Raw genomic sequence first — 47,234 nt, forward strand, 5'->3', positions numbered from 1 at the left:
ATCTTGGATACGACGCCGGCGCCGACGGTGCGGCCGCCTTCACGGATCGCAAAGCGCAGACCATCTTCCATCGCGATCGGGCTGATCAGCGACACGGTCATCTTCACGTTGTCACCCGGCATCACCATCTCGGTGCCTTCCGGCAGCTCCACCGAGCCCGTCACGTCCGTCGTCCGGAAATAGAACTGCGGGCGATAGCCATTGAAGAACGGGGTATGACGGCCGCCCTCGTCCTTGCCCAGGATGTACACCTCGGCTTCGAAGTGCGTGTGCGGGGTGATCGAACCCGGCTTGCACAGCACCTGGCCACGCTGCACCTCGTCGCGCTTGGTACCACGCAGCAGCACGCCCACGTTGTCGCCCGCTTCGCCCTGGTCCAGCAGCTTGCGGAACATCTCCACACCGGTAACGGTGGTCTTCTGGGTGTCGCGGATCCCGACAATCTCGATCTCCTCGCCCACCTTGACCACACCGCGCTCGATACGACCCGTCACCACCGTGCCGCGACCAGAGATCGAGAACACGTCTTCCACCGGCATCAGGAAGTCACCGTCCACCGCGCGCTCCGGCTCCGGAATCCAGCTGTCCATCGCCTCGACCAGCTTGTAAATGGCCTGCGCGCCCACTTCGCTGTCGTCCCCTTCCAGCGCCTTCAGCGCGGAACCGGTGACCACCGGAGTGTCGTCACCCGGGAAATCATACGAGGACAGCAGATCGCGCACTTCCATCTCGACCAGCTCAAGCAGCTCGGGGTCGTCCACCATGTCGGCCTTGTTCAGGAACACCACGATGTACGGCACGCCCACCTGACGCGCCAGCAGAATGTGCTCGCGCGTCTGCGGCATCGGGCCGTCGGCCGCCGACACCACCAGGATCGCGCCGTCCATCTGCGCCGCACCCGTGATCATGTTCTTCACGTAGTCCGCGTGCCCGGGGCAGTCCACATGCGCGTAGTGACGAACGTCAGACTCGTATTCCACGTGCGCGGTCGCAATCGTAATCCCGCGCGCCTTCTCTTCCGGCGCATTGTCGATCTGGTCAAACGCACGGGCCTCACTGCCGTACTTCTTGCCCAGCACCGCCGTCATCGCCGCCGTCAGCGTGGTCTTGCCATGGTCCACATGACCAATCGTCCCCACATTCACATGCGGCTTCTTACGCTCGAACTTTTCCTTGGACATCTCTCGCTTCCCCGGATCGTGACGCTTTCACAAGCGACGCAGGTTGTACGCTGACTTACAAAATTTGGAGCTCATGACCGGATTTGAACCGGTGACCTCTTCCTTACCAAGGAAGTGCTCTACCGACTGAGCTACATGAGCCTGACTTACCTGGCCAGGGGCAGACCCGAACCGTTCGGATCAATTGGAGCGGGTGATGGGAATCGAACCCACATCATCAGCTTGGAAGGCTGAGGTTCTACCATTGAACTACACCCGCAGAACCCTGGCTTGCCGAACCACCGCCCGCTACAGGCCGCTGGCTTGAAAACCCGATGGTGGAGGGAGGAGGATTCGAACCTCCGAAGGCTGAGCCAGCAGATTTACAGTCTGCCCCCGTTGACCGCTTGGGTATCCCTCCTCGATCAAGCCGCGTATTCTGAACCAGCGCGAAGCGCAGCGTCAAGCGAGGATTGCATACGCGACACACTGGATGTGATCCGCGCCGCGGGCACCCGGAGCCACCCCTTCCTCACTCCCCCATGGTCTGGCTCATACCCGACGTCTGACGGTTTCCATTCCACCGCAGACGCACGTAGAGTGTGTTTATTAAGGACAAGGATTCGCGCGTAGACGCCCATGCCCAACACGACAACGGCGCCCCGCCTGCCGGGTCTGGCCAAGCGTCTGGTGGACGCTGGCCTGATCGCAGAAGATATTGCTGCCCAGATCGCCGAGGAATCGCGCGCTCAGCAGACCCCGCTAATGCCCCTGCTCGCCAGCAAGGGGCAGGTTTCCGAAGCCCGTCTGGCCGAGGCCGCCGCCGAGGAATTCGGGCTGCCGGTACTGGATTTGTCATGCTTTGATCCAGAGCTGCTGCCCAAGGATCACCTGAACGAGAAGCTGATCCAGAAGCACCACGCCCTGCCGATCATGCAGCGCGGCAACCGGCTTTACATTGCCGTCTCCGACCCCACCAACCTGGGCGCGACCGACGAGTTCAAGTTCGCTACCGGGATGCCCGTTGAGGCCGTGCTGGTGGAGGGGCACAAGCTTGACCGCCTGATCGACAGCGCGCTGAGCGCCGCCTCGTCACTGATGGACGATCTCGGGGACGACGATCTCGAGAACCTCGCGATCGAATCCGGCGGCGGCGAAGACCAGGAGTCTCCGGACGCAGCCGACGCGGTGGACGATGCACCGGTGGTGCGTTTCGTCAACAAACTGCTGATGGACGCGATCAACCGCAAGGCATCGGACATCCACCTCGAGCCGTTCGAAAAGGACTTTCGCGTGCGCTTCCGCATCGACGGGGTACTGCACGAGGTCGCTCACCCACCCAACAACCTGGCGCCGCGCATCACCGCGCGCGTGAAGGTCATGTCACGCATGGACATCGCCGAACGGCGGGTACCGCAGGACGGGCGCATCAAGCTGAAACTCTCGCGCACGCGCTCGATCGACTTCCGTGTTTCCTCGCTGCCCACGCTGTACGGCGAAAAGATCGTCATGCGTATCCTCGACCCGAGCAGCACCCAGATGGGCATTGACCAGCTCGGCTACGAGGAACACCAGAAAGAGGATTATCTCCAGGCACTCAAGCGCCCCTACGGAATGATCCTGGTGACCGGTCCGACCGGCTCGGGGAAGACCGTCTCGCTGTATACCGGTCTCGGGATTCTGAACACGGCGGACCGCAATATCTCCACAGCAGAGGACCCCTCGGAAATCAACATGCCCGGGGTCAACCAGGTCAACATCAACCCAAAAGTCGGACTGACGTTCGCCAGTGCCCTGCGAGCCTTCCTGCGCCAGGATCCCGACGTCATCATGGTGGGGGAGATTCGCGACCTGGAGACCGCGGAGATCGCGATCAAGGCCGCACAGACAGGGCACCTGGTCCTCTCCACGTTGCATACCAACGACGCCCCGCAGACCCTGACCCGACTGGCGAACATGGGGGTACCCCCCTACAACATCGCCTCCTCGATCCTGCTGATCATCGCGCAGCGCCTGGCGCGCCGACTGTGCACTAACTGCAAGGAACCGGAGGATCTCCCGGAAGAGGTCCTGCGCAAGGAGGGCTTCACCGACGCCGACATCCAGGCCGGAGTCACAGCCTACCGGGCGGTGGGCTGCGATCAGTGCACGAACGGCTACAAGGGACGGGTCGGCATCTATCAGGTCATGCCGATCAGCGAAGAAATGCAGCGCGGCATTCTGGAGGGCTACAACTCCATGCAGCTGGCCCAGCAGGCCGAAAAGGAAGGGGTCGAGGATCTGCGTCGCGCCGGCCTGATGAAAGTCATGGCAGGGATGACCAGCCTCGAGGAAGTTAACCGCGTGACCAAGGACTAGGAGACGCCGGAAGGGCTCCGGTTCGGGTCAACAGCACAGGGGGACAGGTAGATGGCCGATTCCGGGACAATCTACGCTTGGGAAGGACTGAACAAGAACGGCGACCGGGTCAAGGGCGAGACCCCGGCCGACAGCGAAGCCGTCGCACGCTCCGAGCTGCGCAAGAACGGCATCAATGTCGTCAAGATTCGCAAGAAACCGAAATCGCTCTTTTCCGCCGGCAAGAAGAAGATCGTCCCCGCGGACATCGCCTACTTCCTGCGGCAGATGACCACGATGCTGCAGTCCGGCGTGCCGCTGGTTCAGGCGTTCGAGATCGTCGGGCGAGGCAACGAGAAGCCGGCGATGCGCGATCTCGTACTCAAGCTCAAGGCCGACGTCGAGGGCGGCGAGACCTTTGCCGCCGCGCTGGCCAAGCAGCCCAAGTACTTCGATGACCTGGTCGTCAATCTGGTCGAGGCCGGCGAGCAGGCGGGGACGCTCGAGACCCTGCTGGACAAGGTGGCCACCTACAAGGAAAAGACCGAGGCGCTGAAGGCCAAGATCCGCAAGGCGATGTTCTACCCGGCAGCGGTCATCGTGGTCGCGATCGTGGTCACGGCCATCCTGCTGATCTACGTGGTCCCGCAGTTCGAATCGCTATTCCAGGGCTTTGGCGCGGACCTGCCGGTCTTTACCCGCATGGTGGTCGATCTCTCGGGGTTTGTGCAGTCCTGGTGGTGGCTGATTCTCGCGGCCATGGTCGCGATCGGCTTCGCCTTCATGCAGACTCGACAGCGTTCACCCCGGTTCGCGCGCTTTCTCGATATCGCCATCCTAAAGGCCCCGGCCTTCGGTCCGATCCTGCGCAAGGCCGCGATCGCCCGCTTCGCGCGAACGCTGTCGACCATGTTTTCGGCCGGTGTACCACTGGTCGATGCCCTCACCTCGGTCTCCGGCGCCACCGGCAACGCCCTGTATCGCGAGGCCACGCTGCGCATGCGGGACGAAACCTCGGCCGGGGCCCAGTTGCAGTGGTCGATGCGCAACACCGGCGTGTTCCCCAACATGGTCGTGCAGATGGTCGCGATCGGCGAGGAATCCGGCTCGCTGGACTCGATGCTGGCGAAAGTGGCGGACTTCTACGAGGCCGAGGTGGACAACGCCGTGGACAGTCTCTCGAGCCTGCTCGAACCCCTGATCATGGTCGTACTCGGCGTACTGGTCGGCGGCCTGGTGATCGCGATGTACCTGCCCATCTTCCAGATGGGTCAGGTCATCTAGGGAAGCCCTGACCAATGTACACACTCACGTTGGTACCCCAGGTTTTCCGAGACAAGGCTCGTCGTGCAGCGGGTAGTGGTTCTACCCGCCCGTTTTCGGTTGATTCGGGGCGCAACGCCGTATCGAGGAACCTGGGGTACCAACCCCACAAACCATTGAAAGCAGGGGCTCGGCCGCCCGTTGTTATTAAAAACGGGCGCGCGCACGGCGTTGCGGCTCCCTTGTGCAGAATGACTGCACGGCAGTCGCCGCGCCTTGTTCGCACGCAAAAGCGACTCGAGCGCGAGCGTGCACATTGGTCAGGGCTTCCCTAGGATGCTCGGCACGGAAGAGTTCCTGTCGCCACCCTGGGCAATCGCGGTCGCAGCGGTATTCGGGCTGCTGATCGGCAGCTTTCTGAACGTGGTGATCGCCCGGCTGCCGGTAATGCTGGAGCGTGGCTGGAATGCCGAGGCGCGGGCCATCCTGGAACAGGAGCCCCCGGCGGACGACACCCCGTTCGACCTGCTGCGCCCGCGTTCGCGCTGTCCCCACTGCGAGCGGCCGATCCGCGCGCACGAGAATATCCCCGTGCTCAGCTTTCTCTGGCTGCGCGGCCGCTGTCCGGGCTGCGGCACGGCCATCAGTTGGCAGTATCCGTTGGTCGAGATCCTCACCGCGGCCCTGTTTGCCCTGACCATCTGGCACTTCGGAGCCGACACGACGGCACTGCTGGCGCTGATTTTCACCGGCATTCTGATCGCCGCCGCCGGAATCGACGCGCGCACCACCCTGCTCCCGGACCAACTGACCCTGCCGTTGCTCTGGCTGGGGCTACTGGTCAATATCCCGGGCACCTTCACCGATCTGCAGTCGGCCGTGATCGGAGCGGCCGCCGGCTACCTGGTCCTGTGGCTGATCTATCATGGCTTTCGCCTGGCCACCGGCAAGGAGGGCATGGGGTATGGCGATTTCAAGCTGCTCGCCGCACTGGGCGCATGGCTCGGCTGGCAGGCCCTGCCGGTAATCCTGCTGCTGGCCTCCCTGGTCGGGGCGATCGTCGGCATCCTGCTGATCCTCCTGCGCGGGCGCGACCGCAATATCCCGATCCCATTCGGGCCCTATCTGGCGGCCGCCGGGTGGCTGGCGCTGATCTGGGGCGATACGCTGGTGGCGCTCTACTTCCCACAGGGGCTCTAGTTTCATGCGTCGGGTCGGACTGACAGGGGGGATTGGCTGCGGCAAGAGCCGCGTCGCCGGACTGTTCGCCAGCCTGGGGGTGCCGGTCGTGGATGCCGATCGGATCACCCGTGAACTGCAGCAGCCCGGCCACGACCTGCATGCGGCAATTGTCCGCCGTTTTGGCCCGGGCATACTGGACGCCCGCGGCCGGCTGGATCGCGGGGCTTTGCGCGCACGGGTCTTTGCGCAGCCGGACGAGCGCAAGGCACTGGAAGCACTGGTGCACCCGGCCGTGCACGCGGAGCTGGAACGGCGACTCCGCGAACTGCCAGACGCCACCGGCTATATCCTGATCGTCGTGCCACTCTTGTTCGAGGCCGGATGGGAGAACGGGTTTGACGAGGTCATCGTAGTCGACTGCGAGCCAGCGGAACAGATTGAAAGGGTCGTGACTCGCGACGGTCGCAGCCACGCTGAAATACAGGCGATCATGGACTGCCAGTTGACCCCGGAGGAGCGCCGGCAGCGGGCCGACCACCTCATCACCAATGACAGCGCGACCACTGATGAAAACCTGCGTCAGCAGGTGGCCGCGCTGCACAGGCAGTTGCGTGACGAAACGGGTGATGGGTAACTTCGTACGCGGTCCGGAATACGGCCACGAGCCGCGTGCAGTTCCGACGTCTTTCCGGACCGGGTGGAAAGTCGCCCCCGGAATACCGGATACTGCCGAAACCTCGTTGCCCCGCAACACTGCGAACCCAAGCCGGACGGGCCGCCCGTGATCCAATTGCTCACCTTCGAACAACCGCTGCATGAACGTGTGCGACTGCTGCTGCGTTTGGAGGCCCTGGCGCAGCGGTTCGGCGACGCCCTGGAATCCGGCCGGCCCTTCGACCACCACGAGGCACTCGTATCGCTGGTCGACATCTATGCCCTGGTCACACGCGTCGACATCAAGCGCGAACTGATGGGCGAGATCGAGCGCCAGACGGCGAATCTGAACCGACTCACGCACCAGCCCGGCGTCGACCCCGAGCGCTTTACCGAGACGATGGAGGCCCAGACACGCCTGCACACGGCGCTGGAGGCCCAGGCGGGTGCACTCGACCACCGGGTACGCGGTAACGAGTTCTTCAACAGCGTGCGCCAGCGCATGGCCCTGCCTGGAGGGGCCTTCGATTTCGATCTGCCGATCTACCACCACTGGCTGGCCCAGAGCTCCCAGGAACGGACCGCACTGCTACTGGAGTGGTTCGAGCCACTCAACACGGTCGCGGAAGCGACCATCCAGGTATTGTCCTACATGCGCCGCTCCGGGCGTTCCGAGTCAGCACTCGCCGAAGACGGCTATTTCGAACGCAGCCTGGATACGAGTCATGCATGGCAGCTGATCCGGGTCAGTGTCGACCCCGACCTGGGGTACTATCCGGAGATCAGCGCCGGACGCCAGCGCTTCACGGTACGGTTTTTTTCCCCCGAGGACTTTCGCAGCCGCCCCGTCCCAGCGGCGAGAGACATCGAATTCCAGCTGTGCTGCTGCGCCCTGTAAGCCCGCGGCACGCCCCCCAACTCGACCCTGAGCGAGAGGCTTAGCCCAGCAATCCCCGGATCGCCGCGATACCCTGCGCGCCAAGGGCCCGAGCGCGCTCCAGGTCACCCTCCTGCATGCCACCAAGGGCATAAACCGGGATTCCCGCCTCGCGCACCTGCTCGGCAAACGCCTCCCATCCCATACCGGGCACACCACGGTGGGATGCGGTGGCCCGGACCGGACTCAAGACCGCGAAATCGAGCCCCAACCGGGTGGCCATGGACAGCCCCTCGGCATCGTGCACCGAAGCGGCTACCGGTCCCGACACCACCGGGCGCGCGGAGCACTCACGCCAGCGCCGTTCCGGCAGGTGCCAGCCCACACCCGGGAGATCGTCTACCCACGCCCACGGTGCATTCGCGAGTAGCGGGATGCCACGGGCATGGGCGAAGCCATACAGCGGCTCGATCAGGGCACGGTAATCCGCCCGCCCCAGACTCGGGGCACGCACCTGCAACATGGGGCTGGTCAAGCGAGCCAGCGCCGCCTGGACCTGTTCGACCACCGTCGGGATCTCCGCCGCACTAGTGGGCTCCGGGGTGATCAGATAGCGATGCGGCAGGACCAGGGCCTGGAACATCGGATGGTTGGCGGCGGGGAAATCCGTCGGGTCCAGAGTGCCGGGATCACGCCAGGCCCATTCCTGGCCCTCGCGGCCATGCACCTCGCCCGACCAGTCCGTCACCCGGAACACGCGCAGGGCCACGGAGCACTCGGAAAAGTCATGACGCACGGTCAGGCACTGAACACCCGCATGAACGAGAATCCCGAGCTCCTCGTGCAGCTCGCGCGCGAGGCCCGCGAAGGCGCTCTCGCCCGAGTCGATCTTGCCGCCAGGAAACTCCCAGAAGCCGGCCAGGTGCCGGCCCGCCAGCCGACGGCTGACCAGAACCCGCCCCGTCGCATCAAGGACCAGCCCCACCGCAACTTCCAGTGGAGAGTCGGGATCCACCGGCTCAGGACCGGTATTCGGCATTGATACGAACGTACTCGTGGGAGAAGTCACAGGTGTACTTGCGGGCGACTGCGGGACCTCGACCGAGCGCGATGCGGATCTCGATCTCGTCCTGCGCGAAGGCCTGCTGCCCGGCTGCCTCGGTGTAGCCCGGGGAACGCCCGCCCCCGCGCACAATCTCGACATCATTTACGGTGATGGCGACCTGCTCGATCACCAGATCCGTGACGCCGGCGCGACCGACTGCGGCCAGGATGCGCCCCCAATTGGGATCGGACGCGAACAGAGCGGTCTTGACCAGGGGCGACAGGGCCACGGTTTCGGCCACCCGTGCGGCCTCGGCTTCGTCACGTGCCGACTCAACCACCACGGTCACGAACTTGGTCGCACCTTCACCGTCACGCACGATCGCCTGGGCGAGTTCGAGGCACAGCCCCCCGAGAGCGCGCGTAAAGGCCTCGCGGTCCTCGGTCGTGGCCAGCGCCGCACCACTGGCACCCGAGGCCATGCAGACGAGCGCATCGTTGGTGGAGGTATCGCCATCCACCGTAATGGCATTGAAACTGTCCGCATTCGCTTCGCGCAGCAAAGGCAGCAGATCGGCTTCGGTGATGGCGAGATCGGTCCCGATGAACCCGAGCATGGTGGCCATGTTCGGGTGAATCATCCCCGAGCCCTTGGCGATCCCGGTCAGAGTCACGCTACCGCCCGAGAGCTCGATGCGACGACTGCCGCCTTTGAGCACGGTATCCGTGGTCATGATTGCGCGGCCCGCCTGCATCCAGCCATTCGGGACCATAGCGGCGTACAGTGTAGGCAAGGCCGTGGTGATCCGCTCGACTGGCAATGGCTCGCCGATCACGCCGGTGGAAAACGGCAACACCGTGCGAGCTTCGCCACCCACCACATCGGCGACCGCCTCGCAGCAGGCCCGCGCAGCGGCGAGTCCCGGCTCGCCGGTACCGGCATTGGCGTTGCCCGCGTTGATCAGCAGCCAGCGGCCCGAAGTCACAGCCTGGTGGTCGCGGGCCACGATGACCGGAGCAGCGCAGAAGGCGTTGGTGGTGTACAGCGCGGCAATGGCGGCATCCGGCCCCGCGTCGATCAACACCAGGTCATCGCGTCCGGCGTAGCGGATACCCGCTGCCGTCGTGGCCAGACGGATGCCCGGCACCGGCAGTAATGTATCCGGGGGTTGCAGCCCAACGGCCATACCTAGACGCTCAGAGCTTGCCGTGGCACTGCTTGTACTTCTTGCCCGAACCGCACCAGCAGGGTTCGTTGCGACCGAGTTTGGGGCCCTCCCGACGATAAGGCGTATCGCCAGTGGCCACCGGCTCGCGTTCCCCCGTCCCGGTATTCAGCGCGCTGTCCGGGTTCTCGTGCTGGAACTTCATGTCCGACTCGGCCGGCGCCTTCTTTTTCGGCTGCAACGCCTCGACCTCTTCGGGTGAACGCAGCTGGATGCGCAGCAAGTACTTGATGACATCGTGCTTGATGCGCTCCAGCAGGGTCTGGAACATCGCAAAGGCTTCTTTCTTGTATTCCTGCTTCGGGTTGCGCTGCGCGTACCCGCGCAGCCCGATGCCCTGACGCAGGTAATCCATCGCCGCCAGATGTTCCTTCCACTGGGTATCCAGAACCTGCAGCATCATGTCGCGCTGCAGGCGATTCATCGTGGTGTCGCCCAGCTGTTCGCGCTTGCCGGCGAGCAGCGTGCGGGCATGCTCGACAATGCGCTCGCGCAGCGGCTCCTCGTGCAGATCGTCCTCATCTTCCAGCCACTGCTTCACGGGAAGCTCGATCCCGAACTCCCCGGCCAGGGCCTGCTCCAGGCCCGCGACGTCCCATTCGTCCTCGATCGAGCCCGGCGGGATGTACTCGCTGATCTGGGCATTGACCACGTCGCCGAGCAACGCGTCGATGGTATCGCTGATGTCCTCGGTGGTCAGCAGTTCCGCCCGCTGCTCGTAGATGACCCGCCGCTGGTCATTCGCGACGTCGTCGTACTCCAGCAGTTGTTTGCGGATATCAAAGTTGTGCGCCTCGACCTTGCGCTGGGCGTTCTCGATCGCGCGCGAGACCCAGGCGTTCTCGATCGCCTCGCCCTCCTTCATGCCCAGGCGCTGCATCAGCCCGCGCACGCGCTCGGAGGCGAACACCCGCATCAGGTTGTCTTCCAGCGAGAGGAAGAAGCGGCTGGACCCCGGATCGCCCTGGCGCCCGGAACGACCACGCAACTGGTTGTCGATACGGCGGGATTCGTGGCGCTCGGAACCGATAATGTGCAGGCCGCCGGACTCGAGCACGGCATCGTGGCGCTTCTGCCAGTCGGCCTTGATCTTCTCCTGCGTCTCGGTGTCGTCCGGATCCGCCTCGGCCAGCTCGGCATCCAGCGATCCGCCCAGCACGATGTCGGTCCCGCGACCGGCCATGTTGGTCGCCAGCGTGATCGCGCCCGGGCGCCCGGCATGGGCAATGATCGCGGCCTCGCGCTCGTGCTGCTTCGCGTTGAGCACCTCGAACTTGATCCCGGTCTTTTTCAGGGCCTGGGCCAGGCGCTCGGAGGCCTCGACGGATGCGGTGCCGACCAGCACGGGCTGGCCACGATCCACGCACCACTGGATCTCCTTGATGATCGCCTGGTACTTCTCCTCCTGGGTCAGATAGACGAGGTCCTGCATGTCGTCGCGCACCAGCGGCTTGTTGCCGGGCACCACCACGACTTCGAGACCATAGATCGTCTGGAACTCGTAGGCCTCGGTGTCCGCGGTCCCGGTCATGCCAGACAGCTTTTCGTACAGACGGAAGTAGTTCTGGAAGGTGATCGAAGCCAGCGTCTGGTTTTCACGCTGAATCGGCACACCCTCTTTCGCCTCGATCGCCTGATGCAGGCCCTCGGACCAGCGCCGGCCGCCCATGATACGGCCGGTGAATTCGTCGATGATCTGTACCTTGTTGTCGCGCACCAGATAGTCGACATCCCGATGGAACAGGGCGTGGGCCCGCAGCGCGGCGTTCAGGTGATGCAGGACCTGGATCGAACCGGCGTCGTACAGGGACTGGTATTCCTCCAGCAAGCCCTCCTCGCGCAGCAACTGCTCGGCCTTCTCGTGACCGTCCTCGCTCAAAAAGACCTGCTTGGCTTTCTCGTCGACGTAGTAGTCGCCCTCGCTCTCCTCGTCCTCCTGACGGGTGAGCTGGGGCGGGATCTTGTTCAGCCGCTCATACAGCTCGGAGCTGTCGCCGCTGGGGCCGGAGATGATCAGCGGGGTCCGGGCCTCGTCGATCAGGATCGAGTCGACCTCGTCGACTACTGCGAAATTGAGCCCGCGCTGCACGCGCTGATCGGCCGAGAAGGCCATGTTGTCGCGCAGGTAGTCAAAGCCGAACTCGTTGTTGGTGCCGTAGGTGATATCCGCGGCATAGGCCTCGCGGCGGGTCACGGGACGCAGGTGGTCCATCCCCCCTTCCTCGGCCTTGTACTCCGGGTCGTAGAGATACGAAGACGTATCGACACCCTGCCCCCCGGAGGAGTTGACCACGCCAATGCTCAACCCCAGGGCGTGATAGAGCCGCCCCATCCAGGCGGCATCGCGGCGGGCCAGGTAGTCGTTGACCGTAACCACATGTACGCCATCACCAGTCAGGGCGTTGAGGTACACCGGCAACGTGGCGACCAGGGTCTTGCCTTCACCGGTACGCATCTCGGCGATGCGCCCGTCGTTCAGGACCATGCCACCGATCAGCTGCACATCGAAATGGCGCATGCCGAGCACATGGACGCTCATGGCCCGGCAGACTGCAAAGGCCTCGGGCAGCAGCTTGTCGAGAGACTCGCCGTCCTGGGCGCGCTGGCGCAGTTCCGTGGTCTTGCTGCGAAGCTCCTCGCGTGGCAGGGCCTCCGTGGCTTCCGCCAGGGCGTTTATCTGCTCGACCTGCTTGCGATAACGCTTGATGATGCGGTCGTTGCGACTGCCGAAGAACTTCTGTACGAGCTGCTTGACCATAGGGATCCGCTTGAGGGGGTTTGCTAGAACCCGCCGTTGTCCGAAACCTATCTAGGATAAACCATCCGCCCACCAGCTGCGCGGTGGCGGAGCCGGGAAAGGTTTTCAACGTTCAGTGGACGCTAGCTTAATCGTCCGAGGGCAGGAAATCGTAGGGGTTGACTGCCTGCCCGGCTTTCAGCACCTCGTAATGAAGGTGCGTATCGGTGGCACGCCCCGTACGGCCCATCCGCGCGATGGTGTCACCGGCGCTCACCCGCTGCCCGGGATCGACCAGTAGCTCCGAGTTGTGGGCATAGCGGGTACGCAGGCCACCCCCGTGGTCGATCTCGATCATCTTGCCGTAGGCGTCGCGCTTGCCCGAGAACACGACGATCCCACCACCGGCGGCACGGATCTCAGATCCATGGCTACCGGCGAAATCCATGCCGGAATGGAAGCGCCGCTCACCCGTAAAGGGATCGTTGCGATACCCAAACGCGGAACTGATCCAGGCCTCGTCGTCCACCGGCATGAGCTGCGGGAGCAGGGCCTCACGCGAGGCATCCTCGCGCAGTGTGTCGTCGATCAGGGCCACTGACGCCTGGTGCCGGTTGAGCAGGCGTTCCAGGGCTTGGAGGCGTTCATCCATCGCAACAGGGGAATTCGGGCCCTCGAGCTCGGGGCCACCCTGCCCACCCATCGCGAGCCCCAGCTCGGAGAGATCCAGGTCGAGGGTCTCGCCGACCGAACGCATACGCAGATCCACACGAGCAAGCTGGCGCTCCAGCGCAACCACACGCTCCGCCAGATGTTTCAGGCCCTCGTGCGCGACCTCACGCTCGGCGGCCTCGATCACGGCCTGGTCGCTGCCCGGCACCACCGGGACCTGGATGACCTCGCGCTGTTGCTGTCCGACCCAGTAGGCAGCGCCGACCGAGGCCACCACCAGGGCGAGCATCGTGAAGCCAAGGATCAGGGCGGTACGAAATGGCAGTCGGGTACAAAAGCCATCCGGTCGTAGTACGATCAGTTGCATGCGTTTCTCAATCACTCTTGTACTGTCAGTGTTCGCGGAGCCGCGTCGATGATGCCGCGCCCCGCGAACCGCTTTGTCGCGGCGGACCTGAGCGCTCACTGTTCCCGCGACCGGGAACTGGAACGCGCCCTCGCCCCGCTGGTCGGAGACGAGTTGCAGAGCGGACGCCTGGCGCTGACGCGACAGGGGGCCACCCTGATCGCGGTCTGCGCCGATCGCGCCCTGGCAACCGAGATCCGCTTCCAGCAGCGCGAATTACTCAAGACGCTCGCGGCGGCCGGCATCGAGGCCCCTGCCGAGGTGCGCATCCGGCTCGACAGCACGCCGCGCGCGCCGCAACCCGAGGCGGTCGCGGTCCAGCGCGAGATCCCGGAGTCGGCCCGCTCGCTACTCATGCAGACCGCGCGCTCGGTCAGCGACCCGGAACTGGCCGAGGCACTAAAACGCCTGGCGGCATTGCCCCCGCAGCGACGCTAGCCCTCGCTGCACAGGACAGGACCGTCCTAACTGCCAGCGATCGTTGGCGCCAACTGCCCGAAGGAAATCGGCAGTCGCTCCGAGGGGTCCTCGAAGGTGACCTTTTCCCAGGCCGTCTGGTCCGCAGCCAGTTGGCGAATCAACTGATTGTTGAGGGCGTGTCCGGACTTGTGGCCCGTGAACGCACCGATCAGGCTGTGGCCCAGCAGGTACAGATCACCGACCACGTCGAGGATCTTGTGCTTGACCAGCTCGTTGTCATAGCGCAGACCGTTTTCGTTCAGGATCTTGTAGTCATCGAGCACTACTGCGTTGTCCAGGCTGCCACCCAGTGCCAGCTGATTGGCGCGCAGGGCCTCGATGTCGCGCATGAACCCGAAGGTCCGGGCACGCGAAACCTCCTTCACGAAGGAGGTGGACGAGAAGTCCAGCTCGGCGCGCTGGCTTCCGTCGGTAAACATCGGGTGTTCGAAGTCGATGCAGAAACCGACCTTGAACCCGTCATAGGGGTCGAAGCGCACCCATTTGTCGCCCTCGCGGACTTCCACGCTGCGCTTCACCCGGATGAATTCCTTGGGGGCGTCCTGTTCCTTCAGCCCGGCGGACTGCAACAGGAATACAAACGGCCCGGCACTGCCGTCCATGATCGGGACCTCGGCGGCACTGACATCCACGTGCAGGTTGTCGATGCCCAGCCCCGCGATCGCGGAGAGCAGGTGTTCCACTGTGGAGACGCGCACGTCTCCCTTGACCAGCGTTGTCGACAAGCGCGTGTCGCCCACGTTCTCCGCACGGGCCGGGATTTCCACGACGGGGTCCAGGTCGCTTCGATGGAAGACGATCCCGGTATTCACCGGCGCCGGTCGCAACGTCAGCACGACCTTTTCCCCGGTATGCAGACCCACGCCAGTGGCCCGAATGCTGTTTTTCAGCGTTCTTTGTCGAATCAACGCAGATAACCTCTTGTTTTTAAAGTGCATAGTGGAGCCCGGGCCCTCCCGGGCTCCTCATGCACACAACGATTACCGCATTATTGCAAGTTTCCGCTCTCCCTGCATGCGGCCCCTTGCTCAGTCGGCTTGTTTGCGCAGGAATGCCGGAATATCCAGCACATCAATGCCCTGCTGCTGGTTGTAGTCGACCGCAAGGTTGTCCCCGCCGCGGCGCTTGACCGTCGGCTGATCGAGGTCCACCTCGACATCGGAACCCACTGCGCGCTTCGGTTGGGCATCGACGACGCGCACCTGTGGGCGCTCCTGCTGGGACGACTGGGCGCCCAGACCGGTGGCCACCAGGGTCACGCGGAGCTCGTCGCTCATCTCGGGATCGATCACGGTACCGACCACCACGGTCGCATCCTCGGAGGCGAGGGCCTTCACCGCTTCACCGACCTCCTCGAACTCGCCGATACCGACATCCATGCCCCCGGTGACGTTCACCAGAATCCCGCGGGCACCGGAGATATCGACATCCTCGAGCAGCGGGCTGGCAATCGCGGCCTCGGCAGCCTGACGCGCACGATCCTCGCCGGTACCCGTGCCGGTACCCATCATCGCCATGCCCATCTCGCGCATCACGTTGCGCACGTCGGCAAAGTCGACGTTGATCAGGCCGGGACGGGTGATCAGCTCCGCGATCCCCTGCACCGCACCGAACAGCACGTCGTTGGCGGCCTTGAAGGCATCCAGCAGCGTGGTGTTCTTGCCCAGCACGGTCAGCAGCTTCTCGTTCGGGATGGTGATCAGCGAATCGACCTGCTCGGTCAGCGCCTTGATCCCGGACACGGCCACCTGCATGCGCTTCTTGCCCTCGAACGGGAACGGCTTGGTGACCACCGCGACCGTCAGGATGCCCATCTCCTTGGCGATCTGCGCAACGACCGGGGCCGCACCGGTGCCCGTACCGCCACCCATACCGGCGGTAATGAACACCATGTCCGCACCCTGGAGCAGGTCCTGGATGCGCTCGCGGTCTTCCAGGGCCGCCTCGCGCCCGACCGACGGATCGGCCCCGGCACCCAGGCCCTTGGTGATGTCGCCGCCCAGCTGCAACAGCGTCTTGGAGTCCAGGCTCTTCAGGGCCTGGGCATCGGTATTGGCGCAGATGAAGTCCACGCCGTCGAGTTGCGAGTGAACCATGTGCTGTACGGCATTGCCGCCACCACCCCCAACACCAACGACCTTGATCGTGGCGTTCTGGCTAAAGGTATCCATCAGTTCGAACGTCATGGCTGCGTCCTCTCGGTTCGTGTGTACATGTCAGTCGTTTGCCTATGGTCGGAGAGCGGTCCGACCCCCATAACCCCGGCGGTTCTGGTCATCAGAACTGGCCGGAAAACCAGCGCTTCATGCGCGCCCATACACCCTGGAACCCGCTGCTCACGGGCCGGGCCTCCTGTTCCGCACGCGACTCGCGGGCGTAGAGCAGCAGCCCCACCCCTGTCGCGTGGATCGGGTTCTTCACCACATCCAGGAGCCCGGTGACGCGTTGCGGCACCCCCAGGCGTACGGGCATGTGAAAGACCTCTTCGGCAAGGTCCACCACACCTTCCATTCGGGACGAGCCGCCGGTAAGCACCACCCCGGCGGCAATCATTTCCTCGGTACCGCTGCGGCGTAGTTCCGCCTGCACCAGCTGCAGCAGTTCCTCGTAGCGCGGCTCGACCACGGAGGCGAGCGTCTGGCGCGACAGCCGGCGCGCGGCGCGATCGCCGACACCCGGGACCTCGATGGTCTCGCCCGGGTCGGCCAGCGTGCGCAGCGCGCAGGCGTACTTGATCTTGAGTTCATCGGCGTACTGGGTCGGCGTGCGCAGGGCGACCGCGATGTCGTTGGTCACCTGATCCCCGGCAATCGGGATCACCGCGGTGTGCATGATCGCGCCGTGGGCGAACACCGCGATGTCGGTGGTCCCGCCGCCGATGTCCACCAGGCAGACGCCCAGGTCCTTCTCGTCCTCGCTGAGCACCGAATAGCTGGAGGCGAGCTGTTCGAGGATGATGTCGTCCACCCGCAGCCCGCAGCGCTCCACGCACTTGACGATGTTCTGCGCCGCGGACACCGCGCCGGTGACCAGGTGCACCTTGGCCTCCAGCCGCACCCCGGACATCCCGATCGGCTCGCGGATGCCCTCCTGCTCGTCGATGATGTATTCCTGCGGCAGCACGTGGAGGATGCGCTGGTCGGCCGGGATCGCGATCGCGCGGGCGGCATCGATCACCCGATCGACGTCGCCGGCGACCACCTCGCCGTCCTTGATCGCGACCACGCCGGTGGAGTTGTAGCTCTTGATGTGGGAACCGGCGATCCCGGTGTAGACCGAGTGGATCTCGCAGCCGGCCATCAGCTCGGCCTCCTCGACCGCGCGCTGGATCGACTGGACGGTGGACTCGATGTTGACGACCACACCCTTCTTCAGCCCGCGCGACGGCGAGGAGCCGATGCCGATGATCTCGATCTCGCCCTCGTCGGTCAGCTCGCCGACGATCGCCTCGATCTTCGAGGTGCCGACATCCAGGCCAACGATCAGTCCGGGTTCCGACTTCTTTGCCATCATCTTTCTGCGTCCTGTCGTTCGTGTCATCGGGCGTTGCCGCCGTTGTTGTCCGCTTCTTCGGCCCAGGCCACGGCCAGACCGTGCGGGTAACGCAGGTCCACTCGTGTAATCGGGGCGTCCTCACGCGCCCGCAGGGCCGGAGCCGCGCGTACCAACTGGCCCAGCCGGTTCAGATTCACGTCACGGCCCATCAGGACCTCGGCGCCATCGGCCAGGTGGATGGTCCAGTCATGCCGCTTGCCCTCGTGAACGCCCACCACCTCGAACCCGGCGTCGGCCAGGCGCGCGGAAACTTCCAGGTAGCGGTGCATCAGCACGACTTGGCGGCCGTCTTCCCCAGCGAGTGCCGGCAGGAAATCCCAAACGGCGAGATCCACCGGCCCGAACAGGCGCCCATGGCGGTCGACCAGGTGGTCGTCGCCCCACTGGGCCACCGGAACTGGCTCGGTCACATGAATCTCCAGGGTGTCCGGCCAGCGCCGACGCAGTTGCACCGCGTCCACCCAGGGCATCGCCTGCAGCTCCTCTCGCAGTACCTCAAGGTCCGTACCCACGAATCCGGGTGCGTGCGCCCGCGCCTGTTCGAGGATCGCGTCGGTGTCGGCATGACGCGGCTCGCCGGTGATCTGGATGGAGCCGATCGGCAGATGCTGATCCGGGTCGAAGTGCAGCCACAGGCTGAAGCCCAGCACCAGCGCACCCGCCAGCCCCATGCCGGCGAGCAGTCGCAGCCCCGGCCCCGCCATGGCCTGCAGGCGCGACGGGCCTTCCGGCCGCCGCGCGGGTCGCGTTGTGCGTCGGGCGCTCAACGCAGCCCCCCGCATTCAAAGCTGGAATCGAGAATGCGCAGACACAGCTCGTCGAAATCGATGCCCGCCTGCGCGGCCGCCTTCGGCACCAGCGAGTGATCGGTCATGCCGGGGATGGTGTTCACCTCGATCAGGAAGTTCTCGCCGTGTTCGTCCTGCAGGATGTCCACCCGGCCCCAGCCGCAGCCCTCGAGCGCAGCAAACGCGGCGATCGCCAGCGACTGCAGCTCCAGCTGGGCGCTGCGCGACAGGTCCGGGGGCGGGCACAGGTAGCCGGTATCGTCCGCCTCGTACTTCGCGTGGTAGTCGTAGAATCCGGTCGCCGCGCGGATCTCGATCACCGGCAGGGGCTCGTTACCGAGCACCGCAACCGTGTATTCGCGGCCAGTGATCCACTGCTCGGCGAACACCTGCCCCGGCTGCACGCGCGCCGCATCAAAGGCAGCCGGCAGGTCCTCGGCACGATCAACTCGGGTGATACCCAGGCTGGAACCACCGCGCGCGGGCTTGACGATGAGCGGCAGGCCGAGGGCGTCGGCCACCGCCTCCGGATCGAAACCCGGCGTCAACAGCCGATAGGGCGCACTCGGGAGGTTCGTCCCCGCCCACAGGCGCTTGCAGGCCAGCTTGTCCATGCCCAGCGCCGAGCCGAGGACCCCGGTCCCGGTATAGGGCATGCCGGCCATGTCAAGGCAGCCCTGCAGCGTCCCGTCCTCGCCGCACTCGCCATGCAGCGCGATAAACACCCGGTCGTAGCCCTCCAGCGCCAAGCAGCGCGCCGTCTCGCGGGTGAGATCAACGGCATGGGCATCGACGCCCTGGCGACGTAGCGCGGCCAGCACGGCATTGCCGCTCTTGAGCGAGATGTCCCGCTCGCCGGACCAGCCGCCCATCAGGACCGCCACGCGTCCATATTCTTCCGGTTTGCGCCTGCTCATTGCCTTCCCTCGATTGTCTCGTCCATGGGACCCGGTCGACCCAGCAGCCGCACTTCGGGCTCCAGGCGTACACCAAAGCGCCGCTCGACCTCGCTTTGCGCGTGCCGCAGCAGCCATTCGATGTCGGCGGCCTGCGCCGAGCCATCGTGGGTAATGAAGTTCGCGTGCTTGGAGGAGATCTCCGCGCCGCCGTGGCGCAGGCCCTTCAGTCCCGCCGCCTCGATCAGGCGCGCGGCGTGATCGCCGGGCGGGTTGCGGAACACCGATCCGCACGACGGCAGGCCCAGCGGCTGCTTCTGTGAGCGCTCGCGCAGTAGCTCCTTGATGCGCGCCGTGCCAGCGGCCGGATCGCCCGGCTCCAGCTGAAGCACACAGCCGATAAACCACTCGTCCGGGCCCTCGACGCTGCGATAGCCAATGCGGTACTCGTCCGGCTCGCGCTGGTGCTCCTGTCCGGTGGCATCCACGGTGGATACCAACTCGACCAGCGGCCAGATCTCGCCGCCCCAGGCCCCCGCGTTCATGCGCAGTGCCCCGCCCAGGGTGCCCGGGATGCCGGCCAGGAACTCACCGCCCACCAGGCCCTCGCGAGCACAGAACCGTGCGGCCTGGGCGCAGGCGAGTCCCGCACCCAGGCGCACGCGGTTGCCCTCCAGGCGCTCGCGCTCGTTGAGCACCCCGGACAGGTGGACCACCAGCCCTTCGATGCCGCCATCGCGGATCAGTACATTGCTGCCCAGCCCCAGGAAGGTCACCGGCATCGCGGCGGCATAACGGGCGTGATCCGCCAGCGCCGACACGAGATCGTCCCGGTCCACCGGCCGGAACAGCCAGTCGGCCGGACCGCCCACACGCCAGGAGGTCAGCCCTGCCAGCGGGGCATCGGGCCGTACCTCGCCCCGAGGGGCGTGGGAAAACGGGCCGTTCACCGGTTCCACCGCTCGCGCCGCCATCATGTCGCACTCCCGGGGCGTTTCTTCGCCCCCAGTTGTTCCGGCAACAGGCTGGCCAGCCGGCCGATATCGCCGGCCCCCTGGGTGATCACGACGTCGTTCGACTTCAGCATCCCCGACAGGACGTCGGCGACGTCGGCCGCATGCTCGACGAACACCGGCTCGACCTGCCCGCGCAGACGGATCGCGCGGGCAAGGCTGCGGCCATCGGCGCTGGGAATCGGCTCCTCGCCAGCGGGATACACCTCCAGCAGGATCAGCACATCGGCCTCGGACAGGGCCTCGGCGAAATCCTCGAACAGGTCGCGGGTGCGGGTATAGCGGTGCGGCTGGAACACGGTGATACGCCGCCGGTCGGGCCAGGCGTCGCGCGCCGCGGCCTGGGTCGCCGCAATCTCGCGCGGGTGATGGCCGTAGTCGTCGACCAGGGTCAGCGGGCCCTGCGCGGTCTCGAACTCCTGCACCTGGAAGCGCCGCCCGATCCCCTGGAAGCGCTCGAGCGCCGCCTGGATCGCCGCAGGGGCCACCTCCAGCTCGTGCGCGACGGCCGCCGCGGCCAGGGCGTTGAGCACGTTGTGCCGCCCGGGCAGGTTCAGGGTGACCGGGAACGCGGTCTGCCCCGGCAGCTTCAGGTCGAAGAACATGCGCACGCCTTCCTGGCGCACGTTCAGGGCGCGCACATCGGCTTCCGCCTCGATGCCGTAGGTCAGACGCGGGCGCTCCAGTTCGGGATAGAGATCGCGCACCTGCGGGTCGTCCGCGCACAGCACGGCGATGCCATAGAACGGCAGGTGGTGCAGGAACTCCAGGAAGGTCGCCCGCAGGTTGCCGAAGTCGTTGCCGTAGGTCCCGAGGTGGTCGGCATCGATGTTGGTCACGATGCTGATCATCGGCTGCAGATGCAGGAACGAGGCGTCGCTCTCGTCGGCCTCGGCCACCAGGTAGTCGCCCGCCCCCAGGTTCGAGTGACTGGCGGTGCTGTTCAGCCGACCGCCAATCACGAAGGTGGGATCCATGCCGGCCTCGGCGAGGACGCTTGCCACCAGGCTGGTCGTGGTGGTCTTGCCGTGGGTACCGGCCACTGCGATGCCGTAGCGAAAGCGCATCAGCTCCGCGAGCATTTCCGCGCGGCGCACGATCGGAATCCCACGGCTGCGGGCCGCCTGCACCTCGGGGTTGGAGGGATCGATCGCGCTGGACACCACCAGCACATCGGCCTCGGCAACGTTCTCTTCCGTATGAGCGGGTGCCACCGGGATCCCCATGCCGGTCAGTCGCGCGACCATCGCGGACTGGCCGAGATCCGATCCGGAGACCTCGTAGCCCAGCTGATGCAGGACCTCGGCGATCCCGCTCATGCCGGAACCACCGATCCCGACACAGTGAATACGGCGGATGCGGCGCATCGCGTGGCGTGGCAGGCGCGGGGCGTTCATGAGCTCTTCCTCCCGCGCCGGGCATTGGCCATCTCCAGGCAGGCCTCGGCCAGACGCTCGGCGGTGTCCGGGCAGGCCTGTTCGCGGGCCAGGCGCGCGCGCGCGCGCAGGGCCTCGCGCCCCAACGGACGCACGATCTTGGCGATCCGCTCGGGCGTCAGATCGGCATCCGCCAGGCACCAGGCCGCACCCGCCTCGACCAGGGCGCGGGCATTCGCGGTCTGGTGATCGTCGACCGCATGCGGATAGGGCACGAACAAGGTCGGGACCCCGGCCGCCGCAACCTCGGCCACGGTCAACGCACCAGCGCGGCAGATCACCAGATCCGCCCAGGCATAGGCCTCGGCCATGTCGTCGATGAACGGGGTTACCTCATATTCCAGTGCGGTCTCGGCATAGGCCGCGCGCGCCTCGTCCAGCGTGCGCTCCCCGGCCTGGTGGCGAATGATCAGCGGCTGCGCGTCGCGGGCCTGCTCGAGCCCCGCCGGCACGATGCGGTTCAGCGAGCGCGCCCCAAGGCTGCCACCCAGTATCAGCAGCCGCAGCGGGCCGGACCGCTCGTCGAAGCGCTGCTCCGGCTCCGGCAACGCGGCAATCTCCGCGCGCACCGGATTGCCCACTACGGTCACCGTATGGCGCTCCGGGAAGGCATGATCGAAGCCCGCATAGACCCGGTCCGCGATGCGCGCCAGCCAGCGGTTGGTCAGACCAGCCACCGCGTTCTGCTCATGGATCGCCAGCGGGCGGCCCAGCGCGGCGGCCATCAGGCCACCGGGACCGGCCGCGAAGCCACCAAAGCCGATCACCGCGGCCGGGCGCAACCGGGTAATCAGGGCCAACGCCGCCCACAGCGAGATCCCGAGGCGCCAGGGCGCCAGCAGCAGCCCCATCAGGCCCTTGCCGCGCACCCCACTGATCGGAAGGGTGTGCAGCTCGATTCCCGCCGCAGGCACCAGACGCGTCTCGATCCCGCGCGCGCTGCCCAGCCAGAGGACCTCGGCGCCACGGGCGCGCAGGGCCTCGGCGACGGCCAGTCCCGGAAATACGTGTCCGCCGGTACCGCCGGCCATAATCAGGATGCGCAGGGGATTGTTCATGCCCGCCCCCTCTTGCGCCGCGGCGAGGTCGACTGGCGCGGGGCCGGGATCTGCGCCTCGCGATAAACCCGCATCACCAGACCGATCGCCATCAGCGAGACGATCAGCGAACTGCCGCCGTAGCTGAGAAACGGCAGGGTCATACCCTTGGTCGGCAGCAGGCCCATGTTGACGGCGACGTTGAGAGCGCTTTGCAGCGCCAGCCAGATTGCGACGCCGAAGGCCAGGTGCGAACCGAATGCATGGCCCGCACGCTCCGCCCAGAGTCCAATCTTCACGCAGCGCCAGACCACGACTGCAAACAGCGCGATCAGGGCAATCACACCGACAAATCCGAACTCCTCGGCGAAGACCGCGAACAGGAAGTCGTTGTGGGCCTCCGGCAGGTAGAACAGCTTCTGCACGCTGTTCCCCAGACCGGCACCGAACCAGCCACCCGAGCCGATCGCGATCAGCGACTGTGTCAGCTGGAAGCCGGTCGCGAACGGGTCCTGCCAGGGGTCCAGGAACGCGGTCAGACGCGCGACCCGATAAGGGGCGGCCACCGCGACGAACGCCATCCCCACCGCGATGGTCGCGCCCAGCGCGACGAACTGCCACAACTTGGCGCCAGCCAGGAACAGCATGCCCATGCCGATCGCCAGCATGATGGCCGCGCCGCCAAAGTCCGGTTGCAGCAGCAGGAGCACCGTCCCGAACCCGAGTACGACCAGAGGACGTACAAAGCCCAGCAGGTGCAGCCGCAGAGTGGAGTAGTGGCGCACGATGTAGCCGGCCAGGTACATCACCACCAGCAGCTTCACCGGTTCGGCCACCTGGAGATTGAACATGCCGATCGGGATCCAGCGGGTGGCACCATTAACCGTCCGGCCCACGCCCGGCAGCAACACCGCTATCAGCAGCACCATCACCAGGATCAGTAACCACGGCCCGGCGCGCTCCCAGCGCTGCAGCGGGACCGTCCACATGAGCGTTGCCAGCGCCAACCCGATGGCAGCGAACAGAACCTGGCGCTGGAAGAAGTGCCAGGTATTGGCGAAGTAGCGCTCGCCGAGATCCATCGAGGCAGAAGCCACCATGATCAGGCCAAGCCCCAGCAGCAACGCGGACGCGGCCAGCAGCGGGAGATCCACGCTGTTGCGCAACCCGTCGAGCGAGTCGCGCGAAGGCAGGCCGAGGGGCAGCGATCCGGTACTCATGCCGCTCGCTCCCGCACGGCCCGCGCGAAATCGTCGCCGCGTGCCTGGTAGTTCTCGTACATGTCGAGGCTCGCGCAACCCGGCGAGAGCAGTACGGTGTCGCCGGGCTGCGCCCAGGCGGCCGCCTGCTCGACGGCGGCAGTCATGTCGTCCACCCGCTGAACCGGCACCACTGAGGCCAGCGCCCGGGCGATCAACGGGGCATCCTCGCCAAGCAGCACCACGCCCCGGACCTTGCCGGGTACGTAGTCAGCCAGCGGCGAAAAGTCCTGCCCCTTGCCCTGGCCGCCGGCGATCAGTACCAGCGGCCCCGGCGTGCCCCGCAGCGCGGCGAGGGTCGCGCCCACGTTGGTGCCCTTGGAATCGTTGATGTAGTCGACCTCGGCCACCCGCGCGATCCACTGCGAGCGGTGCGGCAGGCCCGCGAAATCGGCCAGCGCAGCCAGCGCCTCTGCGCGTTGCTGCGGCGACTCCAGCCACGGCCACGCCAGCGCCAGCGCGGCCAGGGCATTGGCCCAGTTGTGTTGCCCGCGCAAACGCAGGCGCGCGGTGGACAACAGGCGTTCCTCGCCACGCACCAGATCTGGTTCGGCCTCGCCCGTGGTCACGCCGAAGTCGGTCAAGGCCAGCGGGGCATCCAGCCCGAACGAGACCACGCGCAGGCCGGCCGGCAGCGGCAACTCGCGCAGCCAGGGGTCATCGCGGTTGAGCACGCCCCGAGCCGCGCGATCGAGGATGCGGGCCTTGGCCCCAATATAAGCGCCGAGGTCCGGATAGCGATCCATGTGATCGGGCGAGATATTCAGAATCGCGGCTCCGGCCGGCGCCAGGTGCTCGCTGCGTTCGAGCTGGAAGCTCGACAGTTCCAGGACATAGACCTCCACCGCCGGGTCCAGGAGATCCAACGCCGGGGTGCCGAAGTTACCGCCGATCGCTACGTTGCGGCCGGTGGCCCTCAGGATCTCACCTACCAGGGCGGTGACCGTGCTCTTGCCGTTGGAACCGGTGATCGCGATAACCGGAGCCCGTGCCACTTCTGCAAACAGGTCGATGTCACCGGTGATCACCGCACCCGCTGTGCGAGCCTGTTCGACGCCCGGGTGCTCTAGCGCAACACCCGGGGAGACGATCAGCCGCTCATAGCGAGAGGTCTCAAGCCCGTCCAGCGGTCCGGCCCAGGCCTCGGCCAGCCAAGTGGCGTCGACCCCGGCCGCCAGCGCCGGTGGATCGCGACGCGTGTCGGTGATCGCAAAGGCCTCACCACGCGCACGCAGGAATCGGGCGACGGACTGCCCCGTCGCTCCGGTTCCCACGATCAGGTTGTGCGGCTGTGGCTTCGACATGGCGTCAGCGGATCTTCAGGGTCGCGAGACCGATCAGGACGAACACAACGGTGAGGATCCAGAAGCGCACGATCACACGCGGTTCCGGCCAGCCCTTGAGTTCGAAATGGTGATGCAGCGGCGCCATACGGAAGATGCGCCGCCCGGTGAGCTTGAACGAGGCGACCTGCAACATTACCGACAGCGTCTCCAGCACGAAGATGCCGCCCATGATCAGGAGCACGATCTCCTGGCGGGTCAGGATCGCCATCATGCCTAGTGCCGCCCCCAGGGCCAGGGCTCCGACATCCCCCATGAAGACCTGGGCGGGATAGGCGTTGAACCACAGAAACCCGAGTCCGGCCCCGACCAGTGCAGCGGCAAAAATGCCCACCTCCCCCACGCCCGGGACCGCCGGGATCTGCAGGTACTCGGCAAACACCGCGTGCCCCGCCGCATAGGCAAACACTCCAAGGGCCCCGGCCACCAGTACGGCCGGCATGATCGCCAGGCCATCGAGACCGTCGGTCAAGTTGACGGCATTGGAAGATCCGACCACGACCAGCCAGACCAGCGGGATAAACAGCCAGCCGAGATGAAACTCGAACTCCTTGAAAAAGGGGAGATAGAAGCTCGTCTCCACCGGACTCTGGGCAGTGCCCATGATGACCCCGGCGGCCACCAGCGCGAACAGCGTCTGCCAGAGGATCTTGGCCCTGGCCGTCAGCCCCTTGCTGTTGCCGTAGCGCAGTTTCAGATAATCGTCCCAGCCCCCGACCGCACCAAAGGCCAGCGTGGTCAGCAGCACGATCCAGACAAAGCGGTTGGTCAGGTCGCTCCACAGCAGCGTGGCGACCGCCACCGCGACCAGGATCAGCGCCCCGCCCATGGTCGGCGTGCCGGCCTTGCTCAGGTGTGACTCTGGGCCATCGTCCCGGACCTGCTGGCCCACATTGCCGACTGTCAGCCGACGGATCATCGCCGGACCAATCAGCAATGCGATCGCCAGCGCGGTCACCACGCCCAGGATGGCGCGCAGGGTCAGGTACTGAAAGACCGTGAAGCCACTATGGAACTGCGTTAGATATTCAGTCAGAGCGAACAGCATTCGCAGCCCCCCGCGCCGACTGGGCCAGCTCCAGCCCTTCGATGATTCGTTCCATGTGCTGGCTGCGCGAACCCTTGATCAGAACCGTGGTCTCATCCTCCAGCAGTTCCTGCAGGCGCGCCCGCAAGGCGTCATGATCGTCAAACCACTCCCCCCCCTCGCCAAAGGCCTCGGCGCTGTCGCGCGCGGCCTCGCCCAGGGCCAGGCAGTAGTCCACCCCCATTGCGCAGGCCAGCGCCCCGGTTTCGCGGTGCAGCTCCGGGGTCTCGGCGCCCAGCTCGCCCATCGCACCCAGCACGAGGATGCGCCGACCGGGCATCGCGGCCAGGACCTCGAGCCCCGCTCGCAAGGAATCCGGATTGGCGTTGTAGGTGTCGTCCCAAAGCCGGGCGCCACTGACGTGCCAAAGCTCCTGCAGACGCCCCTGCACCGGTGTCCAGCGCGCCAGCCCGTTGGCGATCGCATCGATCGCCACACCGACCGCATTGGCCGCAGCGGCCGCTGCGACTGCATTGGCAGCGACATGGCGCCCCGGGCTGGCCAAACGCAGGTCTCGACCAGCGCCCAGAATGGTCAGCCGCAGGCAGTCGGGGGCCTGCCACATGCCTTCGATCTCGCCGCCCCCCTCCAGGGAAAACCGCTGGCAATGGTGGTGTTCATTGAGCGACAGCCAGTAGTCCGCGAATGGATCGTCCAGGTTGACCACCGCCGTGCCGCCCTGCGATGGCAGACCGGAATAGATCTCGGCCTTGGCGTGAGCCACGCCCTCGAGACTCCCAAACCCTTCCAGATGGGCACGTCCGGCGTTGGTGATCATCGCGACCATCGGTTCGGTCCAGCGCGCCATGCGGGCAATTTCGCCGGCATGGTTGGCGCCCATCTCGATCACCGCGTAATCGGTATCCTCGGGCATGGCCAGCAGGGTCAGGGGCACGCCGATCTCGTTGTTCAGGTTGCCCTGGGTGGCATGTACCGAACCCACGCCCTCGAGGATGCAGCGCAGCATTTCCTTGGTCGTGGTCTTGCCATTTGATCCGGTCAGCGCAATCACCCGCGCCCGGCTGCGACGGCGCCAATGTTGGGCAAGTCGCCCCAGCGCCTCGCCGGTATCCCCCACCACCACCTGCGGGTGCGGGACGTCCAGCATGCGCTCCACCAGCAAGGCCGCCGCCGGCAGATCGGCCGTGACATGCTCGTGGGCATCAAAACGCGGGCCACGCAGGGCCACGAACAGCCCCCCTTCGAGTGGTTGTCGGGTGTCGGTGAACACCCCCTCGAAGGTGCGTTCCTCACCTGCATTCTCCAGACGCCCGCGCACGGCGTCCGCCAGTTCCTGTCCGGTCATCCGGATCATTGGATCTCCCCCCCACTGTCTCCCGCATTCGCCCCGGCACTGAGCTGTCGGGCCAGGTCGCGATCACTAAACGGATAGAACCGAGTACCCACCTGCTGCGTGGTTTCGTGTCCCTTGCCCGCCAGCAGGATCACGTCACCCGCCCGCGCCTGGGCCACGGCCTCGCGCACTGCCGCCTCCCGGTCGCCCTGCTCGCGACAGGCCCCGGGCCGCTTACAGCCAGCCAGCACGGCGGCGCGGATCGCGGCCGGTTCTTCCGAGCGCGGGTTGTCGTCGGTCACGATCACCTGATCGGCACGAGCGCTAGCGGCCCGCCCCATGGCCGGGCGCTTGGTCACATCGCGATCCCCACCGCAGCCAAAGACGACCATCAGGCGTCCCGTGGTGTGGGGGCGCAGAGCATCCAGCGCCGCGGCCAGGGCCTGCTCGGTGTGGGCATAGTCCACCACCAGCAACGCGCCGCCGGGCAGGTCAAAGCGTTCCATGCGCCCCGGCACCCCACGCAGGCGCGCGATGGCATCGATACCGGCCTGCCAGGAATATCCAAGCGCATGCAGGGCCGCGAGCGTCGCCAGCAGATTCCCCACCTGGAACAGCCCGAACAGCGCCGACGCGACCGGCCATGTCTCGCCTGCCGCCTCCAGCGTGAAACGAATGCCGTCGGCGCCGGCTTCGACATCCCGCGCGACCAGGTCGGCAGCCGAGCCCACAGCGCTGTAGCGCAATGTGCGCCGAGCCGTGGTTTCGCGGACCAGACGCTGCCCGAAGGTGTCGTCGGCATTGACCACGGCGGTTTCCAGGCCTGGCCACGCGAACAGCCGGGCCTTGGCATCGGCATATGCCTGCTGGCTACCGTGAAAGTCCAGATGATCGGAGCCGAGCCGCGTCAGTACGGCCACGCGGACCGGAAGCCCGGCCATACGCCCCTGCTCAAGGCCGTGCGACGAAGCCTCGAGGGCGAGCGCCCGACAGCCGCCAGCGGCCAGCTCGGCCAGGTGCCGGTGCAGATCGATCACGCCCGGGGTCGTGTGGCCACAGTCCTCGAGGGCACCAAACCGTCCCGTGCCGAGCGTCCCTACCACACCCGTGGGGACCCCCAGTTGCTCCAGGGCGCCCGCCACCAACTGACTGACCGACGTCTTGCCATCGGTACCCGTCACCGCGACGACGGGATACTCGTCCGGCCAGGCACCCCAAAGGGCATCGCAGATCGCCGGGAGCGAGGCACGCAGACCGGGGAGATGCAGCACCGGGATATCCAGGGCCGGGGCCGCCTCGGCCTCGTCCCACAGAACAGCCACCGCCCCCTGATCGGCCGCCGCCCGCGCATGGGCAAGGCCGTGTCCCTGGGTCCCGCGCAGGGCCACGAAGACTGCACCCGGGGCCGCCTGGCGGCTGTCCTGAACAAGATCGGTGACGCCCTGATCCGCGACCTCTCGCGGCAATGGCGGCGCAGTAGCGGGCCACAGGCTGCCCAGCGTGGCGACAGACTGGACGGGGCGCGCCGCCATCATGTCGAACCCTCGCGCTCGGCGGCGAACTGCATCGGGATCTCCGGCATCGCATCCGGGCGCACATTGAACATCCGCAGCGCCGAGCCGATCACGTTGCGGAATACCGGCGCGGCCACGGCACCACCGAAGTACGTCCCGGCGTTGGGTTCGTCGATGACCACGGCCATTACGAAACGCGGATCCGAGGCGGGTGCCAGGCCGACAAAGCTGGAGATGTAGCGGTCTTCGGTATAGCCCCCGGGGCCACTCTTGCGGCTGGTACCCGTCTTGCCCGCAATGCGGTACCCATCAATCGCGGCCTGGCGAGCGGTCCCTTCGGAGCCAATGGTGTGCTCCATCATGGCCAGTACACGCTGGGCGGTTTCCGGAGTCATGACACTGGCCGGCTCGCGCAGATCATCGGCGGTGTGGACCAGCCGCACCGGGATGCGCTGGCCCTCGTTGGCAAACGCGGTATAGGACGCGGCCATCTGCAGCGGTGTAATGGACAGTCCGTAGCCATACCCCATCGTGGCCTGCTCGACCTCGCGCCAGGTGGGAAAGTCGCGCAGCCGACCACTGACTTCGCCCGGGAAATGGGTGCCGGAAGACTGGCCGAATCCGGCCTGATGAAGGACCTGCCAGAAGCGATCGGGCGGCATGTCCAGCGCCAGCTTGGTCGCACCAACGTTGCTGGAGCGCGCGATCAGGGTGGTGAGGTCGATGACGCCGTAGTCACGGAAATCACGCACGGTCAAACGCCCGACACGCATGGTGCCCGGGCGAGTATCCAGGGTGACGTTGGGATCGATGATGCCCGCGTCCAGCGCAGCCGCAACGGTAAAGGGCTTGATTACGGACCCCGGCTCCAAGCTGTCCGTCAGTGCACGGTTGCGCGCAAGGTTCGAACGGATCGAGCCACGATTGTTCGGATTGAAGCTCGGCTGATTGACCATCGCCAGGACATCACCCGTGCGAGCATCCAGCAGCACCGCCGACCCACCCTGGGCATCGTGCTCGGCCACCGCGGCCTTCAGTTCGCGGTAGGCCAGATACTGCAGGCGCTGATCGATGGTCAAACGCAGCGTGCGGCCATCACGGGCGGGGCGGATGCTGGCCACATCACGGATGGTACGCCCGTGACGGTCACGCAGAACACGCTTGGCTCCCGGCGAACCCGACAGCCAGTCATTGAAGGCCAGCTCGATACCCTCCTGGCCACGATCGTCAATATCCGTGTAGCCGAGGATGTGCGAGGTCGTTTCGCCATGCGGGTAATAGCGCCGAAACTCGCGCGTCAGCCCCACCCCCTGCACACGCAGGGCCGTCACCTGTTCCGCCTGGGCCGGCAGCATATGGCGACGCAGGTACATGAACTCCCGGCCGGCGCGCGCCTCGATGCGCTCGCCCAGCCAGTCGGCATCGACCTGCAGCGCTTCGGCCAGTTCGGGCCAGCGGTCGCGCTGCTCCAGCAAATCCTTGGGGTTCGCCCAGGCGGTCTGCACCGGAGCCGAGATCGCCAACGGCTCGCCGTTGCGATCGGTCACCATGCCTCGGTTGGCCGACTCGGTCAGCGTGCGCACCTGCCGCTGCTCGCCCTGCTGGGTCAGAAAGTCACGGCTGAGCACCTGCAGATCGATCGCGCGCAGCACCAGGGCCACGAGCACCAGCGCGGACACGACCAGCAGCACCTTCAGGCGCCCATGGCTGACCTGGCGCTTCAGCGCTCCCATGTGCGCCCTCCGATCACCACGATGCGATCCGGCTCGGGCTTGATCATCCCCAGTTCTTCACGAGCCTGCTGCTCGATACGGCCCTGCGTCGCCCAGGTCGATTGCTCGATCTGCAATTGCGTCCATTCCAGATTCAGGGTGTCGCGCTCCGAAAGTTCCGACTGATGCGCGATAAACGCCTGGCGCGCCTCATGCTTGGCCGCGACTACTCCCACGGCGGAGGCGAAGACCCCGGTCGCCAGAATGATCAGGATGAAGCCGCGAAACACCATCAGGTGCGCTCCCCCACGCGCAGCACCGCCGAGCGCGCGCGCGGGTTGCGGCGCTGCTCTTCGGCATCGGCGCGCACGGGCTTTCCGATCTGGCGCCACGGGCGCTCGGGCGTTTCGGGCATCACCGGAAGCCCGCGCGGCAGGCGGGCTTCCGGGCGCGGGCCACGCAGCGCCTGCTTGACCATGCGGTCCTCGAGCGAATGAAAGCTGATCACCACCATCCGCGCGCCCGGGTGCAGGCCCGCCGGGATCGTCTCGAGCCACTGCTCCAACTGCTCGAGCTCCCGGTTCACATGGATCCGCAGGGCCTGAAAGGTGCGTGTAGCCGGATGCTTGCCCGGCTCGCGGCCAGGGACTGCTCGGCGAACGATCTCGGCCAGCTGCGCGGTCCGTGTAATCGGGGCCTCGGCGCGCGCGGCAACGATCGCACGGGCGATGCGGCGGGAATGGCGCTCCTCGCCGTAGTGATAAATCACGTCGGCGATCTCGTCCTGCTCCGCGCGGGCCAGCCAGTCCGCCGCGCTCTCGCCCTGCGTGGGGTCCATGCGCATGTCCAGCGGGCCGTCGTGCTGGAAGCTGAAACCACGCTCGGGAGTGTCCAGTTGAGGGGAAGAGACCCCCAGATCCAGGAACACGCCATCCGGGGTGCGCTCGGGGAAGCGTCGGCGCAGGGTATCGGCCATTGCCGAGAACGGCCCCGGCTCGAAGGAGAAGCGTGGATCGTCCGCAAACGAAGAGGCGGCCGCAGCCGCCTCGGGGTCCCGGTCCATCGCCAGCAGGTTTCCGCCGGCGCCGAGGCGATCGAGAATCGCACGGCTGTGCCCGCCGCGCCCGAAGGTCCCATCCACATAGAACCCGTCAGCGCGCACGGCCAGTCCCTCCAGCACCGCGTCGCGCAGCACCGGGATATGAGCGACGGTTTCCATCATGGTCACAACGCAATGGACTCGAGCGCGTCATCATCCACGTCACCCCCCAGCGCCTGCTCGCAACGGGCATCCCAGGAATCGGCATCCCAGATCTCGAACTTGTTGCCCTGCCCCAGCAGCACCGCACGCTTGTCCAGGCTGGCGTACTGGCGCAGCGGCGTCGGCAGCAGGAGACGGCCGCTGCCATCCAGCTCGCACTCGGTCGCATGACCGACCAGGAGGCGCTGAAGGTTACGGACCTTCGGATTCATGTTGGGGCGGGACATCAGACTTTGCTCGATGCGCTCCCACTCGGGGAACGGATACAGGAGCAGGCAACGGTCGGGGTCAACGGTGATCACCAGCTGGCCGCCACAGGATGCCGCCAGCGCATCGCGATAGCGCGCGGGCATGGCCAAGCGACCCTTGGCATCCAGATTGAGCTGGCTTACGCCTCGAAACATGGCCGGTACCGGTTGCGGTGGTCACCCACCTTTTCCCACCATTCCCCACTTTTCGACACTATAGGTACGGCTATCGCCAGGAGTCAAGAAAATCGACCCGAAAAAATCAAAAATAAGCGTTGAATCACAGAGACTTAGCGAACGCATGCCCAGCGACGGCGCAGCCAAAAAATAAGACCCCAAAAGCCGCGCCTTGAGGGCAACACTTAAGAAACTACTTCACTATTTTTTGGCAAGAACCGCCGACACGGCGAGACACAGGCCCGCAGAGGGGGCCGCAAAGGTGGGAAAAAGTGGGAGCCGGCCGTAAGCCGGGTTCTGTCGTGGACAGTCATTCATCTGGGACGTCCGTCACCGGACGCCTCGAGCAGCCTACCCGGGTGCGATGCGGGCCACACCATGCACCCCTATTTGGCCTTGCTCCGGACGGGGTTTACCCTGCCACGGACTGTTACCAGCCGTGCGGTGCGCTCTTACCGCACCTTTTCACCCTTACCTGTGCCCGAAGGCCATCGGCGGTGTATTTTCTGCGGCACTTTCCGTCGGCTCGCGCCGCCCAGGCGTTACCTGGCGTCCTGCCCTGTGGAGCCCGGACTTTCCTCCGCATCCAGTGGATACAGCGACTGCCAGGCCAGCTCCCGCGCTCCTTTTACGCCCGCACCCGCGGGAACGCAAGCAATATCCCATCAACCCTCGTACTTCAGACGCAGGGCACGGGCATAGACACGGTTGCGCGGCACTCCGGTCGCATCGGCGACGACCCGCACCGCACGTTTCAACGGGAGCTCCCCCAGCAAGGCCACCAGCAGGCGTTCATGTTCGTCGGCCAGCGGGGCATCCTCGGACTCCGGGTCGGCCGCCTGCGGCGCCGGCGCGAGGATCAGGACGAATTCACCTCGCAGGCGATTGGCGTCGGCATCGAGCCAGGCCGGTAGCTCGCCAGCGAGCCCTCTGTAGTGTTCCTCGAACTGCTTGGTCAGCTCGCGCCCCAGGAACACGACCCGCTCCGGGGCCAGCCCGGCCAGGTCGTCGGCGGCAGCGCGCACACGATGCGAGGACTCGAACAGGATCGTCGTCACCGGCTGCGCCAGCAGGGCCGCCAGGCGGCGACGGCGGGCCCCACCGGAGTGTGGCAGGAAACCCTCAAAGCAGAAACGGTCGGATGGCAGACCAGCGACGGCAAGCGCGGCGAGCGGCGCGCTGGCGCCAGGCACCGCACGCACCGGCAGTCCTGCCTCGGTGGCCGCCCGTACCAGACGATACCCCGGATCGGAGACCAGCGGCGTACCGGCATCCGAGATCAACGCGAGATCGTCGCCCGCCTCCAGCGCAGACAACAACGAAGGGATCCGCTCGCGCTCGTTATGTTCGTGGAGACTCACCAGCGACGTCTGCACCCCCAGGTGCGCCAGCAACCCGGCGCTGTGTCGCGTATCCTCCGCGGCGATGCGCGACACTCGCGCCAGCACGTCACGGGCTCGGGGACTCAGATCGGCCAGATTGCCGATCGGCGTGGCAACCACCCATAACGTGCCGCAATTCGTTGACACAACCTGATGCGCTTTCAATACTGACTCCCCAATACGCCGAGCATCCCGCTATCGTGAACTTACACCTCTCTCCAGCCGCCGTACGGCGCTACCGGGGCCGCCTGGCCCTGAGCCTGCTCGCCGGTGCGATCCTCGCCGGCTGCGCAACCCCGCGTCCGGATCCCACCCCCGCCCCGGAACCGGAGGAGGAACGCCCCGAGATCGTCGACCTGCCAATGGAGCAGCGGGCGCCTGCCCTCCTTGACGAAGCCTGGGCCGATCCTCAGCCCGACAACGTGCGGGCCGCGATCGACGCAGTCCTGAGCCTGGACGACCCGGATGACGACCTGATCGACCGGGCCGACACACTCTGGGGCGATCTCGATGCCCAGCATCGCGAGCCGCTGGCCGACCGCGTGCGCGGCGGCCGCCTGGCGGCCGCACGCAGCGAGTGGGAGACAGCACGCGAACGGCTCGGCGCCGATGACCCGGACGACGAAACCCGCACGCCCGAGGTCTACCGCGAAGGTCTGGCCCTGCATGCCCGCCTACTGGAACACGAACGCGAATGGTATCAGGCGCTGGACGCCCGTTTGCGCCTGGACAGCATGCTCCTGCTGGAACCGGATGCCCAGACCGGGAATCAGGAGCGAATCTGGGGACTGCTGTCGGGCCTGCGCCCGGGACAGCGCGATCACCTGGCCGCCGGCGCGAATCCCGACGCAGAACCGTGGGTGCGACTCTTTGCAGGGTTGCGGGGCGTCAACTCGCAAGACGATGCACGGCGGGTGGCGGGCCAATGGCGGGAACGGTACCCGTCGCATCCGGCCAATAGCCTCCTCCCCGAGTTGGTCTCGAGCCATCCGCTCCAGAGCGAATCGCCGGAGACCATCCTGGTACTCCTGCCCCTCTCCGGGGATCTCGCCCAACTGGGTAACGCGATCCTCGATGGCATTACTCGAGCCTATTACTCCGAGACCGGTGGGCACGGGCGACTGGTGGTGCGCGATACGCGCGGAGACCCTGAGACGGCGGCCGACCTCTACCGCCGGGGTGTGGAGGATGGCGTGGACCGGATCATCGGGCCGCTGGATCGAGATGCGGTACGAGCGGTGGCCGCAAGCGAAGAGACACGGCCGACCCTGCTCCTCAACCGCACCCGGCTGGATGGCAACGGTGCCTTCGGTACGCTGGCGCTGAACCCGGAGGAGGATGCCTATGCCGTGGTAGACCGGGCGGTGCGGACCGGCTGGCGACATCCACTGGTCATCCTCCCCGAGGGCGAATTCGGGGATCGGGTGGCACAGGCCTACCAAGATGCGCTCTCCGACTACGGGCTACGCCCGCGCGACATCGTGCGCCTGCGCCCGGACGCCGAGGACATCAACGAGCGCGTAGGCAATGCGCTGGGTATCGAGCAGAGCGAGGCACGCATTCGCGATGTCGCGCGCCGCACCGGACTGAGCCTCGAGGGAGATCCCCAAGTACGGGGAGATGCCGACCATCTGTTCGTGACCGGGACATCACGGCAGATGCGCCAGCTTGTGCCGCATCTGCATTTCCACGGCGCACGACAGCTGCCGATCATGGCGACCCCGCACATCTATGCCGGGCAGCCGAACACCAATCGCGACCGCGACCTCAACGGCATCGTCTTCCCCGACGTCCCCCATCTGTTCGCGACCATCGAACCGCTGAACGGCGAGGCGGCGGAGAACACAACCGATGAACTTCCGCGGTTCACTGCACTCGGCATGGATGCCTTGCGCCTGAGCCTGCACGATCGGGCGGTGCGCGCGGCGGCCCACCACCAGATCGTCGGGGGGGCCGGCACCTGGTCGCTCAACCCGGTGAGCGGCGACTGGATACGGGAACCGGCATGGGCGCGATTCGAGGGCGGTGCGCCACGCCAGCTGGGATCCGCCAACGAAGGCAACTGACCAATGTTCCGCCCCGGCACCGCCGGCCAAGCCGCCGAGGACCGAGCGGCACACTACCTGACCGGGCAGGGTCTCATGCTTGTGGCGCGAAACGTCCGGCGCCCCTGGGGCGAGCTGGACCTGGTGGCGCGCGAGGGTGACACACTGGTCCTGGTCGAGGTACGCAAGCGCAGCCATCGTGGCTTTGGTGGCGGCGCCGAGAGCATCGACGCCGGCAAACGCAGACGCCTGCTGCGCGCCGCCGAGGGCTATCTGCAGGAGACCCGCTGGCAAGGCCCCGTGCGCTTCGACGTGGTCCTGCTGGACGGCGAAAACACCATCGAGTGGCTGCCCGACGCCATTCAGGGGGACCCGGCATGACGCCACTGGCGCGCGAGATCGAGCAACTACTGCCCGCCGAGGACCGCCTGCTGGACCCGGCCGACTGCTGGTCCTACGGGGCCGACAACTCGAAGCTCCACGCCGCACCGGATGCGGTGGCCTTCGCCCGCGATGCCGAGACGGTGCGCGAGGTGGTTCGGCTGTGCCGGCGGCTGGGCGCACCCCTGACCTGCCGCGGGCGCGGCACCGGCACCACCGGGGCCGCGGTACCCGATCACGGCGGACTGGTCCTGTCGTTCGAGCGCATGAACCGCATCCTGGAGATCGACCCGGCGAACCGCTGGCTGGTGGCGGAGCCGGGGGTCACCAATAGCGAAGTGCAGGCCGCGGCGGGCGCACACGGTTTTTTCTGGCCACCCGACCCCACGAGCAGTGCCTACTGCACGCTCGGCGGCAATCTTGCCTACAACTCGGCGGGGCCGCATGCAGTGAAGTACGGCACCCCCCGCGACAACACCCTGGGGCTGGCGGGGGTCGCCGGCACGGGCGAGTCCTTCCGCACGGGCGTGCACACGACCAAGGGCGTCGTCGGCTATGACCTCACGCGGCTGCTGATCGGCTCCGAAGGGACGCTCGCCGTCATTACTGAAGCCACGCTCCGCCTCACGCCGCGACCCGAGGCGACCCGGCTGATCCAGGCCGTGTATCGCAGCGTCGGTGACGCGGCAGCCGCGGTTTCCCGGCTGATGGCGCGCACGGAGGTTCCATCGGCCCTGGAGTTCATGGACCACTCGGCGATTGCGATGATCCGCGACTATGCACCAGACAGCCCCCTGCCCGACGACGCCGGGGCCATCCTCATGATCGAGACAGATGGCACCGAGGCCGGGATCGACGCGACGACCCGCGGCATCCGGAATGTGGCAGACGGCACGGGCTGTCTACAGACGCTCAGCGCGGACACCCCGGAAGAGGCCCAGGCCCTGTGGGCCGTACGCAAGGCGCTCTCCCCGGCGCTGCGCACCGTCGCGCCCAAGAAAATCAACGAGGATGTGGTCGTGCCCGTCTCCCGCATCCCCGAGCTGATTGCGGGGCTGGACCAACTCGGGGAGACGCACGCGATCAAGATCGTGAACTTTGGTCACGCCGGCAACGGCAACATCCACGTGAACCTGCTGGTGAACCCGGACGACCCGCGGGAACTGGCCGCCGCCGAGCGCTGCCTGGACGAGGTCTTCACGCTGGTGCTGGGGCTTGGGGGCACGCTGTCCGGGGAGCACGGGATCGGACTGGTGAAGCGCGCATTCATGGGCCGAGAGATCGATCCCGTGGCGCTGAACCTGATGGCCGGGATCAAGCAGAGCTTCGATCCCGACAACATCCTGAACCCCGGCAAGGCGCCGGGGCCCGACATCACAAATACTACTTGACGACCTTCAGGGCAGGGCCCTTGCGCTTGGCGCCCGACTTGTCCCCGTCCTGATCCGAACCCGAGGGACCGGAGTCGTCCGGCCCATCGCCGCCCGGGCCATCCTCCGGCCCCGGACCCGGCTCGCTGCCGAACATCATGCCCTGCCCGTTCTCGCGCGCGTAAACGGCCAGCACTGCCTGCGTGGGCACGTAGACATCCATCGGGTTCCCGGCAAAGCGGGCGGAGAATGCCACGGCCTCGTCTCCGATATTCAGGGCCTGAACGGCCGAAGGGCCAATATTGAGCGTGATCTTGCCCTGTTCGACAAAGGCATCGGGCACCAGCGTACCCTCCACCGTGGCGTCGACCAGGATGTGCGGCGTAAAGCCGTTATCCGTGATCCACTCCCACAGGGCCCGGAGCAGATAGGGACGCGAAGAGGTCACAGCCTCAGCTCGCGCTCGGCCTCGGTGAGACTAATCTGGAAGGATTCGCGCTTGCACACGCGATCCGCGTATTCCTGAATTGCGGTCGGAAGCGAATCGAGATCGATTCCCAGGGCCGGCAGACGCCACATGACCGGGGCGATCGCGCAGTCGACGATGCTGAACTCGTCACTCAGGAAGTACGGTTTCAGCTCGAAGATCTCGGCCGAATTCAGCAGGCTCTCGCGCAGGATCTTGCGCGCCTTGGTCAGGCCCCCACCGGAGGCCTTCTTCACCGCATCGAGCCCCTCGTACCAGTCGCGTTCGACGCGATAGAGCGCCAGACGCGCGGCCGCGCGGGAGACCGGATCCACCGGCATCAGCGGTGGATGCGGGAAACGCTCGTCCAGGTATTCGGTGATCACGTGGGTCCCATACAGCGCCAGATCCCGATCCACCAGGGTCGGCACCTCGTTGTAGGGGTTGAGATCCGAGAGATCCTCGGGAAGCTCGTCCGGCCCGAGGTTGACGACATCCACCGCGATGTCCTTCTCGGCGAGGATAATGCGCACGCGATGGCAGCGCACGCAGTCGTGAGCGGAAAACAGAGTCATTACGGAACGACGATTGGCGACCAGCGCCATGGCTTTCTCCCTAGGGAAACACTGATTGATGTACACGCTCGCGCTCGAGTCGCTTTTGCGTGCGAACAAGGCGCGGTGACTGCCGTGCAGTCATTCTGCACAAAGGAGGCGCAACGCCGTTCCCACGCAAAAGCGGCCGAGCCCCTTGGGGTTGGTACCCCAGGTTCCCCGATCCTGCGTTGCGGCACTTGCCGGTAGAACCACTACCGGCTGCGCACCGCGCCTTGTCTCGGAAAACCTGGAGTACCAACGCGAGTGTGTACATTAATCAGCGTTTCCCTTACCCGATCCAACGGCTTCCCGCGCCGGGCAGACGGTCAATAACACCGGCGGGCACTCATCCGTAAGTGCCCGCCGGCGACGGTTCAGGCCGCCTAGTGTACGTCTTTCCAGTACTCCTTTTTCAAGAAGTAGGCCAACAAGGTAAACACGGCCAGGAAGATCAGGACGTACAGTCCGATACGCTGACGGTCGAGCTGCATCGGCTCACCCATGTACGAGAGGTAGGTGACGATGTCTCGCACCGCGCGATCGTACTCGCTCGGAGTCATGGAACCATTGCGCACCAGTTCGAGACGTTCATTGCCATCATCGTCCTCGACCAGCGCCTGCCAGCCCTGCAGCTCCCACAGCACGTGCGGCATACCGACGTTGCTGAACACCTTGTTATTGGCGCCCAGCGGACGGTCTTCATCGATGTAGAAACTCTTGAGGAAGGTATAGACCCAGTCCTCGCCATGAATCCGGGTCGACAGCGTCAGATCCGGAGGGGTCACGCCGAACGCCTCGTCGGCGTATTCCTTGGTCATGGCGTTGGTCATCAACGAGCCCGGATTCACCAGCTCGCCGTCGCGATCGGTAACGAAGATGAAATTCTGCTCCACCTGCTCCTCAGTCAGGCCGATGTCCCGACCCACGCGGTTGTAGCGCATGTACTGGGTGGAATGGCAGGCCATGCAGTAGTTCATGTACAGCCGGGCGCCCCGCTGAAGCGACGCCTGGTTGGTTACATCCACATTGGCCTTTTGCAGGTCACCGGAACCACCGGCGGCCATGGCCGCCGGGGTTGCGAGCAGGGCCGCGAGGGCCACGAATGTCGTTGCGATAAACGTTTTCATTACGAAGTCACCCTTTCCGGAACGGCGCGGTCACGACCCAGACCCCGGGCAAACACCGGAGCCACCATGCAGACAAACAGGTGCACGGTCGGGATCAGCCAGGACCACATAATCATGCTGGCGTCACTCGGATCGAAACGCAGGATGTCGTAGATCGTGTAGATACCCACAACCACCGCAAACGCGACCAGGCTGAACACCGCGGAACGCTCCTTGCTGAGGAACCACAGCAGGAAGAAGAACGCGAAGTACACGATGGACCAGCGGAAGCTCATCTCGCTGACCATCGTGGTTGCCTGCTGCAGACCCAACCAGCCGAGGATCACGAACGCGACCACGAACGCCGCCAGGTTGAACTTGGCCGCGAACGAGCGATAGCGCATCGACAGAACCGGGTTGCGGTCCAGCCATGGGATAAAGAACAGCATCACCACGGCCAGGCCCATGGCCACCACCCCGAGGAACGGATCCGGCACGGAACGCAGCACCGAGTACATCGAGGTGAAGTACCAAACCGGCGGAATCAGTTCGGGGGTCACCAACGGATCGGCCGGGATCATGTTGTCCGGCTTCAGGAACAAGCCACCGCCCATCGGGAAGAAGAACATGATCACCGCGAACACCATCAGGAAGACGCCGACGCCGACGATGTCCTTCACGGTGTAGTACGGGTGGAACGGGATGCCGTCCTTCGGGATGCCGTTCTCGTCCTTGTTCTTCTTGATTTCGACGCCGTCGGGGTTGTTCGAACCCACTTCGTGCAGCGCGATGATGTGCGCGGCCACCAGCAGGATCAGCACCAGCGGCAGGGCAATCACGTGCAGCGCGAAGAAGCGCGTCAGCGTGGCATCGGACAGCAGGAAGTCACCACGAATCCAGGTCACCAGATCCGGTCCGATGTACGGGATTGTCTGGAACAGGTTCACGATCACCTGCGCGCCCCAGTAGGACATCTGACCCCACGGCAGCAGGTAGCCGGCAAAGGCCTCGGCCATCAGCACCAGATAGATCAGCACACCGAAGATCCAGATCAGCTCGCGTGGCTTCTTGTAGGAGCCGTACAGCAGCGCGCGGAACATGTGCAGATAGACGACCACGAAGAACATCGAGGCGCCGGTGGAGTGCATGTAGCGAATCAGCCAGCCCCACTCCACGTCACGCATGATGTACTCGACCGACGCGAACGCAAGATCCGCATCGGGCTTGTAGAACATGGTCAGGAAGATGCCGGAGACGATCTGGATGACCAGCACCAGCAGGGCAAGGGAGCCGAAGAAGTACCAGAAGTTGAAGTTCTTCGGTGCGTAATACTGAGCCAGATGCTCATTCCACATCTGCGAGAGCGGGAACCGGGCATCGATCCAGCCCAGCAGACCGCCCTGCCACTTCTCAGCGGGGTTACCGGCCATTAGACAGTCCCTCCGTCTTCGTCTTCACCCACAAGCAGCAGGTCATCCGTGATGTAGTGGTGGGGCGGCACCTCGAGGTTGTCGACCGCCGGCATGTTGCGGTAGACGCGACCGGCCATGTCGAAGCGCGAACCGTGGCAGCCGCACAGCCAGCCGCCCTGCCAGTCGGAACCCATATCGGGATGACCGATTTCCGGGCGGAACGTGGGCGAGCACCCGAGGTGGGTGCAGATCCCGATCAGCACCAGGATTTCCGGCTTGATCGAGCGATGCTCATTCTGCGCGTATTCCGGTTGCTGGGCTTCGTTTTCGGAGTCCGGATCGCGCAGGCGATCAGTCACCTTGGACAAACCTTCCAGCATCTCGTCAGTCCGCCGCACGATCCAGATCGGCTGACCGCGCCATTCGATGCTGACGCGCTGACCGGGCTCGACCTCGGACACGTCGAACTCGACCGGAGCTCCTGCCGCCTGAGCGCGAGCGCTGGGCTGCAAGGACGCCAGGAACGGAGTCGCCACCGCCACGACCCCGGCTCCGCCTACGACGGATGTCGCGGCGACGAGGAACCGGCGACGGCCTCGATTTACGCCTTGGTTTGCCATGTTTGTCTCTCCAAACAACGTGTTGAAATCGTGTTCCGGCAACCGCACTGCGCTGGCACGGGGGCACGCAAGGCCCCGCGGAACGGACCGCCCGTAGGCGGTCAGTAAAATCCGATAGAATTCCCGAACACGCTAATAAGGTCAAGTAGGTGAACGCCTTAAGACAGGGCGCACAGGCCCGTCAATAGCGGCTGGAAGACCATAAGTAACTCATAATAAAGGCAGCATTTCGATGCTCACGGTGTGCGTAAAATGTCCCGTCAATGTGCGCACGCCGAAGCCCCGGTTCAGGCGGGGTTGTCGATGTCGATAAACCGGTGCTCCAGACCGAAACGCTGCGCGCACCACTCTCCCAGGGCGGGCGCCCCGTACCGCTCGGTCGCATGATGCCCGGCGGCAAAGTAGTGCACACCCGTTTCACGCGCCTCGTGGGTAGTCTGCTCGGAGATCTCGCCACTGATATAGGCGTCCACGCCCTGCGCCGCCGCCCCCATCAGCAATGACTGCGCCCCACCGGTACACCAGGCGACCCGCCGGATCGGCCGCTCGCCACCCGGCACCCACAGGCACTCACGCTCGAGTACAGCCGAGATGTGGTCGCGCAAATCCGCACCCGACACCTCGGCGGCGGGCCGCCCGTACTGGCCCACGCCGTCCTCGCGCAGCACTCCCTCGATCGCAAAGCCGAGACGATTGGCCAGCTGCGTGTTGTTGCCCAGCTCCGGGTGCGCGTCCAGCGGCAGGTGGTAGGCCACCAGGTTGATATCGTGCTCCAGTAGCCGGCGCAGGCGTTCGCGCTTCATGCCGGTCACCACCTCCGGTTCGCCCTTCCAGAAATAGCCGTGGTGCACCAGGATCGTGTCAGCCCCGTCCTCGATCGCGGCGTCGATCAGTGGCAGCGATGCCGTGACCCCGCTGACGATGCGGCGCACCTCCGATCGCCCCTCCACCTGCAGCCCGTTTGGGCAGTAGTCGCGAAAGCGCTCCGGCTGGAGCTCCTCGTTCAGGGCCTGCATCAATACATCACGTTCGATCACGACGGGTTCTCCGGCTAAACCGGGATCGGCGGCTGTGCAGCCCATCCCATTTCGGTATATTCGCTATATGGTGAATTTCTCGCGTTTCCTGCTGCAAGCCGCCCTGACCGGCGTCGCGATCGCCGTGGTCGTGGCCGTGTTCTTTCCGCACGTCCTGGATCGCGATCGTAGCGACCGGGCGGAATTGCAGGTCGCCGACCCCTTCTCCACGTCGGTCAATCAGGATGCCGCCGTCAGCTATGCCGACGGCGTCGAGCGGGCCGCGCCCGCTGTGGTCAACATCATGACCTCGCGCGTGCTCGACACCCCCGGCGTCCTCGACCTGCACGAATTCTTTGGCCAGCCCATGCCGCCGGGCGACACCGAACAGGCCAGCCTGGGCTCCGGCGTGATCATGACCGATCGGGGCCATATCCTGACCAATCACCACGTGATCGAGGAAGCCGACGCAATCGCCGTCGTCCTGCCCAATGGCGATTCCCACCCGGCCGAAATCATCGGCATCGACCCCGATACCGACCTCGCCGTCCTGCGCATCCGCACCGACGGCGTGGCGGTGGCCACGGTCGGCCACTCCCGCGAACTGCGCGTCGGCGACGTCGTGCTCGCGATCGGCAACCCCTTCGGGGTCGGGCAGACCGTGACCCAGGGGATCGTCTCCGCCACTGGGCGCAACCAGCTCGGGATCAACACCTTCGAGGACTTTATCCAGACCGACGCAGCGATCAACCCCGGCAACTCCGGTGGCGCCCTCATCAACGCCAAAGGTGAGGTCATCGGCATCAATACGGCCATATTCTCGCGCTCGGGCGGCTCCCACGGCATCGGCTTCGCAATCCCCGTTGACCTCGCCCGCGAGGTCATGACCGAGATCATCGAACAAGGCTATGTCGCCCGCGGCTGGCTGGGCATCGAGGTCCAGGCGATGAACCGCGAGTTGGCCGACTCTTTCGGGCTGGATGCCCCGCGCGGAGTGCTGGTCGCCGGCATCCTGCGCGACGGCCCGGCCCAGGACGCCGGCATCGAGATCGGCGACGTGATCACCCACCTCAATGGCGACACGGTCAACAGCCCGCGCGAGGCTCTGAACATCATCGCCCGTACCGATCCGGGCTCCGATCTGTCAATCAAGCTCCTGCGCGAGGGTGAGGAGGTCGAACTCGAGGCCACTGTCGCCCAGCGCCCGATCTGATACCCAATGGCACCTCCCGGATGTCCGGGAGGTGCCCCTTTCTCTACCCGTTGGCCGGGGAACTGACCATGGTCAGTACGGCCGTGACCAGCAGCACCAGCCCCACCAGCCCGATCTCCAGCGCAATACTGCGCCGGAGGCGCTGCGAGGCCCGAGGCTCGCCCCGCTCGAAAGCCGGCACCAGGCGCCACTTGTTGGACGCCGCCAGCAGCAGGAGCAGCGCGACGATCAGTACCTTGCCGATCAGGAACTGCCCGTAGCCGGTCGTGAGCAGTGGTGTGACGCCACCGAGCAGCAGCGCAGCCAGGACAACACCCGCGAGCACCAGCAGGCCGACACCGAACACCGCCACCCGACCGAAACGATCCAGGATACGTACGGCATCCATTCCGCCAGGTGGGTGCCCCGCCAGGCGATACAGCGGCCACAGCGAGCCGATCCAGAACGCGGCTGCCAGCAGGTGGACCACCAGCAGGCTGCCCAGCAGCCATCGGGGTTCGTCGACCGTATGCCCGACCTGCACGAAGGCCAGCATGACCAGCAACACGCCTCCAAGACTCAGGCCATGCCCAAGGCCCGGAAGGCGTCGGGCATCCAGCAGGATCGCCTGCACCAGCAGCAAACCGCTCACGGCGAGGATAAGCTGGGTCCCCTGAGCGCCCTCGAACACCATCCCGAGCAGCGCCGGGTCGAAGGCGGCCGCACCATTGCCACCGCCGAGATACCCGGCTTGCAGTGGCCACTCGATCAGGGCCAGCACGATCGCGACCCAGGCCGCGATCGCCCCCGTGCGGCTGGCCGCCCGACGTTCCGGATCGGGCAGATCCGGAAACGCCAGGCGAAACAACACCGCTCCGGCCGCCAGCAAGGCACCGGCATAGAAGCCGGCCGCCACCAGGATCATGGCGACCGTCCAGGCATCCACACCGGCAAGCGCAGACAGCCAGGCCACGGCTCAGTCCTCTACCGTAAAGCGGAAGGTCCCGGACATCATGTGGCCGTCGCGAGCCAGGCCGCGCCAGCGCACCTCGTAATTGCCGGGCTCCATCGTGCCGGCCGGTTGCACATGGTATTCCTCGGTCGGGTCACTGCCCGGCTTGTTTTCCAGAGACACGCGGCCCTGCGGGCCAATCACATCGAACTGGGTAATGCGCATCGCGCCATCGAAGTGAATCCCGATCTCCTCCGGGGTGCCCTGCACTGTAGAGCCATCCTCCGGGACCTGCCCCATCTCGCCTTCGTGGGCCAGCAGGGGAGAGGCAAAAGCGAGTAGCAGGGCTGCAAGAGCCGAACGCAGGGTATTGCGGGTACGAATCGTCATCATGATGAGTTTCCTCTTTATACAAGTGCAGTTGTGTCGTGTCAGAGTCCACCGACCGCGGGCCACCGGGGCCACCTTGTGTCAGTCCCGGAGCCCGTGCCGGTGGAAGCTCAGTGGTTGTGGCCTCCGTGGCCGTTGTGTCCTCCATGTCCCCCATGACCTCCATGCCCACCGTGGGCATCACGGCTGGGGGTCGGGAGCCCATCGGAATCCGCATCCGCGACCTTGCCGCGACGGACCGGATTGCCGAAATCGGGGTCACTGCTCACTCTCCAGGCGACCTCACCTTCCGGGTGCCAGTACCAGCCCGGATCGCTGAAGTCCCCAGGCTCCTGGTCGTCACGCACCTTGACCAGTGTGAACATGCCGCCCATACCGATGTTGCCGAACGGTCCATGTCCCATACCCATCGGCAGGGTGTTCTCGGGACCGCGCATGTGGCCGCCATCGGTATGGTCCTGGTGGTCCGCCATACCGTGTTCACCCATCGCCATGTAGCCGGGCAGCAGGGAGCGGATCTCCTCCTCGAGGCCGGACTGGTCCACACCCAGGGTGTTGGCGATGCCGTGCCCCATCGGGTTCATCGTGTGGTGGGTCATGTGGCAGTGGAACGCCCAATCACCGGGTGGTGCGATGAACTCGATATCCCGGGTCTGGCCCACCGCCACGATCTCGGTGGTCTCCTTGCGCCACTGCTCGCGCGGCCAGCGCCCGCCATCGGAGCCGGTCACCTCGAAGGACACCCCGTGCACGTGCATCGGGTGGTTCCACATCGAGAGGTTGCCCATGCGGATGCGCACCCGCTCGCCGGTCTTCGCCACCAGCGAGTCGATGGCCGGGAACACCTTGGAGTTCATCGACCACAGGTCGAAGTCGACCATGATCGACGGATCGGGCGTGCGGGTACCGGGATGCAGCGCCCAGTTGTGCAGCAGGATCGCGTAGTCGCGGTCCACCGGCTCGATCTCGCCGTCCTTCGGGTGGATGATGAACATCCCCATCATCCCCATCGCCATCTGCACCATCTCGTCGGCATGCGGGTGGTACATGTGCGTGCCGTGCTGGTTCAGTTCGAACTCGTAGACGAAGGTCTCCCCCGGGTGGATCGGCGGCTGGGTCACACCCTTCACACCGTCCATGCCGGAAGGCAGATGGATGCCGTGCCAGTGCACCGAGGTGTATTCCGGCAGGCGATTGGTCACGTAGATACGGACCTTGTCGCCCTCCACCGCCTCGATGGTCGGCCCCGGGGTGGTGCCGTTGTAGCCCCAGCACTTGGCCACCGAACCGGGCGCGAACTCGTGCTCGATCTCCTCGGCGACCAGGTGGAACTCCTTCACGCCGTTGTTCATCTCGTACGGCAGGGTCCAGCCGTTCGGCGTGTGCACCGGCATGTAGCCCTGTTCGGTGCGTTCGCCGGGCGTGGCATCGCCCTCGTTGTGGTGCTCGTGACCCGTTTCGGCCATTACCCGGGTCAGGGTGGTTGCCGGCAGCATTGCCGCGCCGGCGGCCAGCAGGAAATTACGCCGTTTCATCAGTGATGCCCTCCGTGACCGTCGTCGCCGTGGTCACCGTGATCGCCATGGTCATGATCCTCGTGATCTCCGTGATCTCCGTGATCTCCGTGATCTCCGTGATCTCCGTGATC

Annotated in this window: 42 protein-coding genes, 3 tRNA genes and 1 other RNA gene; 10 read left to right on the top strand and 36 right to left on the bottom strand. The window is 65.8% G+C overall.

The features are described 5' to 3' along the window. From tuf to F623_RS0111290, 4 genes are all read right to left on the bottom strand, one after another. The coding region (gene tuf / locus F623_RS0111275; protein ID WP_018862618.1) for an elongation factor Tu at window positions 1–1,181 on the bottom strand (1,181 nt) is incomplete at its 3' end. Between the two features lie 65 nt (window positions 1,182–1,246). After that, window positions 1,247–1,322, bottom strand: a tRNA-Thr gene (locus tag F623_RS0111280). Window positions 1,323–1,366: 44 nt separating this feature from the next. After that, window positions 1,367–1,440 (bottom strand) — tRNA-Gly (locus F623_RS0111285). A gap of 56 nt (window positions 1,441–1,496) precedes the next feature. Next, window positions 1,497–1,581, bottom strand: a tRNA-Tyr gene (locus F623_RS0111290). Between the two features lie 218 nt (window positions 1,582–1,799). Here F623_RS0111290 and pilB point away from each other — a divergent pair. From pilB to zapD, 5 genes are all read left to right on the top strand, one after another. Continuing rightward, window positions 1,800–3,518: a type IV-A pilus assembly ATPase PilB gene (pilB, locus tag F623_RS0111295; protein ID WP_018862617.1), complete on the top strand. Its 1,719-nt coding sequence runs from the start codon at window positions 1,800–1,802 to the stop codon at window positions 3,516–3,518. Window positions 3,519–3,569: 51 nt separating this feature from the next. Continuing rightward, a complete protein-coding gene (locus tag F623_RS0111300; RefSeq protein ID WP_018868663.1) occupies window positions 3,570–4,781 on the top strand; it encodes a type II secretion system F family protein in 1,212 nt (403 codons plus the stop codon). Between the two features lie 315 nt (window positions 4,782–5,096). Then, the gene (locus F623_RS0111305) at window positions 5,097–5,960 is read left to right on the top strand and encodes an A24 family peptidase (RefSeq protein WP_018868662.1); all 864 of its coding nucleotides are present in this window, start codon (window positions 5,097–5,099) and stop codon (window positions 5,958–5,960) included. A gap of 4 nt (window positions 5,961–5,964) precedes the next feature. Next, window positions 5,965–6,576 carry a dephospho-CoA kinase gene (gene coaE, locus F623_RS0111310; RefSeq protein ID WP_018862614.1) on the top strand — a complete coding sequence of 204 codons (612 nt, stop codon included), beginning with the start codon at window positions 5,965–5,967 and terminating at the stop codon, window positions 6,574–6,576. A 147-nt stretch (window positions 6,577–6,723) separates the two neighbouring features. Then, window positions 6,724–7,494 carry a cell division protein ZapD gene (gene zapD / locus F623_RS0111315; protein ID WP_018862613.1) on the top strand — a complete coding sequence of 257 codons (771 nt, stop codon included), beginning with the start codon at window positions 6,724–6,726 and terminating at the stop codon, window positions 7,492–7,494. A gap of 40 nt (window positions 7,495–7,534) precedes the next feature. Here zapD and F623_RS0111320 read toward each other — a convergent pair whose 3' ends face one another. From F623_RS0111320 to F623_RS0111335, 4 genes are all read right to left on the bottom strand, one after another. Continuing rightward, window positions 7,535–8,512, bottom strand: a complete 978-nt coding sequence (locus F623_RS0111320; RefSeq protein ID WP_018868661.1) for a Nudix family hydrolase — start codon at window positions 8,510–8,512, stop codon at window positions 7,535–7,537. After that, entirely contained in the window at window positions 8,493–9,704 is a 1,212-nt protein-coding gene (gene argJ, locus F623_RS0111325; RefSeq protein WP_026278777.1) for a bifunctional glutamate N-acetyltransferase/amino-acid acetyltransferase ArgJ, read from the bottom strand. The genes F623_RS0111320 and argJ overlap by 20 nt, the downstream gene beginning before the upstream one ends. Window positions 9,705–9,714: 10 nt before the next feature. Continuing rightward, a complete protein-coding gene (gene secA / locus F623_RS0111330; RefSeq protein WP_018868660.1) occupies window positions 9,715–12,501 on the bottom strand; it encodes a preprotein translocase subunit SecA in 2,787 nt (928 codons plus the stop codon). 127 nt (window positions 12,502–12,628) lie between these two features. After that, window positions 12,629–13,519: a M23 family metallopeptidase gene (locus F623_RS0111335; RefSeq protein ID WP_018868659.1), complete on the bottom strand. Its 891-nt coding sequence runs from the start codon at window positions 13,517–13,519 to the stop codon at window positions 12,629–12,631. 48 nt (window positions 13,520–13,567) lie between these two features. Here F623_RS0111335 and F623_RS0111340 point away from each other — a divergent pair, with 48 nt between their 5' ends. After that, on the top strand, window positions 13,568–13,996 hold the full coding sequence (locus tag F623_RS0111340; RefSeq protein WP_018868658.1) for a DciA family protein: 429 nt from the start codon (window positions 13,568–13,570) through the stop codon (window positions 13,994–13,996). A 26-nt stretch (window positions 13,997–14,022) separates the two neighbouring features. Here F623_RS0111340 and lpxC read toward each other — a convergent pair whose 3' ends face one another. From lpxC to rsmI, 19 genes are all read right to left on the bottom strand, one after another. Further along, a complete protein-coding gene (lpxC, locus tag F623_RS0111345; RefSeq protein WP_231367711.1) occupies window positions 14,023–14,946 on the bottom strand; it encodes a UDP-3-O-acyl-N-acetylglucosamine deacetylase in 924 nt (307 codons plus the stop codon). A gap of 120 nt (window positions 14,947–15,066) precedes the next feature. Beyond that, window positions 15,067–16,224 (bottom strand): cell division protein FtsZ, encoded by a 1,158-nt coding sequence (gene ftsZ / locus F623_RS0111350; protein WP_018862606.1) that lies wholly within the window; start codon window positions 16,222–16,224, stop codon window positions 15,067–15,069. Between the two features lie 91 nt (window positions 16,225–16,315). Further along, the gene (gene ftsA / locus F623_RS0111355; RefSeq protein ID WP_012983558.1) at window positions 16,316–17,551 is read right to left on the bottom strand and encodes a cell division protein FtsA; all 1,236 of its coding nucleotides are present in this window, start codon (window positions 17,549–17,551) and stop codon (window positions 16,316–16,318) included. Window positions 17,552–17,574: 23 nt separating this feature from the next. Then, window positions 17,575–18,297 carry a cell division protein FtsQ/DivIB gene (locus tag F623_RS0111360; RefSeq protein ID WP_018868657.1) on the bottom strand — a complete coding sequence of 241 codons (723 nt, stop codon included), beginning with the start codon at window positions 18,295–18,297 and terminating at the stop codon, window positions 17,575–17,577. Window positions 18,298–18,356: 59 nt separating this feature from the next. Continuing rightward, a complete protein-coding gene (locus tag F623_RS0111365; protein WP_018868656.1) occupies window positions 18,357–19,298 on the bottom strand; it encodes a D-alanine--D-alanine ligase in 942 nt (313 codons plus the stop codon). Then, on the bottom strand, window positions 19,295–20,254 hold the full coding sequence (murB, locus tag F623_RS0111370; protein ID WP_018868655.1) for a UDP-N-acetylmuramate dehydrogenase: 960 nt from the start codon (window positions 20,252–20,254) through the stop codon (window positions 19,295–19,297). Before murB ends, F623_RS0111365 begins: the two co-directional genes overlap by 4 nt. Further along, window positions 20,251–21,687, bottom strand: coding sequence for a UDP-N-acetylmuramate--L-alanine ligase (gene murC / locus F623_RS0111375; RefSeq protein WP_018868654.1), 1,437 nt, complete (start codon window positions 21,685–21,687; stop codon window positions 20,251–20,253). Before murC ends, murB begins: the two co-directional genes overlap by 4 nt. Further along, on the bottom strand, window positions 21,684–22,784 hold the full coding sequence (gene murG, locus F623_RS0111380) for an undecaprenyldiphospho-muramoylpentapeptide beta-N-acetylglucosaminyltransferase (protein ID WP_018862601.1): 1,101 nt from the start codon (window positions 22,782–22,784) through the stop codon (window positions 21,684–21,686). The genes murC and murG overlap by 4 nt, the downstream gene beginning before the upstream one ends. Further along, window positions 22,781–23,983, bottom strand: a complete 1,203-nt coding sequence (gene ftsW, locus F623_RS0111385) for a putative lipid II flippase FtsW (RefSeq protein ID WP_018862600.1) — start codon at window positions 23,981–23,983, stop codon at window positions 22,781–22,783. Before ftsW ends, murG begins: the two co-directional genes overlap by 4 nt. After that, complete coding sequence (gene murD, locus F623_RS0111390; RefSeq protein WP_018868653.1) at window positions 23,980–25,326, bottom strand: UDP-N-acetylmuramoyl-L-alanine--D-glutamate ligase; 1,347 nt, start codon at window positions 25,324–25,326, stop codon at window positions 23,980–23,982. The genes ftsW and murD overlap by 4 nt, the downstream gene beginning before the upstream one ends. Window positions 25,327–25,330: 4 nt before the next feature. Beyond that, entirely contained in the window at window positions 25,331–26,413 is a 1,083-nt protein-coding gene (gene mraY / locus F623_RS0111395) for a phospho-N-acetylmuramoyl-pentapeptide-transferase (RefSeq protein ID WP_018862598.1), read from the bottom strand. Next, on the bottom strand, window positions 26,394–27,767 hold the full coding sequence (gene murF, locus F623_RS0111400) for a UDP-N-acetylmuramoyl-tripeptide--D-alanyl-D-alanine ligase (RefSeq protein WP_018862597.1): 1,374 nt from the start codon (window positions 27,765–27,767) through the stop codon (window positions 26,394–26,396). The genes mraY and murF overlap by 20 nt, the downstream gene beginning before the upstream one ends. Then, window positions 27,764–29,281, bottom strand: a complete 1,518-nt coding sequence (locus F623_RS0111405) for a UDP-N-acetylmuramoyl-L-alanyl-D-glutamate--2,6-diaminopimelate ligase (RefSeq protein ID WP_018862596.1) — start codon at window positions 29,279–29,281, stop codon at window positions 27,764–27,766. Before F623_RS0111405 ends, murF begins: the two co-directional genes overlap by 4 nt. Beyond that, window positions 29,278–30,993 carry a penicillin-binding protein 2 gene (locus F623_RS0111410; protein WP_018868652.1) on the bottom strand — a complete coding sequence of 572 codons (1,716 nt, stop codon included), beginning with the start codon at window positions 30,991–30,993 and terminating at the stop codon, window positions 29,278–29,280. The genes F623_RS0111405 and F623_RS0111410 overlap by 4 nt, the downstream gene beginning before the upstream one ends. After that, complete coding sequence (ftsL, locus tag F623_RS0111415) at window positions 30,981–31,265, bottom strand: cell division protein FtsL (RefSeq protein ID WP_018862594.1); 285 nt, start codon at window positions 31,263–31,265, stop codon at window positions 30,981–30,983. Before ftsL ends, F623_RS0111410 begins: the two co-directional genes overlap by 13 nt. Then, on the bottom strand, window positions 31,265–32,191 hold the full coding sequence (gene rsmH / locus F623_RS0111420; RefSeq protein ID WP_038040618.1) for a 16S rRNA (cytosine(1402)-N(4))-methyltransferase RsmH: 927 nt from the start codon (window positions 32,189–32,191) through the stop codon (window positions 31,265–31,267). Before rsmH ends, ftsL begins: the two co-directional genes overlap by 1 nt. A gap of 5 nt (window positions 32,192–32,196) precedes the next feature. Next, window positions 32,197–32,637 carry a division/cell wall cluster transcriptional repressor MraZ gene (mraZ, locus tag F623_RS0111425; RefSeq protein WP_018862592.1) on the bottom strand — a complete coding sequence of 147 codons (441 nt, stop codon included), beginning with the start codon at window positions 32,635–32,637 and terminating at the stop codon, window positions 32,197–32,199. 292 nt (window positions 32,638–32,929) lie between these two features. Beyond that, window positions 32,930–33,276, bottom strand: an RNA gene (gene rnpB, locus F623_RS12945) — RNase P RNA component class A. A 47-nt stretch (window positions 33,277–33,323) separates the two neighbouring features. Then, the gene (gene rsmI, locus F623_RS0111430) at window positions 33,324–34,160 is read right to left on the bottom strand and encodes a 16S rRNA (cytidine(1402)-2'-O)-methyltransferase (protein ID WP_018862591.1); all 837 of its coding nucleotides are present in this window, start codon (window positions 34,158–34,160) and stop codon (window positions 33,324–33,326) included. A gap of 80 nt (window positions 34,161–34,240) precedes the next feature. Here rsmI and F623_RS0111435 point away from each other — a divergent pair, with 80 nt between their 5' ends. The 3 genes from F623_RS0111435 to F623_RS0111445 are packed head-to-tail and all read left to right on the top strand — an operon-like array spanning window position 34,241 to window position 37,857. Then, complete coding sequence (locus F623_RS0111435; RefSeq protein WP_018868651.1) at window positions 34,241–36,106, top strand: penicillin-binding protein activator; 1,866 nt, start codon at window positions 34,241–34,243, stop codon at window positions 36,104–36,106. A 3-nt stretch (window positions 36,107–36,109) separates the two neighbouring features. Then, window positions 36,110–36,466, top strand: a complete 357-nt coding sequence (locus F623_RS0111440; RefSeq protein ID WP_018862589.1) for a YraN family protein — start codon at window positions 36,110–36,112, stop codon at window positions 36,464–36,466. Beyond that, window positions 36,463–37,857, top strand: coding sequence for an FAD-binding oxidoreductase (locus F623_RS0111445; protein WP_018862588.1), 1,395 nt, complete (start codon window positions 36,463–36,465; stop codon window positions 37,855–37,857). Before F623_RS0111440 ends, F623_RS0111445 begins: the two co-directional genes overlap by 4 nt. Here F623_RS0111445 and F623_RS0111450 read toward each other — a convergent pair. From F623_RS0111450 to F623_RS0111475, 6 genes are all read right to left on the bottom strand, one after another. Then, window positions 37,850–38,284 carry a ClpXP protease specificity-enhancing factor gene (locus tag F623_RS0111450; protein WP_018862587.1) on the bottom strand — a complete coding sequence of 145 codons (435 nt, stop codon included), beginning with the start codon at window positions 38,282–38,284 and terminating at the stop codon, window positions 37,850–37,852. The two genes, F623_RS0111445 and F623_RS0111450, sit on opposite strands and share 8 nt — an antisense overlap. After that, window positions 38,281–38,907 (bottom strand): glutathione S-transferase N-terminal domain-containing protein, encoded by a 627-nt coding sequence (locus F623_RS0111455; RefSeq protein ID WP_018862586.1) that lies wholly within the window; start codon window positions 38,905–38,907, stop codon window positions 38,281–38,283. Before F623_RS0111455 ends, F623_RS0111450 begins: the two co-directional genes overlap by 4 nt. Window positions 38,908–39,281: 374 nt before the next feature. Then, the gene (locus tag F623_RS0111460; protein WP_018862585.1) at window positions 39,282–40,025 is read right to left on the bottom strand and encodes a cytochrome c1; all 744 of its coding nucleotides are present in this window, start codon (window positions 40,023–40,025) and stop codon (window positions 39,282–39,284) included. Then, on the bottom strand, window positions 40,025–41,434 hold the full coding sequence (locus F623_RS0111465; RefSeq protein ID WP_018862584.1) for a cytochrome b N-terminal domain-containing protein: 1,410 nt from the start codon (window positions 41,432–41,434) through the stop codon (window positions 40,025–40,027). The genes F623_RS0111460 and F623_RS0111465 overlap by 1 nt, the downstream gene beginning before the upstream one ends. Beyond that, a complete protein-coding gene (gene petA / locus F623_RS0111470; RefSeq protein ID WP_026278776.1) occupies window positions 41,434–42,036 on the bottom strand; it encodes a ubiquinol-cytochrome c reductase iron-sulfur subunit in 603 nt (200 codons plus the stop codon). The genes F623_RS0111465 and petA overlap by 1 nt, the downstream gene beginning before the upstream one ends. Before the next feature lie 287 nt (window positions 42,037–42,323). Further along, window positions 42,324–43,073 (bottom strand): Nif3-like dinuclear metal center hexameric protein, encoded by a 750-nt coding sequence (locus F623_RS0111475; protein WP_018862582.1) that lies wholly within the window; start codon window positions 43,071–43,073, stop codon window positions 42,324–42,326. A 67-nt stretch (window positions 43,074–43,140) separates the two neighbouring features. On the opposite strand from F623_RS0111475, the gene F623_RS0111480 reads away from it, so the two are divergent. Further along, window positions 43,141–44,265, top strand: a complete 1,125-nt coding sequence (locus F623_RS0111480; RefSeq protein WP_026278775.1) for a S1C family serine protease — start codon at window positions 43,141–43,143, stop codon at window positions 44,263–44,265. A gap of 43 nt (window positions 44,266–44,308) precedes the next feature. On the opposite strand, the gene F623_RS0111485 is transcribed toward F623_RS0111480, so the two are convergent. From F623_RS0111485 to F623_RS0111495, 3 genes are all read right to left on the bottom strand, one after another. Further along, window positions 44,309–45,217, bottom strand: coding sequence for a copper resistance D family protein (locus F623_RS0111485; protein ID WP_018862580.1), 909 nt, complete (start codon window positions 45,215–45,217; stop codon window positions 44,309–44,311). A 3-nt stretch (window positions 45,218–45,220) separates the two neighbouring features. Then, on the bottom strand, window positions 45,221–45,589 hold the full coding sequence (locus tag F623_RS0111490) for a copper resistance CopC family protein (RefSeq protein ID WP_018862579.1): 369 nt from the start codon (window positions 45,587–45,589) through the stop codon (window positions 45,221–45,223). Window positions 45,590–45,696: 107 nt separating this feature from the next. Further along, on the bottom strand, window positions 45,697–47,121 hold the full coding sequence (locus F623_RS0111495; RefSeq protein WP_018862578.1) for a multicopper oxidase family protein: 1,425 nt from the start codon (window positions 47,119–47,121) through the stop codon (window positions 45,697–45,699). Between the last annotated feature and the right edge of the window lie 113 nt (window positions 47,122–47,234).

Origin of the sequence: Thioalkalivibrio sp. ALD1 (assembly GCF_000381245.1) — a bacterium.
In the GTDB taxonomy this organism is placed as follows: domain Bacteria; phylum Pseudomonadota; class Gammaproteobacteria; order Ectothiorhodospirales; family Ectothiorhodospiraceae; genus Thioalkalivibrio.

Excerpts from the sequence above, each read along its gene's own strand:
- mraZ (WP_018862592.1), bottom strand. The coding sequence starts at position 32,637 with ATGTTTCGAGGCGTAAGCCAGCTCAATCTGGATGCCAAGGGTCGCTTG.
- F623_RS0111340 (WP_018868658.1), top strand. The coding sequence starts at position 13,568 with ATGATGCCGCGCCCCGCGAACCGCTTTGTCGCGGCGGACCTGAGCGCT.
- pilB (WP_018862617.1), top strand. The coding sequence starts at position 1,800 with ATGCCCAACACGACAACGGCGCCCCGCCTGCCGGGTCTGGCCAAGCGT.
- F623_RS0111480 (WP_026278775.1), top strand. The coding sequence starts at position 43,141 with ATGGTGAATTTCTCGCGTTTCCTGCTGCAAGCCGCCCTGACCGGCGTC.
- F623_RS0111455 (WP_018862586.1), bottom strand. The coding sequence starts at position 38,907 with ATGGCGCTGGTCGCCAATCGTCGTTCCGTAATGACTCTGTTTTCCGCT.
- murG (WP_018862601.1), bottom strand. The coding sequence starts at position 22,784 with ATGAACAATCCCCTGCGCATCCTGATTATGGCCGGCGGTACCGGCGGA.
- ftsW (WP_018862600.1), bottom strand. The coding sequence starts at position 23,983 with ATGAGTACCGGATCGCTGCCCCTCGGCCTGCCTTCGCGCGACTCGCTC.
- F623_RS0111360 (WP_018868657.1), bottom strand. The coding sequence starts at position 18,297 with ATGGCGGGGCCGGGGCTGCGACTGCTCGCCGGCATGGGGCTGGCGGGT.
- F623_RS0111365 (WP_018868656.1), bottom strand. The coding sequence starts at position 19,298 with ATGAGCAGGCGCAAACCGGAAGAATATGGACGCGTGGCGGTCCTGATG.
- mraY (WP_018862598.1), bottom strand. The coding sequence starts at position 26,413 with ATGCTGTTCGCTCTGACTGAATATCTAACGCAGTTCCATAGTGGCTTC.
- murF (WP_018862597.1), bottom strand. The coding sequence starts at position 27,767 with ATGATCCGGATGACCGGACAGGAACTGGCGGACGCCGTGCGCGGGCGT.
- F623_RS0111440 (WP_018862589.1), top strand. The coding sequence starts at position 36,110 with ATGTTCCGCCCCGGCACCGCCGGCCAAGCCGCCGAGGACCGAGCGGCA.
- F623_RS0111490 (WP_018862579.1), bottom strand. The coding sequence starts at position 45,589 with ATGATGACGATTCGTACCCGCAATACCCTGCGTTCGGCTCTTGCAGCC.
- ftsA (WP_012983558.1), bottom strand. The coding sequence starts at position 17,551 with ATGATGGCAAAGAAGTCGGAACCCGGACTGATCGTTGGCCTGGATGTC.
- F623_RS0111465 (WP_018862584.1), bottom strand. The coding sequence starts at position 41,434 with ATGGCCGGTAACCCCGCTGAGAAGTGGCAGGGCGGTCTGCTGGGCTGG.
- petA (WP_026278776.1), bottom strand. The coding sequence starts at position 42,036 with ATGGCAAACCAAGGCGTAAATCGAGGCCGTCGCCGGTTCCTCGTCGCC.
- secA (WP_018868660.1), bottom strand. The coding sequence starts at position 12,501 with ATGGTCAAGCAGCTCGTACAGAAGTTCTTCGGCAGTCGCAACGACCGC.
- murC (WP_018868654.1), bottom strand. The coding sequence starts at position 21,687 with ATGAACGCCCCGCGCCTGCCACGCCACGCGATGCGCCGCATCCGCCGT.
- murD (WP_018868653.1), bottom strand. The coding sequence starts at position 25,326 with ATGTCGAAGCCACAGCCGCACAACCTGATCGTGGGAACCGGAGCGACG.
- F623_RS0111335 (WP_018868659.1), bottom strand. The coding sequence starts at position 13,519 with ATGCAACTGATCGTACTACGACCGGATGGCTTTTGTACCCGACTGCCA.
- murB (WP_018868655.1), bottom strand. The coding sequence starts at position 20,254 with ATGATGGCGGCGCGAGCGGTGGAACCGGTGAACGGCCCGTTTTCCCAC.
- F623_RS0111405 (WP_018862596.1), bottom strand. The coding sequence starts at position 29,281 with ATGATGGCGGCGCGCCCCGTCCAGTCTGTCGCCACGCTGGGCAGCCTG.
- coaE (WP_018862614.1), top strand. The coding sequence starts at position 5,965 with ATGCGTCGGGTCGGACTGACAGGGGGGATTGGCTGCGGCAAGAGCCGC.
- ftsL (WP_018862594.1), bottom strand. The coding sequence starts at position 31,265 with ATGGTGTTTCGCGGCTTCATCCTGATCATTCTGGCGACCGGGGTCTTC.
- F623_RS0111445 (WP_018862588.1), top strand. The coding sequence starts at position 36,463 with ATGACGCCACTGGCGCGCGAGATCGAGCAACTACTGCCCGCCGAGGAC.
- ftsZ (WP_018862606.1), bottom strand. The coding sequence starts at position 16,224 with ATGACGTTCGAACTGATGGATACCTTTAGCCAGAACGCCACGATCAAG.
- F623_RS0111300 (WP_018868663.1), top strand. The coding sequence starts at position 3,570 with ATGGCCGATTCCGGGACAATCTACGCTTGGGAAGGACTGAACAAGAAC.
- argJ (WP_026278777.1), bottom strand. The coding sequence starts at position 9,704 with ATGGCCGTTGGGCTGCAACCCCCGGATACATTACTGCCGGTGCCGGGC.
- F623_RS0111410 (WP_018868652.1), bottom strand. The coding sequence starts at position 30,993 with ATGGGAGCGCTGAAGCGCCAGGTCAGCCATGGGCGCCTGAAGGTGCTG.
- rsmH (WP_038040618.1), bottom strand. The coding sequence starts at position 32,191 with ATGGAAACCGTCGCTCATATCCCGGTGCTGCGCGACGCGGTGCTGGAG.
- F623_RS0111305 (WP_018868662.1), top strand. The coding sequence starts at position 5,097 with ATGCTCGGCACGGAAGAGTTCCTGTCGCCACCCTGGGCAATCGCGGTC.
- F623_RS0111460 (WP_018862585.1), bottom strand. The coding sequence starts at position 40,025 with ATGAAAACGTTTATCGCAACGACATTCGTGGCCCTCGCGGCCCTGCTC.
- F623_RS0111495 (WP_018862578.1), bottom strand. The coding sequence starts at position 47,121 with ATGAAACGGCGTAATTTCCTGCTGGCCGCCGGCGCGGCAATGCTGCCG.
- F623_RS0111320 (WP_018868661.1), bottom strand. The coding sequence starts at position 8,512 with ATGCCGAATACCGGTCCTGAGCCGGTGGATCCCGACTCTCCACTGGAA.